A 55,053-nucleotide genomic window follows, 5' to 3' on the forward strand; every position below is an offset into this window, starting at 1 on the left:
GGTCTGCGCCGCGTCGTCGGTGACGGTGGGGATGGCCTGGAAGGCGGCCAGGACCTCGGGGAGCCCGGGGTGGCCTGCGTGCCGCCCGGCGAACGCCTCCACCTGCCGCACGGTCTCGGCGGTGTGCTCGGGACCGGTCACCGGCAGGCTGTCGTACAGGATCACCCCGGCGAGGCGCTCGGGGTGGTGCAGGGCATGGTACTGGGCGACGAAGCCGCCGTGCGAGTGGCCCAGCAGGTGCACCTCGGGAACGCCGAGGTGGTCGAGCAGCGCGCCGAGGAACCGGCTGTAGCGGGCCCGCGTGTAGCCGTTGGGGTGGGACGGCAGCCGGCCCGAGGCCCCGCTGCCGATCGGCTCCGCGTAGACGACCGTCAGGTGCCGCTCCAGTTCGGGCATCCGCAGGTACTCCCAGTCGATCCCCGGGCCGCCGGAGTGCGCGACGCACACCGGACCCGTGCCGTGCACGTGGTAGCGCTGCACGAGGCCGTCGATCTCGACGGTGTGCGTTCCGGTGGTCAGGGGATCGGTCAGGGGCGTGGTCATGTTCTTCTCCGTGTCCGGTGGGTTCATGGGACATCGGCAGGACGGGGTGGAGGGGAAGAAGTTCGACCCGGGTTGTGTGAGGGCGGTCACACGCGCCGCGACCACGGCGCGTGTGGCTTCGCCCCGGTTCCGGCACCGATGCCGTTCAGTACCGGCCGCCCACCGTCCGCGCGGCCAGCCCGTCCAGCGTGGCGGCCTCGTCGGCGGTCAGTTCGATGCCGGCGGCGGCCACGTTCTGCTCCAGCCACTTCACGCGCTTCGTCCCCGGGATCGGCACCACGGGCACCCCGAGGTGCGCACCCCGGGCCTGCACCCAGGCCAGCGCCAGCTGTGCCGGGGTCACGCCCTTGGCCTCCGCGAGGGTACGGACGGCGTCCGCGATCACGTCGTTGTCCGTCGTCCGGAACCGGGGCAGCCGCCGCCGCGCGTCACTCGCCGGCAGCGCGGTCACGTCGACCGTGCCGGTCAGGAAGCCCCGGCCGAGCGGCGAGTACGCCACCAGGGCCACGCCCAGCTCGCGCAGGGTGTCCCCGACGGTCGTCTCCAGGTCCCGGGACCAGATCGAGTACTCGCTCTGCACCGCGGTGACCGGGTGCACGGCGTGGGCGCGCCGCAGCAGTTCGCCGTTCACCTCGGACAGCCCGATGTGCCGGATCTTGCCCTCCTTCACCAGCTCCGCCATGGCGCCGACGGACTCCTCGATCTCGGCGTTCTGCGGCGGCCGGTGCAGGTAGTAGAGGTCGATGTGGTCGACGCCGAGCCGGAGCAGGGAGGCGTCGCAGGCACGCCTGATGTAGCCGGGGTCGCCGCGCAGCGCCCAGGTGTCGCCGCCCATGCGGTCGATGCCGGTCTTCGTGGCGAGCTGGACCTCGTCCCGCCGGCCCGCGACGGCCCGGCCCACCAGCACCTCGTTGTGCCCGAAGGCGTAGGCGTCGGCGGTGTCGATGAGGGTGACCCCCAGGTCGAGGGCCCGGTGAATGGTGCCGATCGCGTCGTCCCAGCTGGTCGGGCCGTATCCCTCGCTCATGCCCATGCAGCCGAGACCCTGGGCGGAGGTGGTGAGGTCACCGAGAGAAACCGTGTTCACGGCATGACTCCGTTCGATGTGCGCAGTGGTTACGATGGCAGATACCGGAGGATCCTCCGATAGTGAAAACATTAACGGAGGATCCTCCGGTAAGCAAGTGGGCAGGATGCCCGGTACGGTGACCGGCCTGGAGGGGAGTACGGCATGAACGAACAGGGACCCGCACGGCCCGTGCGCGCCCACGCCCGCCGCAACCGCGAGAAGCTGGTGGCGGCGGCCCTGGAGGAGTTCACGCGCACCGGCAAGGACGCGCCGCTGGACGGCATCGCCAGGGCGGCCGGGGTCGGCATCGGCACCCTCTACCGGCACTTCCCGACCCGGGAGTCACTGGTCCTCGCGGCCTACGAGCACGAGGTGGACCAGCTGTGCGCCGACGCGGCGGACCTCCTCGCGACACTCCCGCCGGACCGGGCGCTGCGCGATTTCATGGGCCGGCTGGCGGGCCTGCTCGTCACGAAGCAGCACATGTCCCAGGCGCTGCGCTCGGGCGGGGCGGAGGAGTCGTACTCGAAGGTCTACGACACCATCGACACCCTCTTCACCGCGGGTGTCGCGGCCGGGACGCTCCGGGCCGACATGGAGACGGCCGACGTGGTCCGGGCCATGGGCGGCCTGCTGCGGCTGGACGTGGCCGGCGACTGGAAGGGACAGGCCGACCGCCAGATCAGGCTCCTGATGGACGGTCTGTACACAGGAGCTCCGGCCCGCACCGAAGGGCGCGAGCCGGAGCGGTAGTTCAGGGGCTGGTCAGTCCGCGGACCGTACCGTCGGCATGGCGAGCGCGACCGGACCGGTCTTGCAGGAGTCGTGGCAGTCCTTCTCCAGGCTGCAGCACAGCGAGCAGATCGCCCCCGAGTGGAACGGGCAGTTCGCCACGTCCGGGCGCTCGAAGTCGGTCGCGCACACCGTGCACGTCAGCATGACCGCCGACGGCAGCCCGTCCGGTCCGAGCAGCGGCTCCGCGAGGTCGTCGACGCGGGCGATGTAGTACTTCCCCTTGGTCAGCACCGCGAACAGCGGTGACAGCACCATCGCCAGGAACAGCGCGATGAACGGGGAGTACGCCTTCCCGTACTCCCCGAAGGCGTTGAAGTAGGCGGCGATCGAGACCGCCGACGCGATCAGCATCGAGCCGAAGCCGACCGGGTTGAAGTTGTACAGATGGGCGCGCTTGAACTCGATGTACGACGGGCTGAGCTTCAGCGGCTTGTTGATGACCAGGTCGGCGACGACCGCGCCGATCCAGGCGATCGCCACGTTCGAGTAGAAGCCGAGCACGGTGTTCAGGAAGCCGAAGACACCGCCCTCCATCAGGGCCAGCGCGATGCCGACGTTGAGGAAGATGTAGACCACGCGCCCGGGGTGACGGTGTGTCAGCCGGGAGAAGAAGTTCGACCAGGACAGCGAACCGGAGTACGCGTTCGTCGAGTTGATCTTTATCTGGGAGAGGATCACGAAGAACGTGGCCAGGCCCAGCGCGACGGGCGCGGCGAACGTCTTGAAGCCGGACACGTACTGCTGGATCGGCTCGTTGGCCTTGGCCAGGCCCACGCTCCCGGCGATGTAGAAGGCGAGGAACGCGCCGCCGATCTGCTTCGCCGCACCGAGCACCACCCAGCCGGGACCGGCGGAGAGCACCGCGCCCCACCACTTCCTGCTGTTCTCGGGCGTCTTGTCCGGCATGAACCGCAGGTAGTCCACCTGCTCACCGATCTGCGCGATCAGCGACAGCGCCACACCGGCACCCGCGCCCACCCCGAGCATGCTGATGCTGGAGCCCGTGGGCGAGTTGCCAGCGAAGTGCGTGAACTCCGAGAACCTGCCCGGCTCCTGGATCGCGATGGACACGAACGGCGCGACCATCAGCACCAGCCAGACCGGCTGCGTCCACACCTGCATCTTCGACAGCGCGGTCATGCCGTAGATCACCAGCGGCAGGATGATGAGGGAGCAGATCAGGTACCCGACGGCGAGCGGGATGTGCAGGCCCAGCTCCAGGGCCTGCGCCATGATCGAGCCTTCGAGGGCGAAGAAGATGAAGGTGAAGCTGGCGTAGATGACCGAGGTCAGCGTCGAACCGAGGTAGCCGAAGCCCGCGCCCCGGGTCAACAGGTCCATGTCGATGGAGTACTTGGCCGAGTAGTACGAGATCGGGATGCCGGTGAGGAAGATGACCACGGCCGCGGTCAGGATCGCCACCATCGCGCTGGAGAAGCCGTTGGAGATGGCGATCGAACCGCCGATGGCGAAGTCCGCGAGATAGGCGATGCCGCCCAGTGCGGTGGTGGCCACCACGTAGGGGGTCCAGCGGCGGAAGGACTTCGGCGCGTACCGCAGCGAGTAGTCCTCAAGCGTGTCGTTCTGCGCCCAGTCGTTGTACGTCCGTTTGCCGTCCGGGCCGCTGTCGGTCCCGCCGTCCGCCACGGCCGGCGGCGCCTCTTTGCCGACGATCTCCGTCACGATCTTCCCTCTCTCGTCCCCGGTCGTTTGCACGGAAGAGTCGCGGCGCGCTGTTTCCCGAACGTTTCACCTGCTTTAAAAGACAAAGCTTGATACTTTCCGTGGGAAGTATCGGCAAGTGTCGGCGGTGACCTCAGAGTTGGGCGACGACGTGGAAGTCGAAGGCGTCCGCCCGCGCCAGGTACAGCCGTTGGGCGAGATGGTTGCCGCGCAGCCGCACCACGCCCCGCGGGCCCTCGTACGACACCGCGTCCCCGACCGCGCACATCGCCCGCACGTCCAGCGACCGGGCCCGCTCGGCCAGGGCCGCCAGCAGCCGTACCCCCTCGAAGCACGACTCGCCCAGGCTCCCCACCACCGGGGCGTGCACCCCGAACCGGGCCGCGTGGCGGGCGCCGAAGTCGAGGCTCTCGGCGGTCGCGAGGGCCTCGAAGAATCCGGCCGCCGCCCAGAGCCCGTCGGTGCCGTCCGCGCCGGTGGCCAGCAGGATGTTCTCGTCCATGTGGGTGCTGAGCCTCAGACACCGCTGGTGCAGCCCGTAGGCGGCGAACGCCCGGTTGAAGCGCGCCGCGTCCGCCCCGACCAGCAGCATCAGCACCGCGTCCGCCTCGCACCGCTCGATCCGGCGCAGCGCCGGCCCGAACCCGTCCGTCCCCAGCGGCACGAACACCTCGTCCCGCACCCGCCCGCCGCACTCGCGCGCATACGCCCGCGCCGTGCGGGCGGTCACCCGGGGCCACACGTAGTCGTTGCCCACCGTGCACCAGCGCCGCACCCCGGCCGCCTCCGCCAGCACCCGCATCGCGGGCAGCAGTTGGGCCACATCGGTCTCACCGGTGAGGAAGACGCCGGGAGTCCGCTCGCCGCCCTCGTACTGCGCGGTGTACACGTACGGCACCCGGCCCGCGATCCGGGGCAGCAGCGCCTGCCGTACCGCCGAGGTGTGCCAGCCCACCACGCCGTCCACGGCGCCCAGCGACACCAGCGCCCCGACCTCGGCCGCCACCCGTGCCGGCGGCGCCCCGCCGTCCACCGTGACCAGCCGGACCTCCCGGCCCAACACCCCGCCCGCGGCGTTCAGTTCCTCCACGGCCAGCCGCGCGGCCGACTCGCACGACGGCCCGAAGACCCCCGCCGGCCCCTGCAGCGGCACGACCAGGGCGAGGAGCAGTGTGCCGCTGGCGTCGCTCGGCGGCGCCGGACGCATCGGCCACCTCCGTGCGGGCATGGGGAACGCGGATTCCGGTCCCGGGCCCCGGCGCCGTCGCCAAGACTCGTATTCTGCGCGCACAGTAGACCTACCGGAAGGACACCGGCAATGCCGTCCGTACCCTCCTCGCCGGACCTCGCACACCTCCTCAGCCATGCCGAGCGGCGGGTCGTGCGGCGGCTGGCCGCGGTGCTGGCCGAGGAGGACTGCACGGTCGAGGAGTGGCGCGTCCTGTCGATCGTCGGGGACGGGCAGGGGCACCCGATGGCGGAGATCGCCGACCACGCCCTGATGCCGGCGCCGAGCCTGACCAAGCTCGTCGACCGCATGGTCGCGGACAACCTGGTCCACCGCCGCCCCGACCCCCATGACCGCCGCCGTGTCCTGCTCCACCTCACCCCGCGCGGCGAGGACCTGCACCGGCGCACCGCCCAGCGCGTCCGGGCGGACCAGGCCCGCCTGCTCGACGAGACGGCCGACGGGGGAGCCCTGGCCCAACTGCTCCTCCGGCTCACGGCGGCGGCCGGGACCCCGCTCACGGCGATCGCCGACGATCCCGGGCACCAGGCCGCCGACGACACCCGGCGCGCCGCCGCCCAGCACACTTCCGGTTGACCGGTGTGCGGGCGGTCAGATCTGCCCGCTGCGGATCGCGTAGGCGACCGCGTGGGCCCGGTTGCGCAGCCGGTGCCGCTTGATCATTCCGTAGAGAACGTTCTTGATGGTCCGTTCCGAGTAGCCGAGCTTGTCTCCGATGTGCTGCAACTCATCGCCCTCGGCGACCAGTTGCAGCACCTCCGCCTCGCGCAGGGTGAGTCCCCCGGGGGTCAGGCCATGGGGTGCGAGCACCTCGTGGTGGGTCCTCGTCATCTGGTCCATCAGCTGGCCCTGCAGCGCCGCCGGCAGGTCGCCGTGACCGGCCCGCACCTCCTGCACCGCCTCGCCGAACCGCTCCCAGGTGAACGCCGGGCGGAACAGCACCGCGCGCACGCCCGCCGCCAGCGCGGCGTAGGGATCGACCGACCACTCGCCGTCCACGATCACGACGAGTCTGGCGTCGTCCTTGGCGTCCTGGCGCAGTTGCGTCAGCGTGCGGGCGTCGGGGGCCGGCAGGGCCGCGACGACGATGTCGGCGGGTGCGTCCCGGCCGGTCAGCGTCAGGCCGGGCTGACGTCGGAGGTAACTGACCAGGGCGGACCGGGTGATCGGGTCGGCGGCGTGGACGGTCAGCCGGGCCGTGCCGCCGGGGGCCGGGTGCGGGCGTGTGGCACCGCGTGGGGTGGCGCCTGCCATCGGGGTCTCCTCTCCGGTGTCCGGTGCGCGGCTCCGCAGAACCGTGCACCGGGGCCTTCCGCATGTGGGGCGCAGCCAGGCTCCGGCGGCGTACACCGGTGAATTGCAGAACAGTTCTCGACCGGCTCGATTCTTCTCAACGATATCCGGGGCTTGTCAAGCCTCTTCTGGTCGCGGCGTCCTTGCGTGCGCAATAATTTCGCCAATTGCGACGGGGGAGCCGGACGCTCGGGGCGGGCGTCCTGAATCGCTCGACGCTGTGTGAAACGTCAGGTGGCGTACCGGACTTGACATGCTCCAGGGAGTGACTGAAGATTCATTCATGCTGTAGTCGGCGTCGAGAAGACTGGAAAGACACGTCAATTACTTCGGTGTCCCGAATTTCCACCGAAACGCACGGCGCGATACCCGCGGGGTCACCAGCCGGTGAACAGCAGGTGGTTCAGCAGCAGCCCGAGCAGGGCCTGTGCCGTGAGCCAGGCGCGCGGCCGGGGCAGGAACGCGCAGGCCGGCAGCAGCCACATCGCGAACGGCAGCCAGATGCGCTCCGTCTCCGCCTTGCTCATCCCGGACAGGTCGGCGATCAGCAGGGCCAGCAGGGCGGCGCCCGCGAGGAGGGCGAGACGGGTCTGCGCGGACGGCGCGCCACGGCGGCGGACCAGTACGGCACCCGCCCGCCGCAGCCCGGCCACCGTGGCCGGACCCGTGATGACCACCGTGCAGGCCAGGTTGGCCCACACCCAGTAGCCGTACGGCCGGGTCCCGCCGACACCCTGGTAGTACCGGGTGACCAGCAGCCGGTACCCCTGCCACCAGTCGAACCCGGCGAACGTGAACACGAGCGGGACGACCGCCGCCCCGGCCACCAGCAGGGCGAGGACGACCGGCCGGGCCCGGACCCGGCGCCTGCCGAGCACCAGCACGACCGCCCCGATCAGCGCGAAGAGCGTCAGGCCGTACGAGAGGTAGCAGGTCAGGCCGTACAGCAGTCCCGCACCGGCCGCCCAGGCCACCGGCCGGCCGGTCACCGCCAGCGCCAGCAGGGCCACCGCCCAGGCGGCGACCGCCGCGAAGTACCCGTCGGCCGAGGCGCCCACCCACACCGCGGCCGGCGCCATGACCAGGAAGGGCGCGGCCCGCCGGGCGAGCCGCTCGCCGGCCAGGGCCCGCACCGCGACCAGCACGGCGAGACAGGCCGTCGAACCCACGGTGATGCACCAGGCGCCCGCCCAGCCCCCGCCGCGCAGCCCGATCCGGTCCAGGAGGACGAACGTGAGGGTCGCCGCCGGCGGGTGTCCGGCGATGTGGGCGGGCCAGGGGGCCGGGGTGCCGCTGACGATGTGGTGGGTGAAGTCGCGCAGGGTCGCCGGGATGTCGTGGAAGCGGCCGATGACCGTGAGGTACTCGTTGTGGGCGGTGAGCCGGCCCGCCACGCCCCGCTGCCAGCCGTCCACCAGCGCCAGCGACCACGTCCAGGCCAGACAGGCGCCCCAGGCCGCGCCGAGCAGACCGCGCCAGGGCAGCCGTACGGCGAGGTTCGGCCCGTATGCCACCACGGCGGCCGCGACCAGCAGGGCGGCCGGGGTGCCCGGGCCCACATGCGGATCCCAGTCGGCGAACAGCGGCGGCCAGTGCACGAACAGCACGCGGTAGGTGTCCTGGAGGTGGCGGCCTACCAGCACGGCGGCGAGCACGAGCAGGGCGGCGCCGAGGACGGCGATCAGATCGGTGTACCGATCACGGAGCGGAGCGCGGGTCACACCGGAACGCTAGGTCGGCGACCGCGCGAGAGCGTGGATCAAGCGGCTGACGTCAGACTTTCGTCATGGGTCGCGCACCCTTTCCGGGGGTTTCCCCGGCCTACGGTCGGAACATGCGACACGACGACCCACGGCTGCCCAGCTCACCCGGCTTCTGGCGCAGCCCGCTGCGCGGCACCTGGTTCACCTCGGTGCTCGGCCTGGTGCTGCTCGTCGGCATCACCGTGCTGTTCGTGACGGGACTGGTCTCGTACGCCGCGTACAACCCGGACCTGGCCCCGGTGAACGACCAGACCCCGGACAAGGGCATCCTCGGCTTCTACCTCTTCTCCTGGCCGACCGACCCGTACTGGCTCTACCGGGTCACCCAGGGCCTGCACGTCACCCTCGGCATCGCCCTGATCCCGGTGCTGCTCGCCAAGCTGTGGTCGGTGGTGCCGAAGCTGTTCACGCTGCCCCCGGCTCGCTCGCTCGCCCACGCCCTGGAGCGCATCTCGCTGCTGTTGCTGGTCGGCGGCGGCCTCTTCGAGTTCACGACCGGCGTCCTCAACGTCCAGCTCGACTACCTCTTCCCCGGCTCCTTCTACCCCCTGCACTTCTACGGCGCCTGGGTGTTCTTCGCCGCGTTCCTGGCGCATGCCGCCCTGAAGACCCCGGCGGCACTCCGGGCCGTTCGCCAACGGCGGTTGGACGAAGGAGAGTCGGCGGCACCCCGGCCGGACGCGCCCACCGTCTCGCGGCGCGGGGCGCTGTGGTTCGTGGGCGGCGCGTCCCTGCTGCTGCTCGTCACGACGGCCGGGCAGAGCATCGGCGGCGCGCTGCGGCGCACCGCCCTGCTCGCACCGCACGGCGGAGCCGACCCCGGCAGCGGGCCGAACGGCTTCCAGATCAACAAGACGGCCGCGTACGCCGGGATCGACACGAAGGAGACCGGGGAGGAGGCGTGGCGGCTCGTCGTCACGGGCCGGGGCGGCAGAACGGTCCGCCTCAGCCGCACCGAGCTCCTCCGACTGCCCCAGCACAGCGCCGCGTTGCCCATCGCGTGTGTCGAGGGCTGGTCGACCGCCGACCAGTGGTGGCGCGGGGTCCGGCTGCGTGACCTCGCCGCGCTCGTCGGCTACGACGGCGACCCGCCGGACGTGTTCGTCGAGTCGATCCAACGGCACGGCGCCTTCCGTCGCGCGGCCCTGCGCGCCAACCAGGTCGCCGACCCGCGCTCCCTCCTCGCCCTCCAGGTGAACGGCGAGGACCTGTCCCCCGACCACGGCTACCCGGCGCGCGTGATCGTGCCCGCCGCACCCGGTGTCCTCAACACCAAATGGGTGGCCCGGATGACCTTCGGAGACCTGTGATGCGCCCGCGCCCGGTGGTCGGCAGCCCCTTCCACATCCTCATCCTGACCTGCTCGTTCGCACTGGCCGCCTACGCCGGCGTACGACTGCTGTCCGGCGACTGGCTCGGCGTGGCGCTGTGGGTGGTCGGGGCGGCGCTGCTGCACGACCTCGTCCTGCTGCCGCTGTACGCGCTGGCCGACCGGGCGGTGGTCCGGGGGCTGGGCGCCGCCGGACGCAGGGAGTGGGCGATGTACGTCCGGGTCCCGGCCGCGCTCTCCGCGCTGCTCCTGCTGGTGTGGTTCCCGCTGATCAGCGGGGCGGTGGCCGCACGCTACCGGTCGGCCACCGGCCTGTCCGCGGACGGCTTCGCGGCCCGCTGGCTGCTGATCACGGCTGTGCTCTTCGGCGGCTCGGCGCTGCTGCTGGCGTGCCGGCTGCGCAGGGCGACGAAGCGGCGCCCGCCGGCCACCCACTGAGCCTCCTGCTCCCAGCCCCGCGCGTACCGCAGCAGGGCCGGGGTGCCGAGCCGCGCCCAGAGGAAGGGGGCACCGACCGCCTCCTGGGCGTCGGTGAGGTGGACGTCGACGCGTTCGTCGACGTCCACCTCGGTCGTCTCGGCGATCAGCAGTCCACCGGGGGCGAGGAGCCGGGCCACCCGGCCGAGCAGGGCGTGCGGGTCGCCGCCGATGCCGACGTTGCCGTCCATGAGCAGGACGGTGCCCCAGCGGCCGGTGCCGGGCAGCGGCTCGAAGACCGAGCGGCGCAGGGCCTGGCCGCCGAGCCGCACGGTGTGGTCGACGGCGGCCGCGCTGACGTCGATGCCGAGGACGGTACGGCCCCGGGCGGCGAGTTCGGCGACCAGCCGCCCGGGGCCGCAGCCCACGTCCAGGACCGCGCCCTCGCAGCGGTCGAGGACCGCCCGGTCGACCGGGTCGGCCCGCGCGCACCAGCGCTCGACGTCCAGGGGCAGCAGCCAGCCGTCGGTACGGCGCAGGAACAGCGGGCCGTGCCCGGCGCGCAGGGCTGCGGTGTAGGGGTCGGGGCCGGTCCAGGGGACGGCCGGCGAGGTGGTCATCGGCGGCCTGTTCCGCTGGGCGCCGTGCACCGGGCCAGCCGGGCGGCGAAACGGCCGTGCGGGACGAGAGCGGCGACGGCGGCCGCGTCGGCCGCGGTGTCCACGTCCCGCAGCCGGGGCAGGTCGCACACGCGCAGCCCGGCGGCGACGAGGCGCCGCCGCTGGACGGCGCCGGTCTCCGGCGTGGACATCGGCACCCCGAGCAGCAGGGCCGGGTCCGGGTCGGCCAGCCCCAGCGCCCAGAACCCGCCGTCCTCGGCGGCACCGAAGTACGCGTCGCACTCCGTGAAGTCCACGGTGAGCAGGGCCGGAGTGACCTGGGGGGTGTCCATGCCGATGAGGAGGGCGGGGCCGGAGCAGTGGGCGAAGGCGTCCGCGAGCCGCTCGTCCAGCCCGCCGGCGCACTGCGGCACGACGTCGAAGCCGGGCGGAAGCCAGGGGCCGGGGTTTCCGTCGAGGGCGAGAACGCGGTGGGTGGCGGGGGTCTCGGCCACCACGTCCAGGGTGTCGGCGAGCGAGGCCTCGGCGAGAGCGGCGGCCTGCTCGGGAGAGAAGGGCGGGGTGAGCCGCGTCTTGACCCTGCCGGGGCGGGGTTCCTTGGCGATGACGAGGAGGGTGGTCATGAGGGGTCCTTGGATGGTGCGGGTGAGTGGGGGCTGGGGGGGTGGGGACGCTCACCGGCGCTGGCCGGGTGCCTCCCCCAGCCTTCGGCCGGGGGGACCCCCAGCGCCCACCCGTGCCGCCCTGCGGCACGCCTGCCCGCAGCTGTGTTTTTTGTCTTTTAGGGGCGCGGGGAACTGCGCGATCAGCCCCCACCGGCCCGCACCCGAGGTGACTCGTGCAGCACCCGGCTCATGTCCCGCACCGCCTGCCACGTGCCACGCCAGGTACCGGTCACCTTGGACGTACCGGTGCGCGGCAGGTACGCGACATCGTGTTCGGCGATCCGCCACCCGGCATCCGCCGCCCGCACCACCATCTGCAACGGATAGCCACTGCGCCGGTCGTCGAGGTCCAGCCCGAGCAGCGCCTCGCGGCGCCCCGCCCGCAGCGGGCCGAGGTCGTGCAGCCGCAGCCCCGTACGGCGCCGCAGCATCCGCGCCAGCGCCAGATTCCCCGCGCGGGCATGCGCGGGCCACGCGCCCCGCCCCTGCGGACGCCGCCGGCCCAGCACCAAGTCCGCCTCGCCGTCCAGGACTTCCCGCACGAACGGCACGAGGAGTCCCGGGTCCAGTGAGGCGTCGCAGTCGCAGAAGCAGACGATGTCGGCGGTCGCGCCGGTCAGCCCCGCATGGCACGCCGCGCCGAAGCCGCGCCGCGCCTCGTGGACGACGGTCGCACCGTGCGCCCGGGCGATGTCCGCCGAGCCGTCGGTGGAGCCGTTGTCCACCACGATGGCCCGCCAGCCCGCCGGGATCCGGCCGAGCACCCAGGGCAGGGCCGCCGCCTCGTTCAGGCAGGGAAGGACGACGTCCACGTCCGTCGCAGGGGAAGGGGAAGAAGGTGAGGTGGTCACGGCTTCACCCTACGAACGCGAACCGGGCATATCGGGCCTCGGCTGCTTACGAAACGCGGACGTCGGCGCCGGGCGCCCGCCTCCCGTGTTTCTTACGAAACGCGAACGTCGCACCCCGGGCCCACCCTCGGCCGCGACACCCGCGACGGCCCGGTGCGAGGGTGGAGGCATGCAGCAGCCGTACGAGCTCACCGACGCCGAGGCCACCGCCGCTGGTGCCCGGGTCCTGGTCGTGGACGACGATCCGACCGTGGCCGAGATCGTCGCCGGGTACCTGGACCGCGCCGGATACCTGGTCGACCACGCAGGCGACGGCCCCACCGCCCTGACCCGCGCCACCGCGCACTGGCCGGACCTGGTCGTGCTCGACCTGATGCTGCCCGGCATGGACGGCCTGGAGGTCTGCCGGCGGCTGCGCGGCCACGCCCCCGTCCCGGTCATCATGCTCACCGCACGCGGCGACGAGGACGACCGGATCCTCGGCCTGGAGGTCGGCGCCGACGACTACGTCACCAAACCCTTCAGCCCCCGGGAACTGGTCCTGCGGGTGGAGTCGGTACTGCGCCGCAGCCGCCCCGCCCCCGCCGACCGGTCCTTCTCGTCCGCCGGACTCACCCTCGCCCCCGGCGCCCGCCGCGCCACCAAGGACGGCATCGAACTCGCCCTCACCCTGCGCGAGTTCGACCTCCTTGCCTTCTTCCTGCGGCATCCTGGGCGGGCGTACAGCAGGGAGGACCTGATGCGCGCCGTGTGGGGCTGGGACTTCGGCGACCTGTCCACCGTCACGGTCCATGTCCGCCGGCTGCGCGCCAAGGTCGAGGACGACCCGGCCCGGCCGCGGCTGATCCAGACGGTGTGGGGGGTCGGCTACCGCTTCGAACCGAGCGGACAGGACGGACAGGGCGGACCGGAAGGAGCGGCCTGACATGCGCGACACCCTCCTCATCGCCCTGTACGCCTTCGTCGGCGCCGCCGGCACCGGACTGCTCGGCGCGGCCGCGCTGCGCCTGCTGCGGCGCCGCTCGCTGACCGCGTCCCTCGCGGTGGTCGCCACCGTCGGCGTGGTCGCGATGCTCGCCGGCACCCTGGCCGTCGCCTGGGCGATGTTCCTCTCCTCGCACGACCTGTCGGTGGTGACGACGGTCGTCGCGATGGCGGCCGTGGTGTCCCTCGCGACCGCGCTGATACTGGGCCGCTGGGTCGTCGCCCGCAGCCGTGAACTCGTCCTCGCGGCACGCTCGTTCGGCGAGGACGGCGACTTCGCCGCGCCCCGGGCCCCGGCCACCGCCGAACTGGCCGAGGTGAGCCGCGAACTGGCGGCGACCAGCGCGAAGCTCGCCGAATCCCGGCAGCGGGAACGTGCGTTGGAGACCTCGCGCCGGGAACTCGTCGCCTGGATCTCGCACGACCTGCGCACCCCGCTGGCCGGTCTGCGCGCCATGTCGGAGGCACTGGAGGACGGCGTCGCCACCGACCCCGACCGCTATCACAAGCAGATCCGCACCGAGGTCGAGCGCCTCAACGACATGGTCAGTGACCTCTTCGAACTCTCCCGCATCCACGCCGGCACACTCGCGCTGAGCCCCAGCCGGATGTCCCTGTACGACCTCGTCGGCGACGCCCTCGCGGGCGCCGACCCGCTGGCCCGCGAGCACGGCGTGCGGCTGGTCGGCGACCGGGTGGAGCCGGTGCCGGTCGAGGTGGACGGCAAGGAGATGAGCAGGGTGCTGGGCAACCTGCTGGTGAACGCCATCCGCCGGACGCCCCCCGACGGCACGGTCGCGGTCGCCGCCGAGCGGTCTGCCGAGGGGGCCGTCGTCCTGTCCGTGACGGACGGCTGCGGCGGCATCCCCGAGGAGGACCTGCCCCGCGTCTTCGACACCGGCTGGCGCGGCAGCCACGCCCGGACGCCGCCGGCCGGAGCCGGGCTAGGCCTCGCCATCGTGCGCGGGATCGTCGAGGCCCACCAGGGCCATGCCACCGTGCACAACATCCCCGGCGGCTGCCGCTTCGAGGTCACCTTGCCGACGGCGCCGTAGTAGCCGCTCGCGCTGCCGACGGCGTCGAGACAGCCGCTCACCCTGCCGACGGCGTCGAAACGGTACGCCGTCGGCAGCGCCGCCGCTCACTCCGCGCGCGCGAACTCCCGCATTCCCTCCGCGAACCCGACCTCGGGCTTCCAGCCCAGTTCGGCCCGCAGCCGCGCGGAGTCGGCCGTGATGTGCCGTACATCGCCCAGCCGGTACTCCCCGGTGACCGTCGGCAGCGGCCCGCCGTGCTCCTCGGCCAGCGCGCGGGCCATCTCGCCGACGGTGTGCGGCTCGCCGCTTCCGGTGTTGTACGCGGCCAGCACACCCGGGGCCGACCGCGCCTCCAGCGCCACCGCGTTGGCGGCGGCCACGTCCCGGACGTGCACGAAGTCCCGGCGCTGCCGCCCGTCCTCGTACACCCGGGGCGCCTCACCCCGGGCGAGCGCGGAACGGAAGAAGGAGGCCACGCCCGCGTAGGGGGTGTCACGGGGCATCCGGGGCCCGTACACGTTGTGGTAGCGCAGCGACACCGCCGACCCGTCCGTCGACCGGGCCCAGGCGGCGGCCAGATGCTCCTGGGCCAGCTTGGTCGTGGCGTACACGTTGCGCGGATCGACGGGCGCTTCCTCGCCGACCAGCCCGGGCGTCAACTCCGCGCCGCACACCGGGCAGTTCGGCTCGAACCGTCCCGCGTCCAGATCGGCGACCGCACGCGGTCCCGGCCGTACGACGCCGTGGCGCGGGCACTCGTACCGCCCCTCCCCGTACACGACCATCGACCCGGCCAGCACGAGGTGCCGTACCCGCGCCTCGGCCATCGCGGAGAGCAGCACGGCCGTACCGAGGTCGTTGCGCGAGACGTACTCCGCCGCGTCGCCGAACCCGACGCCGAGGCCGACCATCGCGGCCTGGTGGCAGACCGCGTCCACGCCCGCCAACGCCTGCCCGACCGCCGTCGGACTGCGTACGTCGGCGCCCGGGTCGTCCCGCACGTCGAACACGACCGCCTCGTGCCCGCGCGCCGTCAGCGCCTCGACGACATGGGACCCGATGAACCCGGCACCGCCGGTGACCAGTACACGCATACGGCCACGCTAGGCGCGCGCGGCCCCCGGACCACGCGCCCACGCCCGCACGTCACGACTCCGTAAGGCGCCCCGCCGTACTGGCTCACCCGCTCACTTCATGTCGAGCGCGTACTCGCAGCGCACCTCCTGGGTGTACCTGTTGCCGCCCTGCGTGTAGTTCACGCGGCAGCCGCTGAGGTGCTCCCGGATGTGGCCGACGATCCTGACCCTGACCATGGCGTAGTAGTCGCCGCTGTCATGGTGGCCGCGTATCACGATGGGTCTGCCGGCGTAGTCCGGCATCGTCGTCATGTCCCGGGTTCCCGCGGCGTTCGTGTCCCCCTCCAGGCTGTCCAGGATGTATCCGTTCGTGTCCTTCATGGAGTAGACCGGGTATCCCTCGACCTGCGCCCCGGACGGAACGTGGTCCAGGCGCACCGAAGTGATCCGGACCGTCGTCCCCGAGTTGTTGACGAACAGCGGGAAGGCGAATCTCCAGACCGTTCCGATCTTGGCATGGGGATACCCCAGAATCCCGACCGCGGGAGGACCCGCCGCCGTGAGGGCGTCCCCGGTCGCGGGCGGCGTACTCATCGATGCCGTCGCGGCCGTCGAACTCGGGCAGCAGCCGAGCACGACGGCGGCGACAGCCACCGGCAGCAAGCGGCTGCCACGAGTGAAACCCACAGGTCTTGCCATGAACTGTCCCCCCGCTCCCCGGTCGGAGGATCGTAAGGATCACTTACTTAAGCAATCAACGACTTTTGGTTCAAGAGCGCATCAAGCCCTGCGACTCGTCATCATGCGGGCTCGCCTGCTGAACGGCCCGGCCGGGGGTCACGTACCTGTCGCTGTGGGCGGCGCCGTGCTGCCCGAAGGCATCGGCGATGCGCGGCGGCCGGTGCCCGGAGGAAGGGTTGAACGATTTCAGTGGATGCGAGTCGCCCGGCCGGAAGCACTCTCGACCCGGCCGCCCCCGTGCGGCAGGGGGAGCGGGGAAGCGGGAACGGCGACGGCGACGGGGGACGGGCCCGTCGGCAGGTGCGGGGCCTGGACGGTCTCCGCGGCCTGGCGGCACTGTATGTGGTCCTGTTCCACTGCTGGTTGTACACCTTCCCCGGCTATCCCAGCAGTTCGGCGCCGGCATGGCTGGGCGGGCTGATGTTCGGGCGCCTCGCCGTCGTCTTCTTCCTGGTGCTGTCCGGGTTCTCCCTGGCGATCTCCCCGGCGCGGCACGGCTGGCGGTCGGCCGGCATCGGTGAGTTCCTGCGCCGGCGCGCCTGGCGCATCCTGCCCCCGTACTGGGCGGCCCTGGCCCTGAGCCTGCTCGTCTCGTGGTTCGTGGTGCCGGCCTCGCACTTCGGGCCGCCCACCGGCGCGACGGTCCTGGTGTACGGCCTCGTCGCCCAGGACGTGGTCACCGCCCCGACGCCGAACGGTGCGTTCTGGTCGATAGGGGTGGAGGCCGAGCTCTACCTCCTCTTCCCGCTTCTCCTGTTCGTCCGTCGGCGCTGGGGCGCCGTGATCCTGGCCGCGTGCGTGACGATCCCGGTGGTCGCCGGTGGTCTGACGGCGCCCGGCGCGACCCCGGTGGAGGGCGACAACTGGCTCGCTCCCCATCTCGCTCCGGTGTTCGCCGCGGGTGTCGTCGGTGCGGGTGTCGTCGCCGCGTCGGACCGGGTGCGACGCCTGCCGTGGGGATGGTTCGCCGTCCTGGCCGCCCTGCCGGTCCTGGCTCTCGGTGTCGCCAGGGGTTCCGTCTGGACGGTGAACCACTACTTCTGGGCAGACCTTGCCATCGCTCCGGCCATGGCGATGCTGCTCGCCGCCGTGGCCACCGGAAAACCCGCCGTCCTCGTACGGTTCCTGACGGCACGCCCCGTCCAGGGCCTCGGCAACTTCTCCTACAGCCTCTACCTGATCCATCTTCCGATCGTCATGGCCGTGATTCGCCGAATCGCCCCGCATTTCGTGTCGCCGGGACTGCCCACGTTCTGGTTCACCCTGGCCGTGGGCCTGCCCGGCTCGATAATCGCGGCGTGGCTGTTTTCCAAGGTCTTCGAAATTCCGTTCAAGCGGAACAGGTCCTGGAAATCGATTGCCGAACTGCGCGTCCTGGGCGTCAGCCCGTCACGCTGGACTTCTGGCCGGCCGGGGTGACGGCGTACCACTCCCCGTCCTTCCCCTGGCCGTTCGTCTGTCCGGCCGCGGTGTCGCCCACGTACCGGTAGAGCGGCCAGCCGGCCAGGGTGAGCTGTGTCTCGCCGTTCCGGTGGACCGTGCCGAGGAGGCTCTTCTCCACCCCTGAGGTCTGCACGGACTCCGGCACGATCACGGGCAGCCAGGTCTTGGTGCACGCGCCGGAGCACGTCCACTTGGAAGGGTTCGGCTCGTCCTTGTCGTAGCGGTAGAGGGTCAGTCCCTTGTCGTCGGTGACGATGTTGCCCAGGCCCTGGGCCGTCCTGGTCAGCACGGCGGCGGTGGTGGCCGGCTGCGTGTTCGCGGTGCTGCTGTCGGCGGCCGGCGCCGAGGTCGCAGGGGCCGAGGTCGCGGGTGCCGACGTGACCGGGGCCACCGGGGCGGTGCCGGCGGTGTCGCTGCCGTTCGAGGAGCCGCACGCCGTCAGCAGGAAAGCGGAGGCGAGCCCCGCGGCGAGGCTCGGACCGATGCGTCGCGGAATCAAGGAGTTGCCCTTCGTCGGAGTCGCGTCTACCTGCTCTCCCAGTACGTCGGCAGGCTCCCGCCCGCTCAGCCGCCGAGATCATGTGACGCACTCTTGACCATCGCCGTACCGGCCGGAATGTGCTTCCGATATCCCGGTCGCCAGGTGAATTTCAGGAATCTCAGGTTGTGAAGCGGTCTCTATGGGTTGACCGTGGAATCGCTGGAATTGTTGACGATATTGTCGGCAATCAATTACGTTCGCTGCCGAGATCGGGACAAGCGCCCCGTGAAGCAGTTTCAGAACTCTCCGGACACCCGCACTGGCGCTCCCATCGGCGGAGCCTCGCGAAAGGAGACACGAAATGACGCACAAGATGAACCGCAGGGCCCTCATCAAGGGAATTGCCGCGGCCGCCGTCGCCGTACCGGCGGTGGGTCTGGCCGGCGGCACGCCCGCGTCCGCGGCCACCGCATCGTCCAGGGCGACCACGGCCGACTCCCTGGCCTTCGACCCCGACGCGTACACCGAGATCACGACGACGATCTCCACCGACGACGGCGACAAGGAGGTCACGTACCACTTCTGGTCGGCCATCACCTATGTCACCGACCCGGTGGACGAGACCTACCAGAGTCTGACCGTCAGCGTCCCCGTGTCGATCGACGGCACCGCCGTGGACGCCACCGACGCCCCGATCCTCGTCTCCAACTCGATCGGCGGCTACCTCCCCTCCTCGGTGTCGACCAACACGGGCGTGAGCAGCAGCCGGGCGAAGCTGGCGATCGCGGCCGGGTACGTCGCGGTGGAGCCGGGCGCGCGCGGCCGGACCCTGGTGGACTCCAGTGGTGACTACTACGGCACCGCGCCGGCGGCGATCGTGGACCTCAAGGCCGCGATCCGGTACGTGCGTTACAACGCGGGCACCATCCCGGGCGACACCGACAAGATCGTCACCGCCGGTACCAGCGCCGGCGGCGCCCTGTCGGCCCTGCTGGGCGCCTCCGGCGGCAGCTCGCTGTACGACGACTACCTCAGCGCGCTCGGCGCGGCCGACGCCGACGACATCATCTACGCCACCGGCGCCTGGTGCCCCATCACCGACCTGGAGAACGCCGACGGCGCCTACGAGTGGAACTGGGGCACCAACACGCTCAGCAGCGGAGAGGAGGTCGACCAGGACGTCTCCGCGGACCTGACAGCCCTGTTCGAGACGTACCAGTCCGGGCTCGGCCTGACGGCGGACGACTACGGCACGATCACGGCCGACAACCTCGACGACTACCTCCTGGCGACCTACCTGGAGCCGTCCGCCACCAGCTACCTGGCGGACCTGTCGGACGACGACCGGACCACCTACCTGTCCTCCAACACCTTCATCACCTGGGACGGTTCGTCGGCCACGTTCTCCTGGTCCGACTACCTCGACCACGTCGGACACCGCGGCAAGGACGCCCCGGCCTTCGACGCCTTCGACCTGTCGGCGGGCGAGAACAACGAGTTCGGCCTCGACACCACCGAGGCCCGGCACTTCACCGACTACAGCCTGGCCAACGACACCAGCGGCACCGGCGGTTCATCTCTGGACAGCGACATCCCCGGCAAGCTGAACATGATGAACCCGATGTACTTCATCGGCGACGGCAACGACGACCGGGCCAAGTACTGGTGGATCCGCACCGGCACCAAGGACACCGACACCGCCCTGACGGTCGTCGGCAACCTCGCCCTGAGCCTGGAGAACCTCGGGGACGACGTCAACGCCAGCCTGTACTGGGACGCGGCCCACGGCGCCGACGAGGACCCGGGCGACTTCATCACGTGGATCGGCGACGTGACCGGCTACACCAGCTAGCGCCGGTCGCGGCCGGGCAGCCCCGGCCGGCTCGCGACGCCACCGGGCGGGAAGCGCCGCACGCGCGCCTCCCGCCCTTTCCGTCGACACCGCCCCCCGACCCTTCGCCTCGGTGCTCCGTGCCCGGCCGGCCGGCGCCGTGCGGTCAATTCCCGTACGCCTGGCGGAACTCGTCGCCCGTGGCCTCCGAGACCCCGTTCGCGCCGCACACCGGGACGGTGCCGTCGGCGTCGGCGGCGACGATGTAGTGCTCGCCGACCGAGAAGGTGAGGCTCTCCGGCTCGTCGGGATCGCTGGTGAGCCGTACCGTACCGGCGCCGTCGCCGCCCCGCAGCCAGTGATCGACCCGGAACGAGACCGAGGAGCCGCTGGCGGAAGTGACCGTTCCCTCGAACAGCAGCGGATACCGGCGGAGTCGGTCGGGGACGGGGGCGGCGCACTTGGCTTCGGCGGAGCCGCTCGCGACGGTGAGACGCAGCGGACCGGCCGAGGGCGAGGGGCCGTTGCCGTGGTTGGCCACGAGTCCTCCGGTGATTCCGCCGCCGAGCAGGAGTGCTCCGACGGCCGCCGCGAGTGCGAGGAGGCGACGGCGTTTCGGCGTGGCGGTCTTCGCGGGGAGTGCCGGAACGCCGGTGGCGTCTCTTTCCGGCCGGAGCGTGGTGCCGGTGTGCGAGACAGCCGCCACGAGACGGTCGACGTCGGGCAGGGGAGCTCGTACCGCAAGTGCGGGGTCCGCGGCCCTCAGGCGGGCCAGCAGCTCGTCGTCGTTCACCGACTGCTCCTTCCTTCAGCACCGGCACCGGCACCGTCATGTCCGGGCCGTACCGGGTTCTTCCGCCCCAGCTGTGCGGCGAGTCCTCGCTTCGCCCGGTGGAGGCGCATGCTGACGGCGTTGGCGGTCAGCCCGGTGACCTCCGCGATCTGGCGCGGCGCCAGTCCCTCCCACGCCCACAGCTGCACGACCTCGCGGTCCAGGGCCCCGAGCGCGTCGAGTGCCTCGTGCAGGTCGCTGTGATCGGCCGCCGTCGCCGGCAGCTGCCGATGGGCCCCGGCCAGCCGCTCCACCAGGCGCAGCCTGCGTCCGTCGGCACGTCGGGCATTCGCCAGGCACCCGCGTGCCACCCCGTAGCACCACGGCAGGACGTCGTCCGGATCGGGCGCGGACGCGATGTCCAATCCGGGCACGTCGTCGAGTCGTCGCCACAGCACCAGCATCGTGTCCGACAGGACGTCCTCGACCATGTCGGCGGTCACCCGTCGCACCAGATACCGATGCAGCGGATCCACCACCGCGTGTGCCAGCCGCTCGAAGCGAGCCTGCCGCTGCCGGAGCATCTGATGTTCCGCTATGGATTCCACGCCCTGTCCTGTCCGGCTCCGGCCGGTTCCTTTCAGCGCTGTGCCACGTGGATTCCTACCACCCCGAGATGTCACGCCCCGCCGACGGAACGGCCTCGCGGCCGTCGACCCGCCCGGCGGTGCCCGTCTCCATCGCGGTGCCGGTGCCGCGGGGCCCCAGCAGCGGCCGCAGGGGGGTGGCGGTCAGCCGCCCGGCCAGGGTGTCCGCGCGCCTGCGCAGTGCCGGCATGACGAGCAGGACGGTGAGGGTGCCCACCGCGATCCCCGCCAGCACGTCGTGGGGATAGTGCACGCCGACCCAGATCCGTGCGGCCGCCATCGCGGCGGCGGCCACGGCGGCCACGATGCCGAGCCGGCGGGAGACGAACAGCAGGGCGACGGCCGCCGCGGTGGCGATGGCCGCGTGGTTGCTGGGGAAGGACCAGTCGCCGGGCGCCGGGCAGGCCTCCAGCGTGGTCACGCGCAGGCTCTGGCACGGCCGGTCCTCGCGCACGAGGAGCTTCAGCACCGTGTCCACCCCGAACGCCGCGAGGACGGCGAACGGCACGGCGAGCGCCGTCACCGACGCGCCGGCGCCCTTCCGCCGGGCACGCCACCAGCCGACGGTCATGAGCACCGCGAAGAGGGCCAGTCCGTACGTCGACCACGCCGACACCGTGTCGTTCAGCCATGCGGGGGCATGCCGGGCGAGGTTCACCACATCGGTGTAGGCGGGACCGTCGAGCGAGGAGCCGTCGAGCGCGAGGTTCATCCGCGGGCCTCCTTCGCCGTCGCCGCCCGGCGCGCACACCGGTCGGCGTTCGGCGGCTGCGGCGACGGGTGCACGGCCGTGGTCATCGTCGGTATCTCCTTCGTGACTACAGTTCTGTAGACGGTCTACATCACTGTAGTCGACGGTGGAGGACGCGCATTCCGTTTCCGGCGCAAGGAGATTCGGACGTCTATCCGGTGAATTCAGGACTGCTTGCGGTGTAGCCGGGCGCGGGCGACACCCGGCTGGGAGACTGGCCGGATGGCCGTCCCGGCCCGATGTGCTGCCCGCCCCGCTCCTCGCCCCGCCCTTCCAGGCCCCGGCTCCACCGCCGGTGGTCTGGCCCTACGACCTGTAGGGTTGCCGTGACCCTACAGGTTGTAGGGGGAGGGGGATGAGATGAGAGACGGCCCACAGGCCACGGACAATGCGCCGCCCACGTCGACCGGTCCGCGCCGGCCCGGCCCGCCGACGGCCGGCCGTCCCGCCCGGCGATTCCGGGGCGAGCGGGCGCCGGCGGTCGTGGCCGCCGCCTTCACCCTGGCCCAACTCCTCCTCGTACGACCGGGGATGGGCCTCGGCTGGGACGAGTCGGTCTACGTCAGCCAGGTGGCCGCCCATGCGCCCGCCGCGTTCTTCAGCGCCCCGCGGGCCCGCGGCGTCCCGCTGCTGGTGGCGCCGGTCGTCGCCTGGTCGTCGTCCACCGCACTGCTGCGGATCTACCTGGCCGTCCTGTCCGGCCTCGCGCTCTTCCTCGCGCTCCGCGCCTGGCGGGGCGTCTTCCCGGCCCGCGTGCGGGCGACCGCGGGCGCCCTCTTCGCCACCTTGTGGGTGACGCTGTTCTACGGCCCGCAGGCCATGCCCAACTACTGGGTCGCCGTCGCCGCCCTGGCCTGCACGGGTTGCTTCCTGCGCGCCCAGGCGGACCGCTTCGACCGCACGGCCCTGTGGGGCGTGGGCCTGAGCGCGACCGTGATGGGCTGGATGCGGCCCACGGACGCGGTCTGGGCGACCCTGCCCCTGCTCGTCCTGCTGGTGGGCGTACGGCGATGGCGGCGCCCCGCGCTGCTGGCGACACTGCTCGGCGGCCTCGCCGCCGGTGCGGCCGAGTGGGTGATCGAGGCCTACGTCTCCTACGGCGGCCTGGCGCAGCGCCTGTCCGACGCGTCCCGCATCCAGGGCGGCCTCGGCTGGCACGTCGCCGTCACCGACCAGCTGCGCGCGCTGGGCGGACGTACGCTGTGCCGCCCGTGCACCGGTGCCGTGCCCTCCGCCCCCGTGACCCTGTGGTGGTACGTGCTCCCGGTGTTCGCCGTCGTCGCGGCCGTGGTCGCGATCCGGGCCCGGCGCGCCCCCGCCACGCTGGTGACGCTGGCCTGCGCCGCCTCGGCCGCCTTTTCGTACCTCTTCCTGATCGGCTATGCGGCACCGCGCTTCCTGCTGCCCGCCTACGCACTGCTCGCCGTCCCGGTCGCCGATCTCCTGGTACGCCTGGTCCGGGCCCCCGGACGGATCCGCCGACCGCTGACCGCGGCACTGCTGACCCTCGCCCTGGCCGGTCATCTGGCCGTGCAGTTCGTGGTCCTGGAACGCACCGTGCAGCGCACCACCGCCACCCACCGCGAGTGGGCGCGCGTCGCCGCCGGGCTGCACCGGCTGGGCGTCCGCCCGCCCTGCCTGGTCACCGGGGACAACTACGCCCCGATCGGCTACTACGCGGGCTGCTTCTCGGCGGCGACCGGCGGCCACGACGAATCCACCACGCCGGCGGCCATCCGGCGGACCGCCCGCCGGATGCCCACCGCCACGCTCCTGGCACCCGGCGCCCGCCCGCCCGGCTACGCCCGCTCCTGGACCGCGCACACGGTGGCCGGTGTGCGCGTCTACGTCGCACCCGCCCCGGACCGGGGCGGACGACGGTGAGCACCACCGGCGCAACGCCGTCCCGCGACCTCGGCCGGACCTGGAGCTCGCCGTCACCGCGGCCGTGACGGCGGCCGTGACGGCGGTCTTCGGCTGCGGCCCTGTCGGCGGTCTTCGGCCACCGCATGCCGACCGGCCGGCCGCCGCTGCTCCCCGGCCTGCCGGTACTGGCACCGCCGACCCGCCGCCCCGTCCGGTGAGCCGGGCCCGGCGCCGCCGCGACAAGCGGCTCCGACGCAGCTCAGACACGTAGTACCGAGGTACCACGCGCCCGGCGCAGGTGAGCCTCCCGGTACCACGGGACGGGGTGATCCCGCGCCTAGCGTTGCCGTGAGGCGTCGCAGACCAGGGACGCCGAAGGCCGACAGAGAGACACGCGCATGATCGACGCACGGCAGCTGACCAAGAGATACGGCGAGAAGACCGCCGTCGACAGCCTGGACTTCGTCGTCAAGCCCGGCACGGTGACCGGCTTTCTCGGGCCCAACGGCGCGGGCAAGTCCACGACCATGCGCATGATCGTCGGACTCGACGCGCCGACCAGCGGCTCCGTCACCGTGAACGGCCGGCCCTACGCCCGCCACGAGGCACCGCTCCAGGAGGTCGGTGCCCTGCTGGAGGCGAAGTCGATCCACCCGGGCCGCTCGGCCTACAACCACCTGCGGGCCCTCGCGCTGACCCACGGCATCCCGCGCCGCCGGGTGGACGAGGTGATCGAACTGGCCGGCCTCGGCAGCGTGGCGAAGAAGCGGGCCGGTGCCTTCTCCCTCGGCATGGGGCAGCGGCTGGGCATCGCGGCGGCGCTGTTGGGCGATCCGCAGACGGTGATGCTGGACGAGCCGGTCAACGGCCTGGACCCGGAGGGCGTCCTCTGGATCCGCAACCTGCTCAAGACGCTCGCCGATGAGGGCCGGACCGTGTTCGTGTCCTCGCACCTGATGAGCGAGATGGCCCTGGTGGCGGACCACCTGATCATCGTGGGGCGCGGGCGGCTGCTGGCCGACACCACCGTCGGGGACCTGATCCGCGAGGCCGGCGGCGACACCGTGACGGTGGCGACGCAGGACCCGGCGCGGCTGCGGGACGTGCTGGCCGGGCCGGGCGTCGACGTCACCGGCCGGATCGGCTCCGAGGAGCTGCAGGTGACCGGGGTGACCGCCCGCGAGATCGGGCTGAAGGCGGCCGAGCACGGCATCGCGCTGTTCGAGCTGAGTTCGCGGAGCGTGTCGCTGGAGGAGGCGTTCATGGACCTGACCAGGGATGCCGTGGAGTACCACGGCTCCACGACCGCCGTCGAGACCCTCGGGAGGCCGGCATGAGCACCCTCACCGCAACCGCCGAGGAAGAACCCCGGACCACCACCCAGGACCGCCCCGCCTACCGGGTGACCGGCCGGCGCGTGCTCTCCTCCGAGTGGGCCAAGCTGTGGTCCCTGCGCTCGACCTGGATCACCCTGGGCCTCGGCCTGCTCTTCCTGGTGGCCTTCGGCGTGATCGCCGCGAGCCACTACAAGTCGGGGCTCAACTCCGGCCACCAGGACCGCGACTTCGCCACCGCCACGGCCGTCAGCCTCTCCCTCTTCGGTACGAACTTCGCCCAGCTCGCCCTGGGCGTGCTCGGCGTGCTGGTCACGGCGGGGGAGTACTCGACCGGCATGATCCGCTCGACCCTCGCCGCGGTGCCCCGCAGGCTGCCGATGCTGTGGTCCAAGGCGGCCGTGTTCGGGCTGGTCGCGCTGGCGGTGGGAACACTGGGCGCGTTCGTCGCCTTCCTGATCGGCAGCGGGATCGTCTCGGGCACCCCCGCGGCCATGGGCCTCTCCCACGCGGGCGTCCTGCGCAGCCTGCTGGGCGCCGGGCTCTACCTCGGCCTGGTCGGGGTGATCGGCGTCGCCCTGGGCGCGCTGCTGCGCTCGGTGGCCGGCGGGATCTCGGTGCTTGTGGCCTCCCTGATGCTGGTCCCGGGCCTGATCTCCCTGCTGCCGAGCTCCTGGCAGGACAACATCAGCCCCTACCTGCCGTCCAACGCGGGCGAGTCGATGTTCGCCCTCACCCACGACTCCACGACCCTGTCGCCGGGCGCCGGACTGCTGGTCTTCCTCTGCTGGACGGCACTGGCGCTGGCCGGCGCCGCCTACCGGCTCGTGCGCAGCGACGTCTGACAACCCGCACCATGGCAGCGTGACGTCCGTGACCATCGATGACATCAGCGGAACGGGACCGCTGGTCGCCCGGCTCTCCCGGGGCGGCCAGCGGTTGCGGCAGGCCGACCGGGCACACCCCTGGGTGCTGGACACCGGGGTCGTGGTCCTGGTCTTCCTGATGTTCTGCCTGCCCGACCTCTTCCACCACGGTGACGGGGACGGCGACGGCGACCGCGCCCGCCACTTCCGGCTCGCCTTCACCCAGCTTCCCGTCGCGGGCATGCTGGCGGTACAGCTCGGTCTGGTGCTGCCCCTGCTGTGGCGGCGGCGCAGGCCCGAAGCGGCCTTCGGCGTCATCGCCGCGGTGTTCGTCGTCCAGTGGGCCCTCGGCGCGGCGCTGCGCGCGGACGTCGCGCTCTTCGTCGCCCTGTACAGCCTGACCCTGCACGGGCGGCTGCGCCGGCTGCCGTGGGCGTGCGGGGTCATGGCGGGCGCCATGGCGCTGGTGGCGGTGCGCGTCGCCCCGGTCGTGTCCGTCTGGGACGCGCTGTTCTTCCTGCTCAGCACGGCGACGGCGGCCCTCGCGCTCGGCCTGATGGTCCGGATCCGCCGGGCCCAGCTCGCCGGACTGCGGGAGCGCGCCGCCCAGCTGGAGATCGAGCGCGACCAGCGCAGCCGGCTCGCCACGGCCACCGAACGCACCCGCGTCGCGCGCGAGATGCACGACATCGTCGGCCACAACCTCTCCGTGATCATCACGCTCGCCGACGCCGGCGCCTACGCCACCGACACCGCCCCCGAACGGGGCAAGGAGGCCCTCCAGCTCATCGGCGACACCGGCCGGCAGGCCCTGGGCGAGCTGCGGCGGGTGCTCGGCGTGCTGCGCGAGGCGGCGGACGGCCCCACGGGCGGGCCCGAGCTCAGCCCGCAGCCCGGCATCGCGGACCTCGACGCGCTCTGCGCGAAGGTGCGGGCCGCCGGACTGGAGGTCGTCTACCGCACCTCCGGTGACGTGGACGCCCTGGACGGCGGGGTGCAGCTGACCGTGTACCGCATCGTCCAGGAAGCCCTCACCAACACCCTGAAGCACGCCGACACGGACGCCGACACCCGGGTCCACCTGGCGATCCTCGCCGAGGACGGCAGACTGACCATCCGGGTCCAGGACACGGGCCGGACCGCACCGGCCGGACCGCCGAACGAGGAAGGACACGGACTGGTGGGCATGAGGGAACGAGCGGCCCTGTACGGGGGCACCGTCAGCGCGGGTCCGGCGCGCGGCGGCGGATGGCGCGTCGAGGCCGTCCTCGACCTCGAGCCCCGGGGCGGTGCCCGATGACCACCGTGCTCATCGTGGACGACCAGCCGCTGCAGCGCTACGGCTTCCGCATGCTGCTGGAGTCCGTCCCGGAGACCGAGGTCGTGGGCGAGGCCGCGCACGGCGCCGACGCCGTCCGCAAGGCCGCCGAACTGCGCCCGGACGTCGTCCTGATGGACGTCCGCATGCCCGGCATGGACGGGATCGAGGCCACCCGCCGCATCGTCGCAGCGGGCGAGCGCTCCCGGGTCCTCGTGCTCACCACCTTCGACCTCGACGAGTACGTCCACGCCGCCCTGCGCGCCGGAGCCAGCGGCTTCCTCCTCAAGGACGCGCACGCCGAGGAACTCCTCGCCGGCATCCGGGCCGTCGCCGCCGGGGATGCCGTGATCGCGCCGGCCCTCACCCGCCGCATCCTCGACGAGTTCACCCGCTACGTCCCCGCCCACCCCGGAGAACGTGCCGAGGACCCGAGACTCGGCTCCCTCACCGACCGCGAGCGCGAGATCCTCGTCGCCATCGGCAAGGGCTGGAGCAACGGCGAGATCGCCACCCGGTTCGTCGTGACCGAGTCCACGGTCAAGACCCACGTCGGCCGCGTCCTGGCCAAGATCGGCGCCCGGGACCGCGTCCAGGCCGTGATCTTCGCCTACGACCAGGGCCTCGCCCGCCCCAACGCGGACTGACCCAACGCGGACTGACCCAACGCGGACTGACCCGACGCGGACTGACCCGACGCGGACTGACCCGACGCCGACTGACCCGACGACGTGCGGCGGATGATGATCACCAGGCGTTCAGCGCCGGACCGAGCGCTGACCCGGATTCGGGCGCGGTCCGGCAGCTGCTGCCGTACATCTCCCGTGTCCGGGTTCGACGGCGGAGTTCACATGCCCGCGTTCACCGCTCCTGCCCGGGCCTGCTTCGGCCGGGTGGCCATGGCCCTCAGTGCCTCGAAGGCGGCCGCCGTCGGGCTGCCCGGCTCGGCCTGGTAGACCACAAGCTGCTGGTGCGGGGACCCGTTGACGGTGAAAGCCGCGAACCTGATGTGCAGGTCCCCGACCTGAGGGTGTTTGAGGTGTTTGCCCTCCTGGGACTTGCCCTTGACGTCGTGCAGTTGCCAGAGCGCGGCGAACTCCTCGCTCCGGGCGGACAGTTCCGTCATGACCTCGGTGATGCGGGCGGATTCGGGGTCGTGGCCGTAGGCGGCCCTGATCTCGGCGACGCAGGAGTGCGCGGCCCGCTCCCATTCCTGGTAGAAGTCGCGCCCCGCCGGGTCGACGAAGACCATCCGGGCGAGGTTGTCGAACTTCTCGAAACCGCTGTGCAGGGCCGTGGCCAGGGAGTTGCCCGCCATGATGTCGAGGGCCGGGCCGACGACGAAGGCCGGAGTGTGCTCCCATCCGTCCATCAGCTGCAACAGCTGCGGGCTGACCTCCGTCTCGCCCCGGTCGCGCGGGCGCTGCGAGGCGGCCAGGCAGAGGCGGTTGAGGTGGTCGGTGGACTCCGCGTCCAGTTTCAGCGCCTGCGCGACGGCACCGAGGACCTGGGGGGACGGGCTGTTCTCGCGCCCCTGCTCCAGCCTGATGTAGTAGTCGGAGCTGACTCCGGCGAGCAGCGCGACTTCCTCTCTGCGCAGTCCCGGCACCCGGCGCCGCCCGTGTTCGGGCAGACCGACGTCGTGCGGCTTCAGGGCTTCTCTGCGGGCTCGGAGAAAATCACCCAAAGGCGTCCCATTGCTCATGCGGCAAGACTAGATGGATTCGGGCCTGTGAGAAGTGCCGGGCGTGCAATATCACATCAGGTCGTGCGTTCGTGGCGGAGGGTGATTCCGTGCGGGAGGGGGAGCGCGGCCGAGACGTCAGGCCGTGGTGTTCCACGGCTCTGCCCCATGGGGCCCGTAATCCTGGGTGTAATGCACCCACTGTCGGCGGAACTTCTCCGGGTGTTTTCCGCCTAGCCTCGATGACATGGACAACGACACGCACCTCGACCCGGTGGAAGGGCTGGGTCATTTTCTCCGCGCCCGCAGAGCACGCCTCAGCCCCGAGGCGGCAGGACTGCCCGCCGCCGGCCGGCGAAGGGTGCCCGGGCTGCGCCGCGACGAGGTCGCGACGCTCGCGGGGGTCAGCCCGAGCTACTACAGCCGGCTGGAGCAGGGCCGTGAAGTCAGCCCTTCGCCCCGGGTCCTCGAGGCCATGGCCCGCGTGCTGCGACTCGGGGACGAGGAGAAGCGCGAACTCTTCCGGCTGGCGCTGCCGTCAGCCCGTCGCACCAGGGCGCCCGTCCGGGTCGAGCGTGTCCGGCCGCATCTGCGGCAGCTGATCGAGAGCTGGACCAGGACACCGGCCTTCATCATCGGCCACGCCCAGGACCTGCTGGCCACCAACGCGCTGGCCGACGCCCTCTACCGTGACTTCGCGCAGCACGACAACGTCCTGCGCATGCTCTTCCTGGACCCCGCCGCGAAGTCCTTCTACCGCAGCCCGGAGCGGGCCAGGCACCGGGCGGTCGCCGACCTTCAGCAGACCGCGGCGAGCACCCCGGAGGACCCCCGCATCCTGGAGCTGGTCGGTGAGCTGTCGGTACGCAGTGGCGAGTTCCGCGCCCTGTGGGCTCGCGAGTACACCCGGGTCCCGCCCTACGAGACCAAGCAGGTGCACCACTCCGTCGTGGGCGACCTGGAGCTGCGCCACGAGGCCCTCGACATCCGCAGCGTCCCGGGACAGCAGCTCGTCGTCCTGCAGGCCGAGCCCGGCTCCCCCTCCGCCGACGGGCTGGCCCTGCTCGGCTCCGTCAGCGCGCCCGGGGTGCCGCACCAGCAGCACCCCGCGCGCGGCACCTGAGTCCCGTCCTGGGTGCAGGACTCCCAGGAAAACCGCTGCCTTCATATCGCCCTGCAGGAGGGACAGACTCGAATACGTCAACAGGAAATCCCCCTCAAGGGGAAAGGAACGAAAGAGGTTTTCCCATGGCTACGTGGTTTGTCACCGGTGCCTCCCGCGGAATCGGCGCGGAAATCGCCCGTGCCGCTCTGGCAGGCGGCAACAATGTCGTGGTCGCCGTACGAGATCCGGAACGCGTACCCGACGATCTGAAGAGTTCCGACAAGGTCTTCGCGGTCGCCCTGGACGTCACGGACAACGACAGTATTCCGCACGCGGTCGAGGCGGCCGTGGCGCGGTTCGGCGGTATCGACGTCCTCGTGAACAACGCCGGCCGCGGCCTGCTGGGTGCGCTGGAGGAGATCACCGACGCGGAGGCCCGGTCACTGTTCGACCTCAACGTCTTCGGACTGATCAACGTCACCCGGGCCGTGCTGCCCGTGATGCGCAAGCAGGGCTCGGGCCGGCTGGTGCACATCGGCTCGCGTTCCGGTTTCGAGGGCGAGCCGGGCGTCAGCCTGTACTCCGCGTCGAAGTTCGCGGTCGCCGGCATCAGCGAGGCGCTCTCCGCCGAAATGGCGCCGTTCGGAATCCAGTCGATGGTCGTCGAGCCCGGCGTCTTCCGCACCGACTTCCTGGACGCCAGCTCCCTGTCGGTCGCCGAGAACCGCATCGGCGACTACGACGACACCCCCGCGCACGTGACGCTGGACTGGATCGACCGGGCCAACCACGCCCAGCTCGGCGACCCCGTCAAGGGCGCCGCCCTCATCGTCGAGGCGGCCGCCGCCGAGAAGCTGCCCACGCATCTCTACCTCGGGCGCGACACGCTGGAGCGGCTCGACGTCAAGTACCAGCAGGTGCAGGACGACCTCGCCCCGTGGCGCGAGAAGTCCGCCGCCACCGCGCACGACGACGCCGCCTGACGCTCCGCCTTCCGAACCCCGTGACCAAAGAGACTGAGCATTTGTGATGTCTGCTGCCCTGCTCACCGGTACCCCCCTCGCCGGCCGTGTCGCCGTCGTCTCCGGCGCCTCCAGCGGCATGGGGGCCGTCACCGCCGAGCGGCTGGCCGAACTCATCCACGACATCGACGTCCTGCAGAGCGCCGACATCGCCGAGACCGTCGCCTTCATGGCCGCCGTCCCGCGTCACGTCAACCTCACCGAGATCACCATCCTGCCCACCGCCCAGGCCGTCTGACGTTCGTCACGGCGTGGCGGGGGAGTACAGCCCGTGCTGTTCTCCCCCGCCACGCTGCCATCCGGCGAGAGGAACCGAGAGGAACCGAGCGGACCCGACATGAACATCACTGTGATCGTACGAGGGCGGGCCGGCGGCCTGGCCCGGCTGTGGGCGAAGGCCGGCCACGGGGTCAGCACCCTGGGGCCGGACGGAGGCGATGCCTCGGCCGGGTGACCGTCGACGCGACCGACCTCTTTGCGTCCGCGGACGAGCTGATCGGCGAGCAGCGCGTCGCTTCGACCCCTCGTATGCCGGCGACCTCGATCCGAGAGCGCGGCTGCTGGAGGACGGTTCCCGTCTCACACGCGCCCTGGCCGGCCAGATCGGCCCGTTCTTCCACCGCTACGGCCGCCCCGGCGAACCACAGGTCCCGATGGCACCTCTGAGGCTCCTCAAGTCGCTTGGCGCGCACGGAACATGGCTGTCAGGCTGATCCTCATGACAGGAATCACGGGACTCAGCAAGAAGAACACCTTCGTGCTGGCCATCCGGGACGCGGACGTGTTCGCGGCGGCCCTGCGGCAGGCACTGGCGGAAGCCTCGCCGGAGGAACGCCCGGGCCTGGAACGCGCGACCGCACTCGTCGAGTCCACCGCCTCCGCCACCGAGACCCAGCTGCGCGCCCGTTGGGTCCGCTTCCGGCTGGCCGACGTCGGCTTCACCGGTGACGTCGGCTCGGTCGCCGCGGTGAAGGCACTGCGACAGGCGGAGCCGAAGCTGACCCTGCTCGCGGCGGTGCAACTGCAGAAGGAGGCGGTGGCGCACCCCGAGTGATCCGCCAGCCCGTGCCCGCCGGACTCGGGCGGGCGCGGGCTGCCGGAGTGGTCAGGGGGTGAGGTAACAGCCCTTCCGCACGCCCGGCAGCGGGTCCGTGCCGCCGAACGCCGTCGTCGTGCAACTGGTTCCGCCGGAGAACGTTCTGTAGACGAAGGTGCCCCGGGCGCCGTAGGCCACGGTCTGTTGTCCGCTGAAGGCGCATGTCCCGGTCTCGTCGGAGCAGTTGGTGGCGTAACCGGCCGGGCCCCCGCCGGCGGTGTAGCAGGCTTTCGACTCGCCGGGTATCGGGTCGCCGAACTTCGCGTCGGTGCACGGGGTGTCGCCGGTGGCCGTCAGCGTGGTGAACGCTCCGAACGCGCCGTACCTCACCGGCTGTCCGGCGGCGGCCGGGCAGGTGCCGTTCTGGTCCGCGCACTTGGTCCAGCCCCCGGCCGGTGCTCCGGCGGGCGGCAGGTAGCAGGACTTGGCGACACCGTCGACGGGGTCGCCGAAGTGGGCGTTGGAGCAGGCGACGGAGCCGTTGGCGACCTGGTGCACGAAGTTGCCGTTGGCCCCGTAGACGACGTCACGGTTGTAGCCGGGCACGGCGCAGGTGCCGCCCTCGGCCGCGCAGACGGTGTAGCCCGGCGGGCCGCCCGCGTCGGAGACGTAGCAGGACTTCACGAGATTCGGCGCCGGGTCGCCGCCGAAGGAGTCGTTGGCGCAGGCGGTGCTGTCGGTCACGGTCTTGTACGTGTACGTCCCGGCGCCGTAGGCCACCGAGCGGGTGCCGCTGAAGGAGCAGGTGCCACCCTCGCCGGCGCACCGGGTGTACCCCGCACGCAGCGTGCCGGTGGTGGCGGGGTCGGCGGGTGCGGTGGGGTTGCCGAGGCCGGTGGCGGTCACGGTGTAGCTGCCCGGGGCGACCCCGGTGAGGTAGACGTAGGTGTCGTCCTGGCTCGCGCCGGTGATGCCGGAGGCGGGCGTGAAGGTTCCGTTGCTCCAGACGACGGTGCCGTTCACGGACACCGAGACGTTGCCGCCGCCGGACTTCGGGACGCCGATACGGCCGGTGGTGCCGGACGGGCTGGTCAGCTGCGCCGAGTAGGTGCCGGCGGCGGGATCACGGGACCAGGAGGCGTCGACGGCGCCCTGGGGCAGGGTGATACGGCCCTCGGCGCTGGTCAGGTCACCGGGGTGCGGGACGAAGCGGTAGGCACCGCCCGCCGACTCCGGTGCGGTGCCGAGCACGTCGAAGGTGAGCGTGGAGGTGGGCGCCGACGACCAGCCGTGGGCCAGGCTCATGAACGAACCGCCGTAGGCGAGCCCGCCGTCGGCCTTGACGCCCTCCCAGAAGGTGCTCCCGGTGCCGATGTCGCTGTCGAGCATGTGCCCCCAGGTGCGCCGGATCTGGTCCAGTGCGGTGTAGTCGTCGTTCGCCGTGAAGCGGGCGTTGAGCTCCATGCCGCCCGCGAAGGGCGAGACGTTGCCGCCCCATTCGGGGGTGGTGGGGCCGTACGCGCCCCAGTTCTTCCCGAGCCCCGCGACAACGCTCCGCGCCTTGGCCGTGGAGTCGGTCAACCCGTACCAGACCGCGAGGGAGTTGCCGTCCTGCGGATACAGACCGCTGGTGGGGTTGTCCTTGTACATGCCCTTCGAGGCGTCCCACAGAAGGGAGTTGGCCGCGGCCTTGATCGCGTCCGCCTTGCCGGTCCAGCTCGCGGCGAGCGTGCTGTCGCCCTCGGCCGTGGCCAGGGTCGCGCCGCCCCTGAGTGCGGCGTACAGCAACGCGTTGGCGGAGATGTTCTCACCGCCCTGTCCGACCCGGGCCCAGTCCTGGGTGCGGGTGACGTTGAGCAGGCTGTTGCCGTCGATCTTGCCGGTGATGAAGGCCATCCCACGCTTGTAGTCGGCCCATTCCGAGTCCAGCCACGCCCGGTCGGCGGTGTACGTGTAGTACGTCGACGTGCCCAGCAGCGTCCAGGTGTGGTAGGTGTCCGAGCCGGTGAGGTTGAACGGCGGCCCCGACCACGGGATTTCGCCCTCCGCCGACTGCGCGTCGTACATCGTCGTGAGGGCGTTGCGGGTCGAGGTGAGGTCGCCCGAGTACGCGTACTGCGTGGGTACCGCGATGCCCATGTCGCCGGGCCACACCGTGCGGTCCCGCTTGGCGCCGTCGACCAGGACGGAGTCCCCCACCCCGACGGTGGCGCCGTTGTCCCACGCCGAGGCCGGCGGGGGCCAGGCACGGCCCTGGTTCGAGGCGATCGTGTTCAGCTGCACCGTGTACGCCCCGGCGTACCAGATGCGGTTGAGCAGGTCGTCGCTGGAGTGGAAGTAGTTGGCGTAGTCGGCGGGGTCGGACTTCCCGGGTGCCGCGGTGAAGGCGAGGCTGACGCCGTTGAGGTCGACCCAGCCCGAGGTGTCGAGGAAGACCGTCAAGTAGCGGAAACCGCCCCGGAGTCGGGCGGTGGGCACCGTGTAGGTGCCGTTGGCGGAGGCGGTGGCGTAGAGGGCGCCGTCCTCGCCGTCGCGGCCGCTGCTGCGATCGCTGTTGTTGCCCGCGTACAGGGACGACTCGCTGAAGGCCAGCCCGACCCGTTGACCGCTGTCGCTCACGCTCCCGAAGGACAACGTTGCCAGGCCGCCGACCTCTTTGCCGAAGTCGAGGGTGACGGCCGACTGCGAGCCGGAGATCCGGGTCGGCTGTCCGCTCAGCACGTTCTGCGGGTTCGCGACGCTGCCGGACGTCCGGTGGACGGCGGTCGGCTTGAGGGTGCGTGAGGTCGGCGAGTAGTTCAGGGGGTCGACCGCCGCCGCCCGGACGCCCGTCGAGGTCCCCGTCGCGGACACCGGCACGATGTCGGCGGACGGGGCGGGGCCCACGGTGAGCGTGGTGGCCGCGACGACGGCCAGGCCGAGCAGATGATGCCGGCCCGGCGGTCTGCCCAGCGGTGATCGACGGCGCATGGAGACCTCCTGGGTGGGGGGTGCGGATGCCTGGGGGAGTGCGGCATCTGAAACGATTCAAAATCGTGCCGTACGAAGCCTCGTGCTGGTTGCGACAGGTGGATGCACGAGGAGCCTCGCCGAAGTTCCACCGATGATGGGCGCCGGAAATCCGGGTGTCAACCCGTCGTGGCCGCCTCCCAATTCCCTTGGAACAGGGTGCCCTTGCGGCATTGACAGGGCCTCGCCAAGCCGGTTCACTGCCTCGTTGACAGGTGTGGACCAGTGCTCGATTCCGGCCCGGCTCGACCAGAGCCGCAGGCCCCAGTCATGCGCGCCGACCGTCGTCCCCCATGTGAAATCGAGGCGAGTCCCGGTGTCCTCACGCAGCTCAGACATCGTTGTCACACCACGTCTTCTCCGGTTCCTGCCGGCGGCCGCGCTCGCGCTCGCCGCCCTGGTGCCGGCCGCGACCCCCGCGTCCGCCGCCACCCAGGTCTGCGTACTGGCCTGCGACACGCTCGACCCGTCGCAGGCCCGGCAGGAGACCTTCCCGGTACCGGACAAGGACCTCGACGGCCGTCGCCTGGAACTGCATGTCTCCGACGCGGACGACATGGCGTGGGCCAGCATCGACGACGGTGTGGCCGGGGACTCGGTGTGGCTGGACCGGTCCTGGGACGGCGGCGCGACCTGGGAGGGGCTGCTCGGCAAGGCGAGCATCCCGGGCACCTGGACCGGCACCAGGACGCTGATGTACAACATCACCGACCCCCGAAACCACCGTCGAGGGCTGGTCCGGGCCTGCGGCGACGCGGCAGGGGTCGGCTGCACGAACTGGGTCTACCCCACCGTCTGCGACACCCTCTGCGACGGCACGAGCGCGGGCCAGGCGGCCGGCGACGACCAGCCGGTACCGTCCACCACCCTCTACGGCCGCACCATCCGGCTCCACGTCGACCAGCGGAACTCCACGGCCTGGGCGAGCATCGACACCGGTGGCGCAGGTGACGAGATCTGGCTCGACCGCTCCTGGGACGGCGGCACGACCTGGCCGGACGGCTCCTCCCTCGGCCGCACCGCCACCCCGTCCGGAGCCACCGGCACCCGCACCGCGATGTACGCCACCCGCGACCCGCGCGGCCTCCTCTACGGCGGTGCGGTCCGCGCCTGCGGCCGGGAGGCGAGCCACAACGAGGGCAGTTGCACCGCGTGGGTCAGGCCCGCACCGGCCAGGGCGCGCGCGGCGGCGGACGCGCTGATGACGTCCTACGACCCCTACAACGGCTGGTGGACCGGCAGTTGGTGGAACTCGGCCGCCGCCCTCACCGCCCTCGTCGACTTCGAGAAGACCACCGGCACGCATGACTACGACTGGGCCATCGCCCGCACCTTCGACCAGAACAAGGGCGCCTTCGCCGCCGGGGTGCGCAGTTCGGACGCGATCGAGGGCGACTTCATCAGCCGTTCCATCGACGACTCGGGCTGGTGGGCCATCGCCTGGATCGACGCGTACGACTACACCGGCGACTCCCGGTATCTCAACGAGGCCGTCACCATTGCCGATTACATCCAGCAGTACTGGGACACCGGCACCTGCGGCGGTGGCGTGTGGTGGGACCGCGAGCGGACCTACAAGAACGCCGTGACGAACGGGCAGTACCTGTGGCTGACCACCGCACTGCACCAGCGCATCCCGGGCGACACCGGGTGGCTCCAGCGGGCGAAGACGTCCGCCGCCTGGTACAAGGCCAGCGGGATGATCGACTCCTCGGGTCTTGTGAACGACGGCCTGACCTCCGCATGCGCCAACAACGGCTCCACCGTGTGGAGTTACAACCAGGGGCTGGCCATCGGCGGCTTCACCGAACTGTGGAAGTCCACCGGGGACAGCTCGCTGCTGACCACCGCGCGGACCCTGGCCGATGCCGCGATCAGCAGCCCGGCGCTCACCGTCGGTGGAGTGCTCACCGAGTCCTGCGACGTCGGTTCGGCGTCCTGCGACGACAACCAGAAGCAGTTCAAGGGCATCTTCCTGCGGAACCTCGCCGACCTGGCGACCGCCACCGGCACCGGCACGTACCGGAGTTACGTGCAGAAGCAGGCGGACACCCTGTGGGCGCAGGACCGGACCTCTCTCAACGCCCTCGGTGAACGCTGGGCCGGCACCAGCCCGAACCAGACCGACTGGCGGACCCAGGCCAGTGCCCTCGAAGCGCTTACCGCCGCCGCGGGGTGACGGTGGAACCGGCCGACGAGGAACTCGCCTTGCCCCTCAGCCGGACCTCCTCCACGTCGAGCATCCGCTGGACGGTCCGCAGGACGATGTCGTCGATACGGCCGGCGTCGCGCAGGTCCGTGAGCGTGTCCCGCTTGACCTGGAGCAGGGCGAGTTCGAGTCGCCGTAGGCTCTCCTGGCGTCGCGCGGTGGCGGGAGCGGGGGCCGTACGGTCCTCGATGTCCCGGACCATGCGCCGGGTGTCCTGCTCGGGGACCCCGAACCGTTCCGCCAGCTCCGGCAGGGCGTGCAGGGCGGCACTGCTCAAACGGCAGCGGACGAGGGTGAGTTCGGCGTTCTTGTCCGTGTCCTCGGGGAAACGGGCCCGGCGGACCACGGCCGGCAGCGTGGGACCGAGGACCGTGAGGGTGACGACGATGACGACGGTGGTGAGGAACACGACGGCGTCACGCTGCCCGACGGCATGTCCCCCGGCGGTCGTGGCGGGCACGGTGAGCGCGGCGGCCAGCGAGATGGCGCCACGCATTCCCGCCCACGCCAGCGGCAGCCGCTGACGTCCGGATATCCGGCGCTCGCGCTGCCGGGGACGCCGGTCCAGGATCCTGACCAGATAGGGGACCGAGTAGAACCACGCGATCCGGGTCCCGATCACGGCGACGTTCACGGCGAGGGCGGCGAACGTCGCCCGGATCAAGGAGACTGAGGTCAACGCACGCACTGCTGACGGCAGTTGGATACCGACGAGGACGAACAGCGCGCTGTTGAGCAGATAACTGGACACTTCCCAGAAGGCGACGGCCTGGATACGGGCGTCGGGACCGATGACACGAGGGCCGAACCGGGTGGTCACCAGGCCGCAGGTGACGACGGCGAGGACGCCGGACACGTGCAGGAGTTCGGCGGGCAGGTAGGCCAGGAAGGGCGTGGCGACGCTCAGCACGCTGTGCAGCAGGGGGTCGGGCAACCGGCGCCTGACCGGGATCAGGAGCAGGGCGACCGCGCCGCCGACCAGGATTCCGCCGGCGTAGGACTCGGCGAAGGCGAGCGCCGTGCCCGACCAGGAGAAGGGCCGCTCGTCGGTGAGGACATCGACGGCCACGGCCAGCAGGACCAGCGCGGTGCCGTCGTTCAGCAGGCTCTCGGTGCGCAGCACGGTCAGGATGCGGCGCGGCATGGCCCTGGCGACGGCGGCTACGGCCGCGGCGTCGGTCGGGGCCAGGACGGCGCCGAGGACGAAGGCGACGGGCCAGCCGTAGCCCAGCGCATGGGCGACGGCCGCGACGGCGACGGCCGTTGCCAGGACCAGTCCGGTGGACTGCAGCGCGATGCTGCGGAAGTTGTCGCGGATCTCGCGGACCGAGGAGGTGATCGCCTCCCAGTACAGCAGGGCGGGCAGAAAGAGGAACAGGACGACCTCGGGGGACAGCGCGAACGACGCGAAGGGCGGTGTCAGTCCCACGAGGCAGCCCGCACCGAGCAGCAGAAGCGGTTCGCTCAGGCCCGTTCGACGCGACAGCCAGCCCATCAGGAGGACACCGACGGCCACGACGGCGATCAGTTCCAGGCTTGCCATGGCGGACTCCTTCGCTGTGCGTACGTGTGGCACGGAGCGGCCGCGGGATCACGGAACGGGGATGGGCAACGCTCTTAGACGGCCGGGGTGTTGAGTACGTACTCGCGCGAGGCGTGCACCTCGGCACGCAGGGCGGGCAGGTCGACGTCGAGGACCTGTCCGTCCCACTTGCGGGGCTCGCCGTCGATGAGGACGGCGCTGATGTTGCGGGCGTCGGAGCCCAGCACGATGGTGCCGATCGGGTCGTTGAGCGGCATGTTGTTGAGGTCCTCGGCCCGGATGACCAGCAGGTCGGCCTTCTTGCCCGGGGTGAGTGAACCGGTGACGCCGGCCAGGCCGTTGGTGCGGGCGCCCTGGAGGGTGGCAAAGTCGAGGACGTCGTGGGTGGTGATGCGGGAGGGCTGCCGGTCGGTGCCATGGACGGCGTTGACCGCGCGCATCCGCTGGATGGCGTGCAGGGCCCGCATCTGGGTGAACATGTCGCTGGCCAGGGCGACTTCGACGTCGATGCTCAGGCCGGGGCGGATGCCGGCGGACAGGGCCTCGTCGACGGCGGGGATCGCGGTCTCCAGGCCGATCTGGGCGTCGGAGGTCGGTGCGAGGGCCACGGTGGTGCCGGAGGCGCCCATCGCCTGCCATGCCTGGGGGGTCAGGCCGGTGGCGTGGATGAGGGTGACGTCGGGGCCGAGGATGCCGTCCTTGGCCCACCGCAGGACCTCGTCCGAGGAGGCGGTGCCGAAGACGGCGTCCACGCTCACCCCGATGCCCAGCTCCTGGGCGACTCGGGCGAGTCGGGGGCCGTAGGCGAGTGCGGGTCCGGCGATCTCGTCGGTGGCCAGGGTCGCGAGGCGCAGGGTGAGCAGCTGGTCGTCGCTGCTGAAGTACCGGTCCCTGAGGCGGGTGAGGTCGCCGGGCCACTGCCGGTCCCAGTCACCGAAGTGCGGGCCCATGGAGGCGTGGACGCCACGGATGCCGGTGTCGCGCAGGGCTTCGACTGCGGCGTCGGAGTGCTCGCGGGTCCGGGAGTTGTGGGAGAAGTCGAGCATGGTCGTGATGCCGCTGTCGATCGCGGTCAGGGCGGCCAGTCTGGTGCCGGTGTACATGTCCTGGGGCCGGTAGACGGTGGCGTACCCGGCCAGGGTGGCGATCACATAGCCGCCGAGGTCGTCGACGTCCGGCATGATCCTGCGCAGCTGGGCCTCCCAGGCGTGCCGGTGGGTGTCGACGAATCCGGGGGTGAGGATCGTGCCGGTGGCGTCGACGGCCACGGCGTCCGCGGCGTCGAGGTGGGGGCCGACGGCGGTGATCGTGTCGCCCTCGACGAGGAGGTCGCCGCCGTCGATGACACCGAGGGCGGGGTCCATGGTGACGACGGTGGCGCCGGTGAACAGGATGCGCCGCCGGTCGGCGGGCCGGCGCCGGAGCTCTTCGAGTACGGCGGTGCTGGTGGTGTCGTTGAGGTTCACGAGGGCTCTTCTTTCGGTACGGCGGGGGGAAGGGGCTGCGGCAGCCGCCTGACCATCAGGTTCGTCGCGCGGCGGAACCGGAACCAGGCCGCTCTGTCCCTAGGTGCGGGGCACCCACGATCCGGCCGGTTCGCGATGCTGGGTGCGCGGCACCCAGGAGGCCCCCGCCTGGGGGGACGGCGGCCTGGCAGGCACCGGCCGCCGGGCTGACCGTAGAAGCATGACCAGCGACGACACGCCCCGTGACCCGCATCCGTACGTCGGGATGTGGGTGACCGCCGACGGATTCATCCGCCAGGAACTGCTGCCGAACGGCCGCTACGACGAAGCCCGCGGCAACCGCCCGAGCGCCTACACCGGCAGCTACACCGTGACCGGCAACCACCTCGACTACGTCGACGACACCGGCTTCACCGCCACCGGCGACGTCCTCGACGGCGTTCTCCACCACGAACACCTGGTGCTCTACCGCCAGGCCGACGAGCCCGCCGGGCCGGTCGACGTGAGGTGAGCGCGTGGCCCGCGCATGGGTGGTGGTGCCCGGTGGTCAGCGGATGCTCGTCCAGCGAGACGCGTCCGCGGCGCTGCGTTCGACGGCCTCCAGGACGTACTGGACCTGCAGGCCGTCGGCGAACGACGGGCGCGGGTCGCCTCCCTCGTCCGCCAGCGCTGTCAGGAAGTCGTGGACCTGGTGGACGAACGCGTGCTCGTAGCCCAGTCCGTGACCGGGTGGCCACCAGGCACTCAGGTACGGGTGTTCCGGCTCGGTCTCCAGGATCCGGCGGAATCCCGCCTCCGTCTCCGGGTCGGCGGCGTCGTACAGCAGAAGCTCGTTCATCGACTCGAAGTCGAAGGCGAGCGAGCCCCGTGCTCCGTTCACCTCGATCCGCATCGCGTTCTTGCGCCCCGTGGCGAAGCGCGTCGCCTCGACCACGACGAGTGCGCCGCCTTCCAGCCGGCCGGTGAACGCGGTCGCGTCGTCGACGGTCACCTTCCCGCGCCGGGTCCCGGCCCGCGCCGAGAGCCCGCCGGCCTCCTCGGGCAGCGGTCGCTCGGCGACGAACGTCGCCTGTGTCGCCGACACCCCGGTGAGCCGCTCTCCGGTCAGGTGCTGGAGCAGGTCGACGAGGTGCGACCCGAGGTCCCCCAGCGCCCCGGAACCGGCCCGTTCCCTGCGCAGCCGCCACACCAGCGGGAACTCGGGATCGACGATCCAGTCCTGCAGGTACTGCGCTCTGACGTGCCGCACCTCGCCGATCCAGCCCTCGGCGATCAGCCACGCGGCGTGCGCCAGTGCGGGCACGCGCCGGTAGTTGAAGCCGACCATCGACCGGACGCCGGACTCCGCCGCGACCTGCGCGGCGGCGGCCATGCGCTCGGCCTCGTCGGCCGTGTTCGCCAGCGGCTTCTCGCACAGCACGTGCTTGCCGGCGGCCAGGGCGGCGATCGCGATGTCGGCATGGGAGTCGCCGGGGGTGCAGATGTCGACGACGTCCACGTCGTCGCGTCGTACGACCTGCTGCCAGTCGTCCGCCCAGTCACCCCACCCCAGCCGCTCGGCCGCCCGGGCCGCACCCTTCGGGTCACGGCCGCAGACGACGGTCATGTCGACGGCGAAGGGCAGGTCGAACACCCTGGGGGCGGTGCGCCAGGCCTGGGAGTGCACGGCTCCCATGAACGAGTGGCCGATCATCGCCACCCCGAGGCGGGGGCGGCCGGGAACAGGGGCGGGAGAGGGGCGTGGCACGGGGTCTCCGTCTCGGTGGGTTCTACAGGGCGTGGGGGGCGACGGCTCTACGGGACGAGGGCGCCGCGAACCGACGGCCAGCCGGCGAGGGCGGCACGTACGTCCGGGCGGTTCTCGTCGCGCAGGGCCGCCGCGTACGCCTGGTCGAGCACGTCGTCGACGAGCACGCGCTGTCCGGTCCGGGCCGACAGCACCGCGGCCTCGACCATCGCCAGACTCATGGCGTTCTCGTGCACCTCGCCCATGGGCACAGCGCCGGTCCGCAGCGACTCGACGAAGACCCGCAGCGCTCCGGCGATGTCGGAGTACGGGGAGCGGGGCCGCTCGGCGGGTTGTACGTCGGCGGCGAGCACGGGCTCGTTGTCGCCGTCCCACAGCGCCGAGCCCTTCTCGCCGCTCGCCCGCCACGTCCCGTTCCACGACGTCTCGGCGCCCGGACCGCACCAGCTGCCGTTGTACGCGTAGCGTGCCCCGCCCGCCATCTCGAAGACGGCACTCGCGGCGGCGTCACCCTCGTACCAGCTCCATGGCGGGTTGTACGAATGGCAGTAGACGGCGACCGGATCCGTGCCGAGCAGGAAACGGGCCGCGTCGAAGGCGTGGATCGCCATGTCGACCAGCAGCGGGTACGCCATCTCCTCGCGGAAACCGCCGAAGTGCGGAGCCTTGAAGAACTCGGTCGTCAGCGTGCCGATCGCACCGAGTTCCCCGAGCATCCCGCGCAGGGTGAACAGCTGGGGGTTCCAGCGCCGGGACTGGCTCACCATGAACAGCTCGCCGCTCGCCTCGGACGCGGCTGCCAGGGACAGGGCGCGGGCCAGGGTGTCGGCGATCGGCTTCTCGCCGAGGACGGGCAGCCCGGCGGACAACGCGGCGGTGGTGACGGGGTGATGTGCCTCCGGAACCGTCACGTTGACGATCGCCTGGGCGCCGGTGCCGGCCGCGACCGCGACCGCGTCGGAGCCGACCGGAAGGCCGGGCCGGCCGAGGCCGGCCGCGGCCCGCCGGGCGGCGGCCAGGTCGAGGTCGGCGATGCCGACGAGCTCCGTCTCGGGTGCGGCGCTGACGGTGGCCAGCCACTGCCGCCCCATGGAGCCGGCGCCGACCACCACGACGCGCAGGGGGTCGTCCGGTCCGCAACCGATGATTCGGTGGGTCATCGAAGCGGCCCCGAGTAGGACTTGCCGTTGAAGAAGTCGTCGGTGTCGTAGCGCAGCAGCTCCGGGCGGCTGCGCTCGGGCCGGTCCGTACGGGCCCACTGCACGCCGTTGGCGATCACCCGGCGGATGTCCTTGTGGTGGTAGACCGGGTAGTCCTGGTCGCCGGGGCTGAAGTAGAAGATCCTGCCGTGGCCGCGGCGGAAGGTGCAGCCGCCGCGTATCACCTCACCGCCCGTGAACGAGCTGACGAAGACGAGTTCGTCGGGCGCCGGGATGTCGAAGAACTCCCCGTACATCTCGTCCTCTTCGACGACGATCGGATGGGGCACTCCCTGGGCGATCGGGTGTGTGGGATCGACCGTCCACACCAGCTCGCGATCGTGCTCGTTGCGCCAGCGCAGGGTGCAGCTGGTGCCCATGAGCCTGACGAAGATCTTCGACCAGTGGCCGGAGTGCAGGACCACGAGGCCCATGCCCGACAGCACGTGCCGGTGCACCCGTTCCACGACCTCGTCGGACACCTCGGCGTGGGCGGCGTGTCCCCACCAGGTGAGGACGTCGGTCCGGGCGAGCACCTCCTCGGTCAGGCCGTGTTCGGGGTCGTCCAGCGTCGCGGTGCGTACGGTGCAGGCGTCGCCGAGGTTCTCCCTGATGCCCTCCGCGATCGTCGTGTGCATGCCCTGCGGGTAGATCTTGGCCACGTGTTCTTCGACCTTCTCGTGGCGGTTCTCCCCCCACACGGTCACCTGGAGCGGGGACGGGGACGGGGACGGGGGCGATGCGGGGGACGTGGTCACAGTGGTGTGCTGCCTTTCTGCGAAGTCGTCCGGGGGACGGGTCATTTGACGGCTCCACCGGTCACGCCGGTGGCGATGTAGCGCTGTGCCACGAGGAGCAGCACGAGAGCCGGGACCGAGGCGAGGGTCGCGGTGGCCATCACCGCGTTCCAGTCGCTCACGTGGGCGCCGAGGTACTCGTAGAGGCCGAGCGTGACGGGGCGGACGTCCTCGGTCGTGGTCAGGGTCAGCGCGAAGAGGAAGTCGCTCCAGGTGAACAGGAAGGTGAACAGCCCCGCCGTGATGAGGGCGTTCCTGCTCATCGGCAGGACGATCGAGACGAACGCCCGGAGCCGGCCCGCCCCGTCCACCCGGGCCGCCTCGATCACCGAGGACGGGATGTTGCCCATGAAGGCCCGCAGGATCAGGATCGCGAAGGGGATGCCCGCCGTGGAGTCGGCCAGGATCAGGCCGGGGATCGAGTTGAGCAGCCCGAGGTCGTTGTAGGCGCTGTACAGGGCGTTGGCCACCACGATGCCGGGGACCATCTGGCTGATCAGGATCCCGAACAGCGCCGGGCCGACCCAGCGCGCGTGGACGTGGGCGAGCGCGTACGCGGCCGGGCTCGCGACGACCAGGCTGAACGCCACACTCCCCACGGCCACGATGAGGCTGGTCAGGAGGTTGGGCCCTTGCTGGCTCAGCGCGGTGGCGTAGCCGTCGAGGTCAAGGTGGGCGGGGAACCAGGACGTGCCCACGGCGGCATTGCCCGGCTGCAGGGAGACGTTGACCATCCAGTAGACCGGGAACAGCATCACGGCCAGGATCAGCACCCCGACCGCGGTGTACCCCCACGGCCGCCGCGAGCGCCGCCGGTGGACGGGTGAGTGCGTGACCGGTCGGACAGGTGTGTGCGTGATCGGTGTCATGACGGCCTCACTGCTCGACGGCGCGTCGGTTCGCGCGCAGGTAGAGGAAGGCGAAGACCAGCGAGATGACGATGAGGACGTTGCCGAGCGCGGCGCCCTGTCCGAAGTCGAACTGCTGGAAGGACAGTTGGTAGGACTGGCTGGCGATGGTCTGCGTCGCGTTCGCCGGGCCCCCGTTGGTGAGCCCGAGGATGACGTCCAGCACCTTGACCGTGTAGACGACGCCGAGGACGAGCACCACGCCGACCACGGGGCGCAGCAGCGGCCAGGTCACGTGCCGGAACGCCCGCCACCCCGTCGCGCCGTCCAGGGCCGCCGCCTCGTACAGCTCCTCGGGGATGTCCTGGAGCCCTCCGTAGAGGATCGCGACGTTGAAGGGGATCCCGATCCAGATGTTGACCCCGATCACCGCGATCAGCGCCAGTGAGGTGCTGGTGAGCCACCCGGGGCGGTCCTGTACGAGGTGCAGGTCACCGAGGAACCGGTTGAGTACGCCGTTGTCCTGGTCGAGGATCCAGCGCCACACCGCGCTGGAGACGATCAGCGGCACCAGCCACGGCAGCAGGAGCAGGGAGCGCAGCACGCCGTTCAGCGGGAACCTGCGGCGGAAGAACACGGCGATCGCCAGACCGGTGAGGAACTGCCCCGCGATCGAACCCGCCGTGAACAGGACCGTGTTGAGGAGCGCCTTGTCGAACACGGACGAGGACACGACGGCCTTGTAGTTGGCGAACCCGACCCAGGGCGCCTGTCCGGTGTAGAAGGTGGCCGTCGTGTAGCGCTGGAACCCCATGACGACGTTCTTCACCACCGGGTAGCCGAAGAACGCCGCCATGTAGGCCAGTGCGGGAAGCAGGAACAGCAGCTGGGACTGGTGCCGTCGGCCGCGTTTCCGCAGTCCGCGGTCCACCGGGGCGCTGTCCACGGCCCGCACCGCCCGCCGCAGCACGTCAGCCATCCTGGGCCTGCTTCAGTGCCTGCGCCGGAGTCGCCCCCTGGGTGAGCGCGGTCTGCATCGCGGTGTAGATCCTGGTGGCGGCCTTCGGCCAGTCCTTGCCCAACTCACCGGTGCGGGCCCGGGCGTTGCGCACCTGCGTGGTGAACGCCTGCATCCTGGGCTGCTGCGCGGCGAACTTGTCCATCAGCGCGGTCTTCGTCGGCACGGTCTGGCGCTGCTCGGCCAGCGCCAGCTGGTTCTTGTCGGAGTTGAGGCACGCGACGACCTTGGCCGCCTTGGCCTGGCGCTGCGCGTTGCCGGTCTGCGGGATGGTCCAGGTCTCGCCGCCCAGCGGGACGACCGGGGTGTCGCCGGCCTTGGGCACCGGGATCTGTACGACGCGGTAGTGCAGGCTCTTGTCCTTGTCCAGGACCGGGAACTGCCAGGGGCCGTTGATCATCATGGCCGCGTTGCCCGCCGCGAACTGGTCGTCGACGTCCGCCTGGCTCCAGTTGACCACCGACTTCGAGGCCGATCCGCTCTTGACGAGGTCCACCCACAGCTGAAGGGCCTGCGCGACCTCGGGCGTGGCGATGTCCTTCTCGTCGCCGCCGTTGGACCACATGAACGGCAGGAACTGCCAGGTGCCCTCGTAAGTGGCCGGTGCGGCGAAGGCGATGCCGTACCTCTTGCCCGAAGTGAGCTTCTCCGCGGCCGACTTGAGCTCGGCCCAGGTGGTGGGCGGCTTGATCCCCGCCTTGTCGAGCATGTCCTTGTTGTAGAACAGGCCGATCGTGTTGGTCACCGGCTGCAGGCCGTAGAGCTTGCCCTGGTAGGTCGAGGCGTCCACCACGCCCTTGGCGTATCCGTCCGCCGACAGGCCGAAGTCGCCGATCGGGGCGAGGGCGCCGCTGGCCGCGATCTGTTGCAGGTCGGGGTTGTCGAGCATCAGGACGTCGGGGAGGGTCCGCGAGGAGGCCTGTTGCAGCACCTTGGGTATCAGGGAGGGACCGGCCACGGCCTCCCGCTTGATCTTCACGCCGTTCTGCCGCCCGCACGCGTCCAGGACCTTCGCGTAGATCCCCTTGTCGGGCTGATCGGCGTAGTAGTCCATCACCCGCAGTGTGCCGGCGCCGCCGGACGATCCGGTGCCCGAGCCGCAGGCGCTCAGGGAGAGCGGTGCCAGGAGCGCCAGGGCCGCCGTCAGGGTCGTTCTCCTGAGGAATGCTCGTCGTTGAGCCATGTCTCGTTCTCTCCTCGATCGGCGCTGTCTCGGGCGGACCGCGCGGGGTGTCGATGCGTATCGACAGTGCTGACGCGTCAGCCCCCTGTACTCCCCGGATTCGAGCCGTGGAGTCAGCGGGCGGGCAGGGTGGTCCGACGCCGGGTCAGTCGCGGGGGCACCAGCTCGACGGGCGACTGGGCGGGCACGCTCTCGCGGTTCAGGAGCCGGAACAGGATCCGCATCGCGCGGCGCGAGACGTCCCTGGGTTCCAGCGAGAGGTTGGTGACGGGGGGTGTGGAGGTCTCGGCCGTGCGGTCCGTGCACAGTCCGATGACGGAGAGGTCGCGGCCCGGAACCAGACCGCGGTCCAGCAGGCTCTGCAACGTCGGCTGGATCAACTGGGGATCGGGGACGACAAGGCCGAGCCTGCCTGCGTCGCCGGACCCCGGCTCCGTGAGTGCCTCGTCCAGGGCGGCCTCGGCGCCGGCACGGCTGATCTCCGGCGGGCTCACCTCGGCGTAGGCGATGCCGTGCGCGGCAGCCGATTCCTCGGCTCCGCGCAGGAAGCGGCGGACGAAGTTGACGTCGCGCGCCATCACGTCGCCCGGATAGCCGAGGAGGACGACACGGTCGTGCGCGGAGGCGGCGAGTTCGTCCACCGCCATGCGTCCGGCCAGGGCGTAGTCCAGGTCGACGCAGTACAGGCCCGCGGGGTCGTCCGGCACCCCGATCAGGATGACGGGCACGCTCAGGCCGGCCGCCACAGGGATGCGCGGGTCCTTGGACCCGACCTCCATCAGCACGATCGCGTCGCACAGCGACTGGTCACTGAGCCGGGTGAGACCCTCGGCGCCCTCGTCCTCGGTGGCCAGGATGACGTTGTGGTCCTCCTCGCGGGCGCACTTGGTGATCGTCTCGATGAAGGGCAGCACACCCGTCATGTCGGCCCCCGGCGCGAACGGCACGACCAGGCCGATCACCTGGCTGCGCTGGCTGGCCAGTGCGCGGGCACCCGCGTTGGGCTGGAACCCCAGCTCCTCGATGGCCTCCTCGACCCGGCGACGGGTCTCGGGGGAGATCGAGCGGCGCCCGCTCATGACATAGGAGACGGTGCTCTGGGAGACACCCGCCAACCGGGCCACGTCCCGGCTTGTCACCATCCGAGTGCCTCCCTCCGTCTCGATCGGTTCGACCGCTGACGACCGCTGCCGACTGCCGTCGATGCGTATCGATTGACTGCGACGAGACTGTAGGGATCGCCCACGAACAACGGCAAGTGCCGTGCGGAAAAAAAATCCGTGGATCGGGTGGCAGGCAGCCAACTCAGAGCCCCGGCTTGATGCGAGAAGCAGGTTCACCGCAGCGAACAGGAGACCGGGGCGGCGCTGCCGGGCGGGTTGATGGTGTTGTGCCCAGCGGACAGCAGGTGGTGCTGCCAGGCCTGGCAGCGCGAACATGGCTCCTGCGACGTACCACCCGGGGCGGCCCCAGGTGATGCAGAGCGCGATGAGCAGTCCTGGGCCGAGGGCCTCGGCAAGGCCGGCGCCGCGGCCGAACACGCCCAGGTACTGGCCGGTGGGGTGCTGCGGGGCGAGAGCGAAGGAGACTTCGAAGCCCGCGGCCGAGTGCCGTGGTTCGCCGGCTGTGTGGATCACCACGGCGGTGATGAGCAGGGCTGCGGCCGCCCAGGCCGGTATGCCTGCGGACAGCGAGATCGGGGAGCAGGCGATGAGGAAGGCCACGCCTGCCCGGCGGTAGGCGTGTGCGCCGGCGGTGGGGGAATCGATGGTGCGGCCGGCCCGGACCTGGAAGGCGACGACGATGACGGTGCCGGTGAGCATGGTCCCCGAGATGAGCCGGTGCGGGGCGGTGGTGGCACCGACGATCCAGAGCGGGATGGCCACGGTGAGCACCTTGAACTGGATCGCCATGATGCCGTCGAGCGGTTGCAGCCGCTGTCGGCAGAGGGCCTCGGCGGGACCCACCGCCAGTTCTTGATCCACATGCGTGTCGGGGGCATGTGTGTCTCACTGGGAAGCGGTCTGTATGCGTCGATGGATCCGGTCGGTCCGTCCGCATGCTTTGAGGCTGCACGGCAGCCGTTCGAAGTCCCGTACCCCCTCTCGTGGCCGACGAGCTTGCGCTGCGCTCGCCGGGCCCATCAGCCGGAAGGGATGACCATGATCAAAGGCGACGGCATCCGCCGCGACATCGCCCAGGTCGATGCGGACGAACTGACCGCGTTCATCAACGCCATCAAGGAACTGCAGAACCGCAAGCATCCGGGGGTCAGGGACGATTTCCCCGTCGGCGGTGTCAGCTTGTGGTTCAAGCAGGACGAGATCCATCAGGCGACACATGTCCACGGCGGCCCGGAGTTCGTTCCATGGCATCGGGAACTCTGCAACCGCTTCGAGCAGTCGATCCGGTCTGTCGACCCACGGTTGTCGCTGCACTACTGGGACTGGACGACAGACCCCAGCCCGCTGTTCACACCTACGGTGATGGGTTCGAAGAAAGGGGATGCCGGAGAGCCCTGGCTCAGTGCCGGCTTCTACAACCCGACGGCCGACCCCTACCGCGACGACAACGTCTTCGCCCCGGAGCACGCCAACCCCTTCGACCCACCGCGCACCCTCACCCGGGACATGACGGACGGCGTGCCCCAACTCGCCTTCAAGGACGAGGAGATCATCGCAGCCCCCGACTACCACACCATGCGGCTCAAGCTCGAAGGCAGTCACAACGACGCCCATGGCTACATCGGCGGCACCATCGGCGAACCCCACACGTCGTTCCGTGATCCGTTTGTCTTCCTGCTCCACTCGAACGTCGATCGCCTGTACGCCATGTGGCAGCACGCCGACCCCGTGACCCGGTTCGATCCCCAGACCGTCTACGGCGCCGCCGACCCCGAGGACCCGATGTGGTTCGCGCGTCGGCTCGGCCCCTGGGACGGCTCGGGGAGGATGCGGCCCTGGTCGGCACCCGAGTTCGAGGAAGAAGAGAAGAACTACCTCGATCTCAGCGTGGTCACACCACCCCAGTACGACACGATTCCGCCGGTCGGGAACGGCGCGGCCACCGGGAAGAAGCTGGACGACCTGCGCCACCTGCTCGAGGACCCGGCCGTTCGCCGAGCGGTCAGGACTCTCCTGCCCACGTAGGCCACACAGGGGAGTCCGGCCCAGCACGACGCCGACCGCGAACTCGGCTCCGCGCCAGCCGTCACCGACTCCAGGCAGCCCCTGCTGTGCACCTGCCTCTCGGCCGTCCTCCCGGTCAGCCTGCCGGCCGATTTCCTGCTCAGCCGGAGCCGCGGCGGCCCGGGGTGCCCTTCAGGCACGTCGCCGGCCCCGTCGGTGCAGTCGGCGGCCTACGACCAGGACGGCGGCGAGTTTGATCAGGATCACGACCAGAACCGTGCCAATGACCCAGGACGTCCAGTCCGAGACTGTCAGGAGCGCGTCGGCCAGGCCCAGATGCACGGCGACAGCGACGAGCGTCGCGAGCGCTGCCCACCCGAGACGGCTGGGGCGCGTGGACGCCGGGCCCGCGGGGGACGGGAGGTCGACCCCCGTGGACTCGTGCCATTCCACCCGTAGCTCGTCCCGTCTGCCGAATCGGCCGACGTGCATGGTGAGGAGGTCCTGCAGTGTGCGGAGATCCTCATCGGTGTCGGCCTCGAACCGTAGGAAGAGTTCGCCCTCGGCGGCCCGGAGCTCGCACTCGCCCGTGGGCAGGGTGACCCTGCCGTGGGTGTCGGACCACTCGACGCGGATCTGATCGGGGGCGATGTCGAGTGGCTTGTGACGTGCGGCGGAGGCGGTCTCGTCAGCACCGGTGTGGTGGCTGCGCGGGCGGTGTCCCAGGTGGCGGCCCTTGTTGCTGAAGTGCTTGCAGAGCTGGACGAGATACCGGCTGGGACGGTCGGTCGTGACGTGGGCTTCGGCGATCGGCATGGTGATCCTCGGGGTCAGGTCCGGGTGGCGGTGATGAGCCACGCCTCGGCATGGCCCGGCTCGGCGGTGGCGTCGAGGCCGGGACGCGCGGCCAGGAGCGTGTGCTCGCCGGTTCCGCAGCCCGCGTCCAGCACGTGGCCCCGGAAGGCACCCGACGCGGCGAGGGCGGCGAATACCGGCTGGTGGCGGCCGATGTCGCAGGGGGACGGGGCGACGTACAGGTCGTCGGGCGAGCGCGCAGTGGCTGTACTCGAACCGTGGGGTGAGGCTGCCATGGGTTGGTTCCTTCCGTTCCGAGCCGACGGAACCTCACCTCGTCCTCGCAGGGGCTCGGGTCCGCCGGTTGGCTGACTCCGCCAGATTTATCGAGACACAGTGTCTTCGTCAAGTCATGGTGTATCGAGTAGGGCGTCTCGTACACTGCACGGGTGCCGAAGCTGTGGAACGAGACGATCGAGGAGCACCGCCGCGCGGTACGGGACGCGGTGCTGGAGGTCACCGCGGGGTTGGTGGCCGAGCACGGGCTGCGCGGAGTGACGATGTCGCGGATCGCCGAGGGGACCGGAATCGGCCGGGCCACGCTGTACAAGTACTTCCCGGACGTCGAATCGATCATGACGGCATGGCACGAGCGCCAGATCTCCGGCCATCTGCGGGAACTCGCCGCGCTGCGCGACCGGCCCGGTACCCCTGGCGAGCGGCTCACCGCCGTACTCGACGCGTACGCCCGCATCCAGCAGCGGCGCCACGGCCATGACGTGGAGATCGGCGCCCTGCTGCATCGCGGGGAACACGTCGCGCACGCCGAGCAGCATCTGCGCGGGTTCATCGGCGGCCTGCTCGCCGAGGGTGTGGCGGCCGGCGAGGTGCGGGACGACGTGACTTCTGACGAACTGGCCGGCTTCTGTCTGCACGCCCTCGGGGCGGCGGGCGGTCTGAAGTCCGAGGACGCGGTGCACAGGCTCGTCCGGGTCACGGTGGACGGCCTGCGTCCGGCCGGCTGAGGGTGATGGCGGGGGCCGGGGTCGGAACCGGCCCCCGCACGGCGTGGTCAGCTCTTGCCGAGCATCTTGTTCATCTCCGTGATCTCGGCGTTCTGCGCGGTGATGATGCCGTCGGCCATGGAGATGGCGGTGCCGTACTTGCCCTTGTCCTTCTCGGTGGTGGCCATCTCGACGGCGCCCTTGTGGTGCTCGATCATCATGGTCAGGAACATGGTGTCGAACTCCTTGCCGGACATCTTCTTCAGCCCGGCCAGGTGGGCGCTGCTCATCATGCCGGGCATGTCGGACTGGCCCATGCCGGACATGGAGGACGTGGAGCTGCCCGCCATCGGCATGTCCTTGCCCCAGGACTTCAGCCAGCCGGTCATGGTCTCGATCTCCGGGTCCTGAGCCTTCTCGATCCGCGCGGCGAGGTCTTTGACCTGGGCGGAGGACGCCCGGTCGGCGGCGAGCCGCGCCATCTGAACGGCCTGCTGGTGGTGCGGGATCATGCCCTGGGCGAAGGCGACGTCCTGGGCGTCGTACGTGTCACCGGCGGTGTCGGCACCCGCGGAGGACGACGTGGCTGCGCCGGCTGACGCGGCGCTGCCGCTGTCGGTGCCGCCGCCACAGGCGCTGAGGACGAGTGCGGTGGTCGCCGTGACCGTGATCAGCGCGGCACGGTGAGAGAGGGTGCGGGGGGTTGCGGACATGTGTGGACTCCTGCGGTGGGAAGAGAGGTTCCTGGCCTGCGTGAGCACCGCGCCGGTCGACGGCGTGGTGTCCGAGCGGCCTCTAGATCCGCAGGAGTTGGAGTTCCGCAAGAGAAGGCGGCGCGCGGGTGGCGTCCGGAGACACTGCCGGGTGCGAGCATGCGGCGTCGGCCTGCGTGGTGAGGACCACCGGCTCGGACGTGGGCGTGGGCAGTTCAGGGCCACCGGCGACGGCAGCCGACACACAGGTCGAGTCGGCGTGCTGGACGAGGCATCCGCCGCAACGGCCGCCGGAGCAGTCACCGTCATCCGTCGCGAGGGGGGTCGCCATGAGACGGTGGTGGACACGATCCGGGGCAAGGCCGCCGGGAGCCAGGGCGTGCATGCCCAACAGCCCTGCGAGCAGACTCAGCACGAGCAGCGCCTGCCACCGCCGCACGGGCGGTCGTGCGAGGTGCTGCTCGGAACCGGGCATGGGGTTTGTCCTGGGTCGGCGGTCGCAAGTGGCTGGTGATGCATACGGTTGTGGCCTTGCTCGCGTTCACCACGGCCGGAACGGTTTTGGCGTTACGCCGTGATCGCCTGGGGTCGGCGCGCCGTGAGGCGTCCGCTCTGGGCAAGGGCGGCGACGGAGCCCGCGCAGGCCGGACCGGTGAACGTCAGCGCCGACCAGGTCAGCCGGAGCGCGTAGAAACCGGAGCCCGATCGGCTCCACAAGAAGATGCAGGAGTCCCGCAAGGTGGTGCGCTGGAGCACCGTTCGCAGGGTTGGGGGTGAAGTCGGCGTTCGGGCGAGCGGTAGGGATCAAGGAGCCGCGGCTTGCGCTCCTCCTCGGCATACCCGCGCTCACCGGGGCGGCACTCCTTCAACGCCTTCGTGATCTACCGCCTCGTCATCGAGGTGCCGCTGCTGGGCCTGCTGGCGACCGGGGCACTCAATGCCCGACGTCATGCAGCACACCCAGAGATGTAACGCCTGCTACATTCCATGGCGCGACTGATACGGAACCTGGGAGCCGCCGGCCCGTCCTCGTGATCAAGCTGCCCGCAGAGCCGTCCCGGCGCCGGGACGCGGTCTGGCGGGAGCTGCGCAAGGTCCGCCGCCCCCGCCGCCGCGATCACCTTCCTCTCCGCCCTCGCCCCGCACCGGGCCACGGACTACCAGTGGATGCAGGACGAAGTCCTCTACTCCCGCCTCTGCATGGCCGGCCACGTCACGAGCGACCTCACCGCCGGCACCCTCCTCGGCGACCTGATCGGCGACTACGAAATCTCGATCGGCGGACACTGACCCACTCCCGCACACCCAGCGGCCCCCGACCGAATTCCGGCCGGGGTCCTCGTTCTGACCTGCGGCGGAGTGACCAGCTTGCTGGGCTGAGAACGGTGCGCGAGGTCGGGCACGCCGCGGCGGTCCGATCCGGGCGGTGGCATGATCCGCCCGCGATCCACCAGAAGATCTTTCCGCGAGGGCGACGGTTTTCTCGCCCGCCGCTGGTCTGGATTGGTACCGCACCCGACCAGCACTGTGGAGTCTCCGATGTCAGATCTCGTTCAGACCGCCGTCGTCACCGGTGCCGGCCGCGGCTTCGGGCGCGCGATCGCCGCCGCGCTCGTCGCCAGGGGCACCCACGTCATCGGTATCGCTCGCGACGGACAGGAGCTGCACGCCGTACGCGACGACCTCGGCGAGGGTTTCACGCCCATCGCCGCCGACGCCACCGACGAAGCGCTCGCCGCGGAGGTGATCCGCACGCACCGCCCGGGCCTGCTCGTTCTCAACGCCGGGGCCACGCCGCACATGGCGCCCGTGCAGGAGCAGACCTGGGAGACCTTCAGCCGCAACTGGGAGGTGGACACCCGGCATGTGTTCACCTGGACCGGGGCGGCGCTGCGGGAGCCTTTGGCGCCCGGCAGCCTGGTCCTGTCGATGTCCAGCGGGGCTGCGCTGGGCGGCTCCCCGCTCAGCGGCGGGTACGCCAGCGCCAAGGCCGCCGTCCGGTACCTGCGTCAGTACGGTGCCGAGGAGTCGGGCCGGGCCGGTTCGGGGATCCGGTTCGTCACGGTGCTGCCGGACATGACCCCGGTCGGCGGGGTGGGCGACGTCGGGGTCACGGGCTATG

Annotated in this window: 54 protein-coding genes (2 of these 54 cut by a window edge); 23 read left to right on the forward strand and 31 right to left on the reverse strand. The window is 71.2% G+C overall.

All coding sequences use genetic code 11. From position 1 onward, the window contains the following. A protein-coding gene (locus ACFWPS_RS00250; protein ID WP_383699168.1) for an alpha/beta fold hydrolase crosses the window boundary here: on the reverse strand, positions 1–543 show its 5' portion. It extends 351 nt beyond the left edge of the window; only the first 543 of its 894 coding nucleotides appear in the window; its start codon is at positions 541–543; the stop codon falls past the left edge of the window. Positions 544–688: 145 nt separating this feature from the next. Further along, a complete protein-coding gene (locus ACFWPS_RS00255) occupies positions 689–1,576 on the reverse strand; it encodes an aldo/keto reductase (protein WP_383699777.1) in 888 nt (295 codons plus the stop codon). Between the two features lie 198 nt (positions 1,577–1,774). Between ACFWPS_RS00255 and ACFWPS_RS00260 the strand changes: the two genes are divergently transcribed. Next, on the forward strand, positions 1,775–2,365 hold the full coding sequence (locus ACFWPS_RS00260; RefSeq protein ID WP_383699170.1) for a TetR/AcrR family transcriptional regulator: 591 nt from the start codon (positions 1,775–1,777) through the stop codon (positions 2,363–2,365). Between the two features lie 12 nt (positions 2,366–2,377). On the opposite strand, the gene ACFWPS_RS00265 is transcribed toward ACFWPS_RS00260, so the two are convergent. Next, positions 2,378–4,090 (reverse strand): hypothetical protein, encoded by a 1,713-nt coding sequence (locus tag ACFWPS_RS00265; RefSeq protein ID WP_383699172.1) that lies wholly within the window; start codon positions 4,088–4,090, stop codon positions 2,378–2,380. Between the two features lie 133 nt (positions 4,091–4,223). Then, on the reverse strand, positions 4,224–5,297 hold the full coding sequence (locus ACFWPS_RS00270; protein WP_383699174.1) for a substrate-binding domain-containing protein: 1,074 nt from the start codon (positions 5,295–5,297) through the stop codon (positions 4,224–4,226). Between the two features lie 111 nt (positions 5,298–5,408). On the opposite strand from ACFWPS_RS00270, the gene ACFWPS_RS00275 reads away from it, so the two are divergent. Beyond that, on the forward strand, positions 5,409–5,915 hold the full coding sequence (locus tag ACFWPS_RS00275) for a MarR family winged helix-turn-helix transcriptional regulator (protein ID WP_383699176.1): 507 nt from the start codon (positions 5,409–5,411) through the stop codon (positions 5,913–5,915). A gap of 15 nt (positions 5,916–5,930) precedes the next feature. On the opposite strand, the gene ACFWPS_RS00280 is transcribed toward ACFWPS_RS00275, so the two are convergent. Beyond that, positions 5,931–6,593, reverse strand: a complete 663-nt coding sequence (locus tag ACFWPS_RS00280; RefSeq protein WP_383699178.1) for a response regulator transcription factor — start codon at positions 6,591–6,593, stop codon at positions 5,931–5,933. 416 nt (positions 6,594–7,009) lie between these two features. Beyond that, the gene (locus tag ACFWPS_RS00285) at positions 7,010–8,353 is read right to left on the reverse strand and encodes a hypothetical protein (protein WP_383699180.1); all 1,344 of its coding nucleotides are present in this window, start codon (positions 8,351–8,353) and stop codon (positions 7,010–7,012) included. Between the two features lie 113 nt (positions 8,354–8,466). On the opposite strand from ACFWPS_RS00285, the gene ACFWPS_RS00290 reads away from it, so the two are divergent. Then, the gene (locus ACFWPS_RS00290) at positions 8,467–9,705 is read left to right on the forward strand and encodes a molybdopterin-dependent oxidoreductase (protein ID WP_383699182.1); all 1,239 of its coding nucleotides are present in this window, start codon (positions 8,467–8,469) and stop codon (positions 9,703–9,705) included. Between the two features lie 313 nt (positions 9,706–10,018). Here the strand turns inward: ACFWPS_RS00290 and ACFWPS_RS00295 are convergent, their stop codons facing one another. The 3 genes from ACFWPS_RS00295 to ACFWPS_RS00305 all read right to left on the reverse strand — a co-directional run bounded on the left by ACFWPS_RS00295 (position 10,019) and on the right by ACFWPS_RS00305 (position 12,278). After that, the gene (locus tag ACFWPS_RS00295) at positions 10,019–10,762 is read right to left on the reverse strand and encodes a class I SAM-dependent methyltransferase (RefSeq protein ID WP_383699184.1); all 744 of its coding nucleotides are present in this window, start codon (positions 10,760–10,762) and stop codon (positions 10,019–10,021) included. Beyond that, positions 10,759–11,385: a DUF2064 domain-containing protein gene (locus ACFWPS_RS00300; protein ID WP_383699186.1), complete on the reverse strand. Its 627-nt coding sequence runs from the start codon at positions 11,383–11,385 to the stop codon at positions 10,759–10,761. Before ACFWPS_RS00300 ends, ACFWPS_RS00295 begins: the two co-directional genes overlap by 4 nt. A 182-nt stretch (positions 11,386–11,567) precedes the next feature. Further along, positions 11,568–12,278 (reverse strand): glycosyltransferase family 2 protein, encoded by a 711-nt coding sequence (locus ACFWPS_RS00305; protein ID WP_383699188.1) that lies wholly within the window; start codon positions 12,276–12,278, stop codon positions 11,568–11,570. A 169-nt stretch (positions 12,279–12,447) separates the two neighbouring features. Here ACFWPS_RS00305 and ACFWPS_RS00310 point away from each other — a divergent pair, with 169 nt between their 5' ends. Together ACFWPS_RS00310 and ACFWPS_RS00315 are read left to right on the forward strand one after the other, a co-directional pair. After that, entirely contained in the window at positions 12,448–13,203 is a 756-nt protein-coding gene (locus ACFWPS_RS00310) for a response regulator transcription factor (RefSeq protein WP_383699191.1), read from the forward strand. 1 nt (position 13,204) lies between these two features. Continuing rightward, positions 13,205–14,317: a sensor histidine kinase gene (locus tag ACFWPS_RS00315; protein ID WP_383699193.1), complete on the forward strand. Its 1,113-nt coding sequence runs from the start codon at positions 13,205–13,207 to the stop codon at positions 14,315–14,317. Between the two features lie 86 nt (positions 14,318–14,403). Here ACFWPS_RS00315 and ACFWPS_RS00320 read toward each other — a convergent pair whose 3' ends face one another. Next, positions 14,404–15,393, reverse strand: a complete 990-nt coding sequence (locus ACFWPS_RS00320) for an NAD-dependent epimerase/dehydratase family protein (protein ID WP_383699195.1) — start codon at positions 15,391–15,393, stop codon at positions 14,404–14,406. Positions 15,394–15,486: 93 nt separating this feature from the next. Then, entirely contained in the window at positions 15,487–16,074 is a 588-nt protein-coding gene (locus ACFWPS_RS00325) for a hypothetical protein (RefSeq protein ID WP_383699197.1), read from the reverse strand. A gap of 231 nt (positions 16,075–16,305) precedes the next feature. Between ACFWPS_RS00325 and ACFWPS_RS00330 the strand changes: the two genes are divergently transcribed. After that, positions 16,306–17,535: an acyltransferase family protein gene (locus ACFWPS_RS00330; RefSeq protein ID WP_383699199.1), complete on the forward strand. Its 1,230-nt coding sequence runs from the start codon at positions 16,306–16,308 to the stop codon at positions 17,533–17,535. Here the strand turns inward: ACFWPS_RS00330 and ACFWPS_RS00335 are convergent. After that, positions 17,498–18,058 (reverse strand): hypothetical protein, encoded by a 561-nt coding sequence (locus ACFWPS_RS00335; protein ID WP_383699201.1) that lies wholly within the window; start codon positions 18,056–18,058, stop codon positions 17,498–17,500. The genes ACFWPS_RS00330 and ACFWPS_RS00335 overlap by 38 nt on opposite strands. A 343-nt stretch (positions 18,059–18,401) precedes the next feature. Here ACFWPS_RS00335 and ACFWPS_RS00340 point away from each other — a divergent pair, with 343 nt between their 5' ends. Next, positions 18,402–19,892: a subtype B tannase gene (locus ACFWPS_RS00340; protein WP_383699203.1), complete on the forward strand. Its 1,491-nt coding sequence runs from the start codon at positions 18,402–18,404 to the stop codon at positions 19,890–19,892. A gap of 145 nt (positions 19,893–20,037) precedes the next feature. Here the strand turns inward: ACFWPS_RS00340 and ACFWPS_RS00345 are convergent, their stop codons facing one another. The 3 genes from ACFWPS_RS00345 to ACFWPS_RS00355 are packed head-to-tail and all read right to left on the reverse strand — an operon-like array spanning position 20,038 to position 22,002. After that, positions 20,038–20,664 (reverse strand): hypothetical protein, encoded by a 627-nt coding sequence (locus tag ACFWPS_RS00345; RefSeq protein WP_383699205.1) that lies wholly within the window; start codon positions 20,662–20,664, stop codon positions 20,038–20,040. Continuing rightward, positions 20,661–21,251 (reverse strand): RNA polymerase sigma factor, encoded by a 591-nt coding sequence (locus ACFWPS_RS00350; protein ID WP_383699207.1) that lies wholly within the window; start codon positions 21,249–21,251, stop codon positions 20,661–20,663. The genes ACFWPS_RS00345 and ACFWPS_RS00350 overlap by 4 nt, the downstream gene beginning before the upstream one ends. Positions 21,252–21,306: 55 nt before the next feature. After that, on the reverse strand, positions 21,307–22,002 hold the full coding sequence (locus ACFWPS_RS00355) for a phosphatase PAP2 family protein (RefSeq protein ID WP_383699208.1): 696 nt from the start codon (positions 22,000–22,002) through the stop codon (positions 21,307–21,309). Positions 22,003–22,401: 399 nt separating this feature from the next. On the opposite strand from ACFWPS_RS00355, the gene ACFWPS_RS00360 reads away from it, so the two are divergent. The 5 genes from ACFWPS_RS00360 to ACFWPS_RS00380 all read left to right on the forward strand — a co-directional run bounded on the left by ACFWPS_RS00360 (position 22,402) and on the right by ACFWPS_RS00380 (position 28,072). Then, on the forward strand, positions 22,402–23,925 hold the full coding sequence (locus ACFWPS_RS00360) for a hypothetical protein (protein WP_383699210.1): 1,524 nt from the start codon (positions 22,402–22,404) through the stop codon (positions 23,923–23,925). A gap of 380 nt (positions 23,926–24,305) precedes the next feature. Further along, positions 24,306–25,244 (forward strand): ABC transporter ATP-binding protein, encoded by a 939-nt coding sequence (locus ACFWPS_RS00365; RefSeq protein ID WP_383699212.1) that lies wholly within the window; start codon positions 24,306–24,308, stop codon positions 25,242–25,244. Next, complete coding sequence (locus ACFWPS_RS00370) at positions 25,241–26,086, forward strand: ABC transporter permease (RefSeq protein ID WP_383699214.1); 846 nt, start codon at positions 25,241–25,243, stop codon at positions 26,084–26,086. Before ACFWPS_RS00365 ends, ACFWPS_RS00370 begins: the two co-directional genes overlap by 4 nt. A 19-nt stretch (positions 26,087–26,105) precedes the next feature. Beyond that, entirely contained in the window at positions 26,106–27,407 is a 1,302-nt protein-coding gene (locus ACFWPS_RS00375) for a sensor histidine kinase (RefSeq protein WP_383699216.1), read from the forward strand. Beyond that, positions 27,404–28,072 (forward strand): response regulator, encoded by a 669-nt coding sequence (locus tag ACFWPS_RS00380; RefSeq protein WP_383699218.1) that lies wholly within the window; start codon positions 27,404–27,406, stop codon positions 28,070–28,072. The genes ACFWPS_RS00375 and ACFWPS_RS00380 overlap by 4 nt, the downstream gene beginning before the upstream one ends. Positions 28,073–28,272: 200 nt before the next feature. On the opposite strand, the gene ACFWPS_RS00385 is transcribed toward ACFWPS_RS00380, so the two are convergent. Next, positions 28,273–29,130 carry a helix-turn-helix transcriptional regulator gene (locus tag ACFWPS_RS00385; protein WP_383699220.1) on the reverse strand — a complete coding sequence of 286 codons (858 nt, stop codon included), beginning with the start codon at positions 29,128–29,130 and terminating at the stop codon, positions 28,273–28,275. Between the two features lie 226 nt (positions 29,131–29,356). Between ACFWPS_RS00385 and ACFWPS_RS00390 the strand changes: the two genes are divergently transcribed. The 4 genes from ACFWPS_RS00390 to ACFWPS_RS00405 all read left to right on the forward strand — a co-directional run bounded on the left by ACFWPS_RS00390 (position 29,357) and on the right by ACFWPS_RS00405 (position 32,290). Next, positions 29,357–30,232 (forward strand): helix-turn-helix transcriptional regulator, encoded by an 876-nt coding sequence (locus tag ACFWPS_RS00390; protein WP_383699222.1) that lies wholly within the window; start codon positions 29,357–29,359, stop codon positions 30,230–30,232. 125 nt (positions 30,233–30,357) lie between these two features. Then, positions 30,358–31,197 (forward strand): SDR family NAD(P)-dependent oxidoreductase, encoded by an 840-nt coding sequence (locus tag ACFWPS_RS00395; RefSeq protein WP_383699224.1) that lies wholly within the window; start codon positions 30,358–30,360, stop codon positions 31,195–31,197. 46 nt (positions 31,198–31,243) lie between these two features. Then, the gene (locus ACFWPS_RS00400; RefSeq protein WP_383699226.1) at positions 31,244–31,474 is read left to right on the forward strand and encodes a hypothetical protein; all 231 of its coding nucleotides are present in this window, start codon (positions 31,244–31,246) and stop codon (positions 31,472–31,474) included. A gap of 480 nt (positions 31,475–31,954) precedes the next feature. Next, positions 31,955–32,290 carry a hypothetical protein gene (locus ACFWPS_RS00405; RefSeq protein WP_383699228.1) on the forward strand — a complete coding sequence of 112 codons (336 nt, stop codon included), beginning with the start codon at positions 31,955–31,957 and terminating at the stop codon, positions 32,288–32,290. Between the two features lie 51 nt (positions 32,291–32,341). Here ACFWPS_RS00405 and ACFWPS_RS00410 read toward each other — a convergent pair whose 3' ends face one another. Then, a complete protein-coding gene (locus ACFWPS_RS00410) occupies positions 32,342–35,242 on the reverse strand; it encodes an alpha-L-rhamnosidase (protein ID WP_383699230.1) in 2,901 nt (966 codons plus the stop codon). Positions 35,243–35,837: 595 nt separating this feature from the next. Here ACFWPS_RS00410 and ACFWPS_RS00415 point away from each other — a divergent pair. Continuing rightward, positions 35,838–37,460, forward strand: a complete 1,623-nt coding sequence (locus ACFWPS_RS00415; protein ID WP_383699779.1) for a glycoside hydrolase family 76 protein — start codon at positions 35,838–35,840, stop codon at positions 37,458–37,460. On the opposite strand, the gene ACFWPS_RS00420 is transcribed toward ACFWPS_RS00415, so the two are convergent. After that, a complete protein-coding gene (locus ACFWPS_RS00420; RefSeq protein ID WP_383699232.1) occupies positions 37,441–39,033 on the reverse strand; it encodes a Na+/H+ antiporter in 1,593 nt (530 codons plus the stop codon). The two genes, ACFWPS_RS00415 and ACFWPS_RS00420, sit on opposite strands and share 20 nt — an antisense overlap. Before the next feature lie 74 nt (positions 39,034–39,107). Beyond that, positions 39,108–40,499, reverse strand: a complete 1,392-nt coding sequence (locus ACFWPS_RS00425) for an amidohydrolase family protein (RefSeq protein ID WP_383699234.1) — start codon at positions 40,497–40,499, stop codon at positions 39,108–39,110. A gap of 220 nt (positions 40,500–40,719) precedes the next feature. Here ACFWPS_RS00425 and ACFWPS_RS00430 point away from each other — a divergent pair, with 220 nt between their 5' ends. Continuing rightward, positions 40,720–41,010, forward strand: coding sequence for an Atu4866 domain-containing protein (locus ACFWPS_RS00430; RefSeq protein WP_383699236.1), 291 nt, complete (start codon positions 40,720–40,722; stop codon positions 41,008–41,010). Between the two features lie 36 nt (positions 41,011–41,046). Here ACFWPS_RS00430 and ACFWPS_RS00435 read toward each other — a convergent pair whose 3' ends face one another. From ACFWPS_RS00435 to ACFWPS_RS00465, 7 genes are all read right to left on the reverse strand, one after another. Beyond that, the gene (locus tag ACFWPS_RS00435) at positions 41,047–42,192 is read right to left on the reverse strand and encodes a Gfo/Idh/MocA family protein (protein WP_383699781.1); all 1,146 of its coding nucleotides are present in this window, start codon (positions 42,190–42,192) and stop codon (positions 41,047–41,049) included. A gap of 101 nt (positions 42,193–42,293) precedes the next feature. Beyond that, complete coding sequence (locus tag ACFWPS_RS00440; RefSeq protein ID WP_383699238.1) at positions 42,294–43,406, reverse strand: Gfo/Idh/MocA family protein; 1,113 nt, start codon at positions 43,404–43,406, stop codon at positions 42,294–42,296. Continuing rightward, complete coding sequence (locus ACFWPS_RS00445) at positions 43,403–44,248, reverse strand: ThuA domain-containing protein (protein WP_383699240.1); 846 nt, start codon at positions 44,246–44,248, stop codon at positions 43,403–43,405. Before ACFWPS_RS00445 ends, ACFWPS_RS00440 begins: the two co-directional genes overlap by 4 nt. Continuing rightward, positions 44,245–45,111 carry a carbohydrate ABC transporter permease gene (locus ACFWPS_RS00450; RefSeq protein ID WP_383699242.1) on the reverse strand — a complete coding sequence of 289 codons (867 nt, stop codon included), beginning with the start codon at positions 45,109–45,111 and terminating at the stop codon, positions 44,245–44,247. Before ACFWPS_RS00450 ends, ACFWPS_RS00445 begins: the two co-directional genes overlap by 4 nt. Positions 45,112–45,118: 7 nt before the next feature. After that, the gene (locus ACFWPS_RS00455) at positions 45,119–46,069 is read right to left on the reverse strand and encodes a carbohydrate ABC transporter permease (RefSeq protein WP_383699244.1); all 951 of its coding nucleotides are present in this window, start codon (positions 46,067–46,069) and stop codon (positions 45,119–45,121) included. Continuing rightward, entirely contained in the window at positions 46,062–47,291 is a 1,230-nt protein-coding gene (locus tag ACFWPS_RS00460; protein WP_383699246.1) for an extracellular solute-binding protein, read from the reverse strand. Before ACFWPS_RS00460 ends, ACFWPS_RS00455 begins: the two co-directional genes overlap by 8 nt. Positions 47,292–47,404: 113 nt before the next feature. Continuing rightward, positions 47,405–49,276, reverse strand: a complete 1,872-nt coding sequence (locus ACFWPS_RS00465) for a substrate-binding domain-containing protein (RefSeq protein WP_383699248.1) — start codon at positions 49,274–49,276, stop codon at positions 47,405–47,407. 171 nt (positions 49,277–49,447) lie between these two features. Here ACFWPS_RS00465 and ACFWPS_RS00470 point away from each other — a divergent pair, with 171 nt between their 5' ends. Then, on the forward strand, positions 49,448–50,440 hold the full coding sequence (locus ACFWPS_RS00470) for a tyrosinase family protein (RefSeq protein ID WP_383699250.1): 993 nt from the start codon (positions 49,448–49,450) through the stop codon (positions 50,438–50,440). 171 nt (positions 50,441–50,611) lie between these two features. Here ACFWPS_RS00470 and ACFWPS_RS00475 read toward each other — a convergent pair whose 3' ends face one another. Both ACFWPS_RS00475 and ACFWPS_RS00480 read right to left on the reverse strand, forming a co-directional pair. Next, positions 50,612–51,235 (reverse strand): DUF2218 domain-containing protein, encoded by a 624-nt coding sequence (locus ACFWPS_RS00475; RefSeq protein ID WP_383699252.1) that lies wholly within the window; start codon positions 51,233–51,235, stop codon positions 50,612–50,614. Positions 51,236–51,249: 14 nt separating this feature from the next. Continuing rightward, a complete protein-coding gene (locus ACFWPS_RS00480) occupies positions 51,250–51,510 on the reverse strand; it encodes a hypothetical protein (protein ID WP_383699254.1) in 261 nt (86 codons plus the stop codon). Between the two features lie 153 nt (positions 51,511–51,663). On the opposite strand from ACFWPS_RS00480, the gene ACFWPS_RS00485 reads away from it, so the two are divergent. Further along, positions 51,664–52,239: a TetR/AcrR family transcriptional regulator gene (locus tag ACFWPS_RS00485; protein WP_383699256.1), complete on the forward strand. Its 576-nt coding sequence runs from the start codon at positions 51,664–51,666 to the stop codon at positions 52,237–52,239. Between the two features lie 47 nt (positions 52,240–52,286). On the opposite strand, the gene ACFWPS_RS00490 is transcribed toward ACFWPS_RS00485, so the two are convergent. The 3 genes from ACFWPS_RS00490 to ACFWPS_RS00500 form a co-directional block, all read right to left on the reverse strand. Continuing rightward, entirely contained in the window at positions 52,287–52,931 is a 645-nt protein-coding gene (locus tag ACFWPS_RS00490; RefSeq protein ID WP_383699258.1) for a DUF305 domain-containing protein, read from the reverse strand. Between the two features lie 82 nt (positions 52,932–53,013). Continuing rightward, a complete protein-coding gene (locus tag ACFWPS_RS00495) occupies positions 53,014–53,406 on the reverse strand; it encodes a DUF6153 family protein (protein WP_383699260.1) in 393 nt (130 codons plus the stop codon). A gap of 92 nt (positions 53,407–53,498) precedes the next feature. After that, entirely contained in the window at positions 53,499–53,687 is a 189-nt protein-coding gene (locus ACFWPS_RS00500) for a hypothetical protein (RefSeq protein ID WP_383699262.1), read from the reverse strand. Between the two features lie 63 nt (positions 53,688–53,750). Here ACFWPS_RS00500 and ACFWPS_RS00505 point away from each other — a divergent pair, with 63 nt between their 5' ends. The 3 genes from ACFWPS_RS00505 to ACFWPS_RS00515 all read left to right on the forward strand — a co-directional run. Further along, positions 53,751–53,903, forward strand: a complete 153-nt coding sequence (locus ACFWPS_RS00505; protein WP_383699817.1) for a hypothetical protein — start codon at positions 53,751–53,753, stop codon at positions 53,901–53,903. Positions 53,904–54,098: 195 nt separating this feature from the next. Then, complete coding sequence (locus ACFWPS_RS00510) at positions 54,099–54,221, forward strand: hypothetical protein (protein WP_383699264.1); 123 nt, start codon at positions 54,099–54,101, stop codon at positions 54,219–54,221. 249 nt (positions 54,222–54,470) lie between these two features. After that, positions 54,471–55,053: the 5' portion of an SDR family oxidoreductase gene (locus ACFWPS_RS00515; RefSeq protein ID WP_383699266.1), read on the forward strand. Its footprint extends 158 nt past the window's final position; only the first 583 of its 741 coding nucleotides appear in the window; its start codon is at positions 54,471–54,473; its stop codon lies off the right edge, out of view.

It is taken from the genome of Streptomyces sp. NPDC058457 (assembly GCF_042720695.1).
Taxonomy (GTDB): Bacteria; Actinomycetota; Actinomycetes; order Streptomycetales; family Streptomycetaceae; genus Streptomyces.

Excerpts from the sequence above, each read along its gene's own strand:
- ACFWPS_RS00460 (WP_383699246.1), bottom strand. The coding sequence starts at position 47,291 with ATGGCTCAACGACGAGCATTCCTCAGGAGAACGACCCTGACGGCGGCC.
- ACFWPS_RS00385 (WP_383699220.1), bottom strand. The coding sequence starts at position 29,130 with ATGAGCAATGGGACGCCTTTGGGTGATTTTCTCCGAGCCCGCAGAGAA.
- ACFWPS_RS00495 (WP_383699260.1), bottom strand. The coding sequence starts at position 53,406 with ATGCCCGGTTCCGAGCAGCACCTCGCACGACCGCCCGTGCGGCGGTGG.
- ACFWPS_RS00415 (WP_383699779.1), top strand. The coding sequence starts at position 35,838 with ATGGCGTGGGCCAGCATCGACGACGGTGTGGCCGGGGACTCGGTGTGG.
- ACFWPS_RS00320 (WP_383699195.1), bottom strand. The coding sequence starts at position 15,393 with ATGCGTGTACTGGTCACCGGCGGTGCCGGGTTCATCGGGTCCCATGTC.
- ACFWPS_RS00430 (WP_383699236.1), top strand. The coding sequence starts at position 40,720 with ATGACCAGCGACGACACGCCCCGTGACCCGCATCCGTACGTCGGGATG.
- ACFWPS_RS00475 (WP_383699252.1), bottom strand. The coding sequence starts at position 51,235 with ATGCCGATCGCCGAAGCCCACGTCACGACCGACCGTCCCAGCCGGTAT.
- ACFWPS_RS00455 (WP_383699244.1), bottom strand. The coding sequence starts at position 46,069 with ATGGCTGACGTGCTGCGGCGGGCGGTGCGGGCCGTGGACAGCGCCCCG.
- ACFWPS_RS00480 (WP_383699254.1), bottom strand. The coding sequence starts at position 51,510 with ATGGCAGCCTCACCCCACGGTTCGAGTACAGCCACTGCGCGCTCGCCC.
- ACFWPS_RS00270 (WP_383699174.1), bottom strand. The coding sequence starts at position 5,297 with ATGCGTCCGGCGCCGCCGAGCGACGCCAGCGGCACACTGCTCCTCGCC.
- ACFWPS_RS00295 (WP_383699184.1), bottom strand. The coding sequence starts at position 10,762 with ATGACCACCTCGCCGGCCGTCCCCTGGACCGGCCCCGACCCCTACACC.
- ACFWPS_RS00470 (WP_383699250.1), top strand. The coding sequence starts at position 49,448 with ATGACCATGATCAAAGGCGACGGCATCCGCCGCGACATCGCCCAGGTC.
- ACFWPS_RS00370 (WP_383699214.1), top strand. The coding sequence starts at position 25,241 with ATGAGCACCCTCACCGCAACCGCCGAGGAAGAACCCCGGACCACCACC.
- ACFWPS_RS00435 (WP_383699781.1), bottom strand. The coding sequence starts at position 42,192 with ATGATCGGCCACTCGTTCATGGGAGCCGTGCACTCCCAGGCCTGGCGC.
- ACFWPS_RS00355 (WP_383699208.1), bottom strand. The coding sequence starts at position 22,002 with ATGAACCTCGCGCTCGACGGCTCCTCGCTCGACGGTCCCGCCTACACC.
- ACFWPS_RS00440 (WP_383699238.1), bottom strand. The coding sequence starts at position 43,406 with ATGACCCACCGAATCATCGGTTGCGGACCGGACGACCCCCTGCGCGTC.
- ACFWPS_RS00300 (WP_383699186.1), bottom strand. The coding sequence starts at position 11,385 with ATGACCACCCTCCTCGTCATCGCCAAGGAACCCCGCCCCGGCAGGGTC.
- ACFWPS_RS00420 (WP_383699232.1), bottom strand. The coding sequence starts at position 39,033 with ATGGCAAGCCTGGAACTGATCGCCGTCGTGGCCGTCGGTGTCCTCCTG.
- ACFWPS_RS00325 (WP_383699197.1), bottom strand. The coding sequence starts at position 16,074 with ATGGCAAGACCTGTGGGTTTCACTCGTGGCAGCCGCTTGCTGCCGGTG.
- ACFWPS_RS00450 (WP_383699242.1), bottom strand. The coding sequence starts at position 45,111 with ATGACACCGATCACGCACACACCTGTCCGACCGGTCACGCACTCACCC.
- ACFWPS_RS00405 (WP_383699228.1), top strand. The coding sequence starts at position 31,955 with ATGACAGGAATCACGGGACTCAGCAAGAAGAACACCTTCGTGCTGGCC.
- ACFWPS_RS00395 (WP_383699224.1), top strand. The coding sequence starts at position 30,358 with ATGGCTACGTGGTTTGTCACCGGTGCCTCCCGCGGAATCGGCGCGGAA.
- ACFWPS_RS00410 (WP_383699230.1), bottom strand. The coding sequence starts at position 35,242 with ATGCGCCGTCGATCACCGCTGGGCAGACCGCCGGGCCGGCATCATCTG.
- ACFWPS_RS00255 (WP_383699777.1), bottom strand. The coding sequence starts at position 1,576 with ATGGGCATGAGCGAGGGATACGGCCCGACCAGCTGGGACGACGCGATC.
- ACFWPS_RS00365 (WP_383699212.1), top strand. The coding sequence starts at position 24,306 with ATGATCGACGCACGGCAGCTGACCAAGAGATACGGCGAGAAGACCGCC.
- ACFWPS_RS00490 (WP_383699258.1), bottom strand. The coding sequence starts at position 52,931 with ATGTCCGCAACCCCCCGCACCCTCTCTCACCGTGCCGCGCTGATCACG.
- ACFWPS_RS00340 (WP_383699203.1), top strand. The coding sequence starts at position 18,402 with ATGACGCACAAGATGAACCGCAGGGCCCTCATCAAGGGAATTGCCGCG.
- ACFWPS_RS00390 (WP_383699222.1), top strand. The coding sequence starts at position 29,357 with ATGGACAACGACACGCACCTCGACCCGGTGGAAGGGCTGGGTCATTTT.
- ACFWPS_RS00275 (WP_383699176.1), top strand. The coding sequence starts at position 5,409 with ATGCCGTCCGTACCCTCCTCGCCGGACCTCGCACACCTCCTCAGCCAT.
- ACFWPS_RS00360 (WP_383699210.1), top strand. The coding sequence starts at position 22,402 with ATGAGAGACGGCCCACAGGCCACGGACAATGCGCCGCCCACGTCGACC.
- ACFWPS_RS00400 (WP_383699226.1), top strand. The coding sequence starts at position 31,244 with ATGTCTGCTGCCCTGCTCACCGGTACCCCCCTCGCCGGCCGTGTCGCC.
- ACFWPS_RS00290 (WP_383699182.1), top strand. The coding sequence starts at position 8,467 with ATGCGACACGACGACCCACGGCTGCCCAGCTCACCCGGCTTCTGGCGC.
- ACFWPS_RS00260 (WP_383699170.1), top strand. The coding sequence starts at position 1,775 with ATGAACGAACAGGGACCCGCACGGCCCGTGCGCGCCCACGCCCGCCGC.
- ACFWPS_RS00280 (WP_383699178.1), bottom strand. The coding sequence starts at position 6,593 with ATGGCAGGCGCCACCCCACGCGGTGCCACACGCCCGCACCCGGCCCCC.
- ACFWPS_RS00445 (WP_383699240.1), bottom strand. The coding sequence starts at position 44,248 with ATGACCCGTCCCCCGGACGACTTCGCAGAAAGGCAGCACACCACTGTG.
- ACFWPS_RS00315 (WP_383699193.1), top strand. The coding sequence starts at position 13,205 with ATGCGCGACACCCTCCTCATCGCCCTGTACGCCTTCGTCGGCGCCGCC.
- ACFWPS_RS00380 (WP_383699218.1), top strand. The coding sequence starts at position 27,404 with ATGACCACCGTGCTCATCGTGGACGACCAGCCGCTGCAGCGCTACGGC.
- ACFWPS_RS00510 (WP_383699264.1), top strand. The coding sequence starts at position 54,099 with ATGCAGGACGAAGTCCTCTACTCCCGCCTCTGCATGGCCGGCCACGTC.
- ACFWPS_RS00310 (WP_383699191.1), top strand. The coding sequence starts at position 12,448 with ATGCAGCAGCCGTACGAGCTCACCGACGCCGAGGCCACCGCCGCTGGT.